The organism is Streptomyces sp. A0592 (assembly GCF_004795115.1).
Classification (GTDB): Bacteria; Actinomycetota; Actinomycetes; order Streptomycetales; family Streptomycetaceae; genus Streptomyces; species Streptomyces erythrochromogenes.
The window spans coordinates 1-56,859 of record NZ_SSBM01000002.1; the positions used below are offsets into that span (position 1 = coordinate 1).

The window sequence follows — 56,859 nt, forward strand, 5'->3', positions numbered from 1 at the left end:
CCGGCGCGGGAGGAGGCCGGCCACAGGGTGCGCTGCTGCGCGACGGCCATGGACGGGGCCTGGGCGGGGCTACTCAGGCGCCCTTTGAGTACACCGGTGAGTACGGCGGCTCATGATCGGCGGGAGCGCCGGCCCCTAGGGTGACCTGCATGGACACGGACGAGAACCCGAAGCGCACCGCCACCCCGCCCGCGGAGGAGCCGCGGCGGTACCACGGCTGCGCGATCGCCGTCCTCGTCCTCCTCGTCCTGGCGGCCCTCGGGGCCTGGGCACTGGCCGAGTTGGAGAAGGGCCTCGACGGATACGGCCAGCTGGAGCAGAGCGGACCCTCCGGGTCCGTGGCGGACCCCCTCGGCCCCGGGGCGACGGCCCGGTACGAGGACGGCCTCAAGGTGACCGTCGGCCGGCCGCGCCCGGAGTCCGACGGCACCTACAGCCTCACCGTGACCTACGAGAACGACACCGACGAGGAGCTCCGCCCCGGCGGGGAGTCGCCCGCGGGGGCCGTCTCGGAATACGGTCCCGCACCCCTGGTCGTCCGCGCGGGCCGCTCGCTCGACGACCACGCCTCCGGGTACAGCCTGGACTGGGTGAACTCGCGGGAGGCCGGTGCCGCCCTCATGGCGCCCCTGGGCACGGACCGCAAGCGCACCGTACCGGTCCGGGTCAGGCCCAGCGCGAAGGGCATCCCGGTCACCGTGGAAGTGGACCCGCCGGCCGCCGGCTACCGGGAGACGGCGCACTTCCAGCTCATCCTGGACTGACCCGGCCGGTCGGTAGGGTGACGGCATGAGCGGAGAGAGCGACCTGCGGAAACTACTGAGCGGCATGCGGCCCGAGCTGAACGAGGGCGTGTACGTGTTCTGCACCGTCCCCGGCGGCGCGGTCCCCGCCGGGACCGCGCCCGTCGCCACCGTCCTGGAGGCAGAGGGCCTCACCCTCGTCCTGCGCCAGGAGGACGCCGACGCCGCCGGGCTCGCCTACGACTACACGGCGGGCTGGATCACCCTGCGCGTCCACTCCGCGCTCGACGCCGTCGGACTCACCGCCGCCTTCGCCGCCGAACTCGGCGCCCACGGCCTGAGCTGCAACGTCATCGCCGGATACCACCACGACCACCTCTTCGTGGCCGCCGACCGGGCCGCCGAGGCCGTGGCCGTCCTGCAAGGCCTCGCGGCACGTTCCGGACAGGACCGATCGGCTTAGGGCCCTCATCGGAACCCTCTCGGAACGTTCTCGAAACCCCCTCGGAAACCCCGCGGGAACCCCCTCGGAATCCCGTCGGAAAAGAAGATCGGATTCTTTCCGACAGTGGGATCCCCCGGGATGTGCGCGGGCGTACGCTGATCTCCCGGAACAGGCCTGGGGGGTACCAGCCATGACGGACCACCGGACGCGCACACGGCGCACCATGGTCGAACGCGATGCCGAACTCGCCATCGTCGACGAGGCCCTGGACCAGCTCACCGGTCCCGGGCCGGACGCCGGCGGCGCCCTGCTGGCCTTCTCCGGTCCCGCGGGCCTCGGCAAGACCACCCTGCTCGCCGAACTGCGCCGCCGCGCCCACTCCCGTTCCTGCACCGTCCTCGCCGCCCGCGGCGGCGAACAGGAGCAGAGCCAGCCCTTCCACGTCGCCCGCCAGCTCATCCAGCCCCAGCTGGCCGGCACCTCCGAACAGGAACTGCGCGCCGCCCTCGGGAGCTGGTACTCCATCGTCGGCCCCGCCCTCGGACTCTGCGCCCCCGAGCAGGGCGCCCCGCCCGACCCCCAGGGCCTGCGCGACGGCCTCGACTGGGTCCTCACCCACCTCGTCATCAAACGTGCGCCCGTCACCCTCGTCCTCGACGACGCGCACTGGGCCGACCCAGAGTCCCTGAGCTGGCTCGCCGCCTTCGCCCCGCGCGCCGAACACCTCCCGCTGCTCCTCGTCGTCGCCTACCGCCCCGACGAACTGCCCGCGCACGCCGACGCCTTCCGCACCCTGCCGGGCCGGGCGGGACAGCGCCCGCTGCCCCTCGCCCCGCTCACCCCGGCCGCCGTCGCCGCGCTCGTCCGCGACGCCATCGGCGAACACGCCGACGACGCCTTCTGCCAGGAGGCCTGGACCGTCACCGCCGGCAATCCCTTCGAGGCCGTCGAACTCACCGCCAAGGTCCGGGGCAGGGGACTGCGGCCCGTCCAGGAGAACGCCCCCAAGCTGGCCGACCTCGCCGCCGCCCAGCGCGGCAGCGGCCTCGTCGCCCGCCTCGAACGCCTCGGCCCCTCCACCGTCCGCTTCGCCTGGGCCTGCGCCGTCCTCGGCACCGCCATCCCGCAGGACATCGCCGCCCGCGTCGCCGCACTCGGCACCGAGGAGGCCGCCGGCGCCACCGCCCGCCTGCGGGACGCCCGCATCCTGTCGGCCGCCGGATCCACGACGGACCACGAACCCGAGACCGGGCTGGAGTTCGTCCACCCCCTCATCGCCACCGCCATCTACCGCGCCATCCCCGACGCCCTGCGCGTCGCCCTGCACGGGAAGGCCGCCGCTGCCGTCGTCGACGCGGGCCTCGGCGCCTCCGCCGCCGCCCGACACCTCCTGGAGACCCACCCCGAGAACGACCCCTGGGTCGTGCGCACCCTGCGCGAGGCGGCCGGCGAGAACCTCCGGGCCGGAGCCCCCGACGCCGCCCGCCGGCAGCTCGCCCGAGCCCTGCGCGAACCACCCGACTTCGACGAACGCGCCGCCGTACTGTACGAACTGGGCTGCGCCTCCCTGCTGACCGAGCCCGCCAACACGGTCAACCACCTGCGGGCAGCCCTCGCCGAACCCTTCGACGACCCCGCCCTGCGCCAGGGCATCGTCATCCGGCTCGCCCAGGTCCTCGCACACAGCGACCGCCTCGCCGATGCCTCGGAATCCCTCGCGCGCGAGATCGCGCAGACCCCGGACGTACGGGCCCGACTGCGCCTGCAGTCCGAGCAGTTCATGTGGGACGCCTTCAACGCGGCCGAGACCGACTCCCCGGCCCGCTCCCGGCGCCTCACCCGGCTCGCCGACCGCCTCACCGGCCGCGACCTCACCGAGCGGTACGTGATCGCCCTGCGCGCCTGGGACGCCTGCCTGCGGGGCGAACCCGTCGACGTGGTGCTCCACCACGCCGGCCGGGTACTGGAGCGGCCCTTCAGCTGGGCCCACGAGGACCGCGGCTTCGAGGTCCCCGTCCTGGCGGCCATGGTCCACATGTACGCCGACCGGCCCGGCCGGGCCGAGGAGCTGTTCGAGGCGGGTACCGCCGAGTTCGAGCGCCAGGGCTGGCGCGGAGCCCACCTGTCCTTCGCCTACAGCCTGCGCGCCTACATCCGCTACCGGCGCGGACGGCTCGTGGAGGCCGAGGAACTGGCCCGGTCCGGCCTGCGGCTCGCCGAACGCGTGGGCCGGCGCACCCCGTCCACTGGTACGCCATAGCCATCCTCCTCACCACGCTGCTCGCACGCGGCCGCGTCGACGAGGCCTGGGAGCTCGCGCAGGAGCACGAGTTCGGCGCTCCCTTCCCGGCGGCCGTGGTCTTCCCCGACTCCCAGACCGTCTACGCCGAACTGCTGCTCGCCCGGGGCGAGGCGCGCGCCGCCGTCGCCGAACTGGAGGCGGTGGACCGGCGGCTGACGCCGCGCGGGATCCAGAACCCGGCCTGGTGCCCCTGGCAGCTGCACCTCGCGCGGGCCGTCGCCGCGGACGATCCGCAGCGGGCCCGCGCCCTCGCCGCCGACGCGGTCCGGCGGGCCAGGGCCTTCGGCGCCCCCTCCGCCATCGGCCAGGCCCTCAGGGTGGCGGCGGAGGTCGCCGCGCCGCAGGACCGGACCGAGCTCCTCCGGGAAGCGGTCACCCTGCTCTCGGCATCACCCGCCGGCTACGAACTCGCCCGCGCCCTGAACGCGCTCGGCTACGGGCTGCGCGACGCGGACCTGCTCACCGCGGCCGTGGTCACGGCCCGGGAATGCGGTGCGGACGCCTTGGTGGAGGAGGCCACCGAGAGCCTGCTGGGCCTGGGCGGCGCCCTGCCCTGCGGCTCGCCCCGGGTGGACTGGGTCACCGAGGAGGAGATCCGGGCCGCGGACCGGGCCGTGCGCTCCGAGAAGGAGCCCGAGCCGGTGTCCCCGGACTGGGTGCTGTCCGCGGCCTGCCGCAAGCTGGGCACCGACCGGTCCGGGCTGCGTGCCGCACTGGAGTCGTTCGCCCGTAGCTCAACGTGATCAGAGCCGCCTCCCGGCGGGCAGGGTGCCTCCATGGACCACATCGACAGAATCCCCCTGTTCCGGAGCGAGGCGGCGGCCTTCGAGAAGGCGGTCCGCCGTGCGTACGACCGGGGTGGTCCGGTGCCTCAGGTCCCCTCGTGCCCGGGCTGGACGCTGCCCGACCTCGTCCACCACCTCGGCGGAGTGCACCGCTACCTCGCGCACGTCCTGCGCGAACGGCTCACGACCCCGCCCGACCCCGGCGGCCTCGCCCTCCCCGGGATCCCCGACGACCCGGACGCGCTCACCGACTGGTTCGCCGAGGGCGCCCGCGAGCTCGCGGAGCTCTTCCGCGAGCTGGGACCGGACACCCCCGTGTGGACCTGGTCGACGGAGCAGACCTCGGGCTTCTGGCTGCGGATGCAGCTGATCGAGCTGGCCGTCCACCGGTGGGACGCCGAATCCGCGACCGGCACCCCCGGCCCCCTCGACCCGGTCGTCGCCGTGGACGCCGTCACGCAGACCGTCGACGTCATGGCCCCGGCCCGCCGCACCTGGCGGCAGGCACCGCCGGGCACGGGGGAGAGGTACCGCTTCCGGCGTACGGACGGCCCGGAATCCTGGACCGTCCTCTTCTCGGGCGACCAGGTGCTGCTGGAGACCGGCTCCGCCGAGCCCGTCGCCGTCGAGGCCGCCGGCCCCGCCTCGGACCTGGCGCTCTTCCTCTGGCGCCGCGTCCCGCCCGCCACCCTGCACGTCACGGGCGACACCGGCCTGCTGCCACACTGGTTCACCCTGGTCCCACCCGTCTGACGGGCCCGCCCGCGCGCGGCCGTGGGAGTCGGGGCCCCCGGGCCGTAAAACTCCTGCGGCCACGTACCATGGCCGCATGTCCTTCCTCCGCCGCCACCGCGCCGCCACACCCGCCGGCCCGGACTTCGATGTCCTGGCCATGGACCCGGGGGACTGGCCGGGCAATCTCGGGGCCGGGCTGCTGCCCGCGCCCGACGGCAGCTGCCAGGGGGTCTTCCTCCGCTACGACCTGTTCGGCGGACGCGGCCCCGCGATGATCATCGGAAACCTTCCCGAGGGGTCCCCGGCCCGGGACCTCACCGACGGACAGGTCCCCTTCGAGGTGGCCCAGCTCCTCGACGCGCTGGAGAACGACGAGGACGTCGAGGTCACCGGCGTCGAGGACTGCCCCGTCATGCAGGGCGACAATCTCCTCATCGTCCGGAAGATCAAGCTGTCGGAGTCCCGCATCTCCTGCGTCCAGTTCGACCGCAGCGACAACGTGCTGGTCACCATCGCCAGCTGGGACCGCCCGATCACCGACGACCTCTACGCCCTCCTGAAGCCGCTCCCCGCCGAGCTCTTCCAGCAGGGCTGACCCCGCCGGGTCCCCCGGACCGACCCGACCGGTCGCCCCGGGCCGACCCCGCACGGTCAGTGCCGCCCGATCACGCGTCCGCGATGTCGTTCGCCGCCACGTAGCCGAACGTCATCGCGGGGCCGATCGTCGACCCGGCCCCCGCGTAGCTGTGGCCCATCACCGCGGCACTGGCGTTGCCCGCCGCGTACAGGCCGCGGATCACCGAGCCGTCCGCCCGCAGCGCCCGGGCCCGCGCGTCCGTGACGATGCCGCCCTTCGTACCGAGATCACCCGGCACGATCTTGAACGCGTAGAACGGCGGCACCCAGATCGGCGCCAGGCACGAGTTCGGGTGCACGTTCGGGTCCGTGTAGTAGTGGTCGTACGCGGTGTCGCCCCGGTGGAAGTCGGCGTCGGTACCGCTCCAGGCCTGGGCGTTGAACCGGCCCAGCGTCGCCCGCAGCGCGGCCGCCGGTACGCCGATCTGGCCCGCCAGCGCGTCCCACGTCCACGCCTTCTTCGCCGCGCCCGCCTGGTACCACGAGTCCGGGAAGGGCAGCGTCGGCAGGATGTCCTTGAACAGGTACTTGTTGCGGTAGTGCTGATCCACGATCAGCCACGCCGGAATGTGCGAACCGGTCGCGCCCCGGTCCTTCTCGTACATCACGTGCACCACATCGCTGTACGGTGCGGCCTCGTTGACGAACCGCGTCCCGTGGGCGTTCACGATCAGCCCGCCCGGCAGGGTCCGTTCGGCCAGACAGAAGTACGGCTCCCCGGGCAGCGGGATCGACGGCCCCCACCACGCGTCGTCCATCAACGCCAGCGACGCCCCCGCCCGCTGACCGGCAAGGATGCCGTCGCCCGTGTTCTCCTTCGCGCCCACCGACCACTGGGTGCCGATCGGCTGCTGCTGGTACTGAGCCCTCATCGCCGCGTTGTGCTCGAAGCCGCCCGAGCCGACGATCACCCCCTTGCGGGCCCGCACGACGCCCCGCACACCCTCCTTGTCCACCACCACGCCGGTGACGGCGCCGCCCTCCTGGACCAGGTCCACCAGAGGGCTGTTCAGCCACAGCGGCACCCCGGCCCGCTGCAGTCCCGCCCGCAGCCCGGCCGCCAGGGCCTGCCCCATCGTCAGTGGCTTCTCACCGCGCAGCGCCGCCTTCGTACCGCGCGCCAGGCACTCGGTGGACACCGCCAGGCCCCTGGCGCTCACCGCCGCCAGGTTCAGCCACTTGTAGTCCTGGCTGAAGACCACCATCCCGGCCGGTACCGGCATGTACGCCGGGTTCAGGCGGGCCAGTTCGCCGCCCAGGACGTTCCCGTCGATCTGGTCCGGCTCGATGGACCGGCCGTTGGGGAGCCCGCCGGGCAGGTTGGGGTAGTAGTCGCTGTACCCCTCCATGAAGCGGAACCTCAGCGGGCTGTTGGCCATCACGAAGTCCAGCATGCGGGGGCCGTTGGCGAGGAAGGCGGCCTGGCGGTCGGCCGGGACCTCGGGCCCGACGACGGCCGACAGGTACGTCGCCGCCTTCTGCGGAGTGTCGGGCACCCCCGCGGCCAGGATCACGGAATTGTTGGGCAGCCAGATGCCGGCTCCCGAGCGTGCCGCCGACCCGCCGAAGGTGGGGGCCTTCTCGATCACCAGGACGCTCAGCCCGCGCTTCGCGGCGGTGAGCGCGGCCGTCATCCCGGCCGCCCCGGAACCGACCACGACCACGTCGTACTCACCGAGCGGCGGCCCGGCCTGGACACCGTCGGCCCGTGCCGCGCCGGACGGCAGCACGGCGGCGGCGAGCACCCCGGCCCCCGTACCGGCGAGGACGGCGCGTCTGCTGGGGAGGGGGGCGGGGGACGTGCGTGAAGCGCTTGCGGACATGGGCAGGCTCCAGCGGAGTGGGGAGGAGGTGACTCCAGCATGTCTGATGCTGAGTCAGAAAAGGTGTTCGGGGGATCATGTGATGTCAAGCCATCCGGCACCCGAGCACGCGAGCGGCCGCTCAGCCCTCCGCCTGCATCCGGGCGTCCAACTCCTTCACGTGCCGCTTGAGCGCCACCGTGCGGTAGCTCTCCTCCACCCACTCGCACAGCACCTGCACCGAAGGCGCCCCCTTCTCCGCCAACGGGACGGACACCCAGCCGGACCGGCCCAGACCGTAGCCGGTGGGCTCCGCCCCCGGCGCGGCCATCGCGTGCCCGTGCAGAGCCTCGTCCTTGAGCTTGACTGCCAGCCCGGGCTGCTCGGGACCGTCGGTGTTGCCCAAGAAGACGAAGATCTTCTTGTTCACCTTCATCACGCAGTCCTCGGGACCCCACGGATGGTCCTCGACGGCCTCCGGGAGACCGAGGGCGAACTCACGTACCGCCTCCCACTTGCGCACTCCGGACTTCATCAGCGCCTCCCGCCGAACCTCCGCCGTCACGTCGCTCCCACGCTAGCGGAGCACGGCGCCGCACTTACCGGACTGCGAACGAGCGAAGTCCCGTGGCGGTGGGAGCCACGGGACTTCGCGTTCGAGGGGAGGGGAGGGGAGGGGAGGGGAGGGTCAGCGCGTGCCCACCGCCGCGCGGACCGCCCTGCGCGCCATACCGGCGTCGTCGTGCAGGCGGCGTAGCAGGAGCCGCTGCTCCTCCCCGGAGGACAGGGCGCCCGCCGGCAGCGGCTGGGCCGGGGCGGTCGCCAGCATCGAACGCTGTACGGCCGTCTCGGACATCCGGATCTCCCGGGTCAGCACCAGCATCAGGTTGACCAGGAAGGCGTCCCGGGCGACCGGACCGGCCGACTGGGCGAGCCTGCTGATCTGGGCGCGGGCGGCGGGGGCGTCGCCGAGCACCGTCCACAGCGTGGCGAGGTCGTAGCCCGGCAGGTACCAGCCGGCGTGCTCCCAGTCGAGCAGTACCGGACCGGCGGGGGAGAGCAGCAGGTTCGACAGCAGCGCGTCGCCGTGGTTGAACTGCAGTGCCGTCCCCGACACCTTGACCCCGTGCAGCAGCTTCTGCAGGTCGCCGAGGTCCCGGTCGGTGAGCAGACCCAACTCGTAGTCGCGGGCGATCCGCCGGCCGTAGTTCATCGGGGTGCCGAACAGCTCGGTCGGCGGCTGCCACTGGTTGACCCGGCACACCGCGCCCAGCGCGGCGCGGAGGTCCACCCGGGGCGGCGGCTCCACGGGGTGCCGCTGGAGCGCCGCCACCCGGCCCGCCATCCGTTCCACCACCAGCGTGCAGTTCTCCGGGTCGGCGGCGATCAGCCGGGGCACCCGGACCGGCGGGCGGTGCCGGACGAACGCCCGGTATGCCGCTATTTCGTGCCGGTAGCGCTCACGCCATTCCGGCGAGTGGTCCAGTAAAACCTTCGCGACGGCGGTCATGCGTCCGGTGGTGCCCACCAGGAGGACTGAGCGGCCGCTGCGCCGCAGCACCTGCACCGGCGAGAACTCGGGACAGATCCGCTGCACCGAGGCCAGCGCGGTGCGCAGTTGCGCTCCCTGCGGCCCCGAGAGATCGATTCTTCCGCTGACGGGCTGCGATCCCGCACTCGGCATCCGCCGCGCCCGGATGGTGCCCTGCGCCGGGGCCGACGGGCGGCCGGGGTCGAGGTAGGGGCCGCCGCCCGCCGGGAGCGTGCGGTGCGACCGGACCGGTGCGGACACGGAGGACGTTGCTGCGTACATGGTGATACGGATCCCTTCGTGCGCCGACGAGTTGCGTACGCCACCCCGCCGATCCCGTGCTTCACCCTGGGGAGTTCCGCCGGTGACCGGGGCGGGGAGGCGCATTCCTACCTGACACCCGGCGCAAGGTGGCGAACCATCGGGCGTGCCCTGGCGAAGCCTGGCGAATAGTCGCTGGGCATCTGACGGGGGGCTACTGTCAACTCAGCCGAGAACCTGGGGGCTTGACGTGAGCAAAGGTCCAAACACCCGCTTGAACGACCTGTTCGGCCTGGCCGGCTGGTCGAAGGGCGAACTGGCGAGGATGGTGAACCGGCAGGCGGCGGCCATGGGCCACCCCCAGCTGGCCACCGACACCTCGCGGGTGCGGCGCTGGATCGACATGGGGGAGAGCCCCCGCGAACCGGTGCCCACGGTACTGGCAGCACTGTTCACCGAGCGGCTCGGTCGTGTCGTGACCATCGAGGACCTCGGGTTCGTACGGCAGCGGCGCACCTCCAGACGGCAGCCGGACGGGGTTCGCGAGAACCCCGACGGCATGCCCTGGGCGCCCGAACGCACAGCCGCGGTCCTCACCGAATTCACGGGAATGGACCTCATGCTCAACCGTCGCGGTCTGATGGGCGCGGGCGCCGTGCTCACCGCCGGCTCCGCCCTCACCAACGCCATGTACGACTGGCTGCACACCGACCCCGCCCCGGCGAAGCAGGCTCCAGGGCGCTTCGGGGACTCCTTCCAGGCCGACCCGGCGGGATACGACCGCTACGAGGCCGCCCCCATCGGCTCCCAGGAGATCGAGGCGCTGGAGCGCTCCGTCGACGTGTTCCGGGCCTGGGACGCCTCCAGAGGCGGCGGACTGCAGCGCAAGGCCGTGGTCGGCCAGCTCAACGAGGTGGGCGGAATGCTCGCCTACCACCACCCCGACCACCTCCAGCGGCGGTTGTGGGGCGTGGCGGCCAACCTGGCGGTCCTCGCCGGCTGGATGTCGCACGACGTGGGCCTCGAACCCACCGCCCAGAAGTACTTCGTCATCGCCGCGCACGCGGCCCGCGAGGGCGGCGACCGCCCGCGCGCGGGTGAGGCGCTGTCCCGCGCCGCCCGCCAGATGGTCCACCTCGGCAAGCCGCACGAGGCCCTGGACCTGATGAAGCTCGCGAAGTCCGGTTCCGGCGAGCAGACCCTGCCGCGCACCCGCGCCATGCTGCACACCATCGAGGCCTGGGCGCAGGCCGCCATGGGCAAGGGCCAGGCGATGCGCCGCACCCTGGGGGAGGCGGAGGAGCTCTTCGTCTCCGACAAGGGCGACGTGCCGCCGCCGAGTTGGATGCAGCACTTCGACGAGGCGGACCTGCACGGCATGCAGGCGCTCGCCTACCGCACTCTCGCCGACCACGACGCCACGGCGGCGCCGATCGCCGCGCGCCACGCCAAGGAGGCCCTGCGGCTGCGCGGCGAGGGCTACCAGCGTTCGCAGATCTTCGACTACATCTCCATGGCCTCCGCCTGCTTCATCGCCGACGAGCCGGAACAGGCCGATCGCTACGCGCGCCTCGCCCTCGTCTCGATGAACGAGACCTCCTCGCACCGGACCTGGGACCGGCTGCGCGAGATGTACCGGCTCACCGCCCAGTACGCCGGTTACGCGCGCATCGAGGACCTGCGCCAGGAGATCAAGCTGGCCCTCCCGGACTCCCCGGCACCGAGTGCCCGGCCGGCCACGGGGGTGTAGTCCCCGGCCGGCCCCCGCGCGCCCCATGGGTTCCGCATGCCCTCCACGCCCCCCACGGCCGGTACGAGGACGAGCACCGGCGCGTCGAGAACGGGCGCGTCGAGAACGGACACGTCGACGACAGCACACAGACGAGAAAGGCCGCGCCCTCCGGCGCGGCCCTGAAGTCCGTACGACCGGCCCCGTGGCCGGCCGTGACCGTCGTGACTATTCCCCGACGCGGGCGACGAGCACGCAGGCGTCGTCCTCCCGCTCGCCCTCCCCGAACTCCTCGACCACGAGCCGCACGCAGTCCTGCGCCGACCGGGCGGCCGTGAGCCGCGGCGCGAGGGCCAGCAGCCGTTCGGTGCCGTCGGCCCGGCTGAACTCGATGCTGCGGGGCGTCAGCCCGTCGGTGTGCAGGACCAGCAGGTCGCCCACCTCCAGCCGCTCCTCGGCCTGTCCGTACGAAGCCCCGGAGGTCGCACCCAGCAGGACGCCCTCCGGCGGTGCCAGGGCGCGGCCCGACCCGCGGCGGAACAGCAGGGGGGCCGGGTGGCCCGCCTGGGCCCAGGACAGCACACGCCGTGCGGGGTCGTAGCGGCAGCACACGGCCGAGCCGAGCGCGGGCTGGACGGAGGTCTCGAGGAGCTGGTTGAGCCAGCCCATCAGCGGCCCCGGCGCGATCCCGGCCATGGCCATGCCGCGCAGGGCGCCCAGCATCATCGCCATTCCGGAGGTGGCCGTCACGCCGTGCCCGGTGAGGTCGCCGACCGTCAGCATCGAGCTGCCGTCGGGGAGTTCGAGTGCGTCGTACCAGTCCCCGCCGATCAGCGCGCTGGTCGCGGAGGGCAGGTAGTGCGCGGCCACGTCCAGCGTGCCGGCGTCACTGTGCGGGAGCCGCAGGGAGCCGCGCCACGGGGGGAGCACGGCTTCCTGCAGCTCGACCGCAAGCCGGTGCTCGGTCTGCGCGATCTCCCGCTGGCGCTGCAGCGAGTCACGGGACTCGCGCACCGCCCGCTGGCTCCGGCGCAGTTCACTGACGTCCCGCATGACGGCCCACATGGAGGCCGTGCAGCCGTCGGAGTCGAGTACCGGCTCGCCCCTCATGTGCAACGTGCGGACCCGGCCGTCGGCCCGGACGATGCGGAACTCGCCGTCGATCGGCCGGCCGTCCACCAGGCAGGCGGTGACCCACGCGGTCAGGAGTGGCTGGTCCTCGGAGAACAGGGTGGAGCCCAGCTCGTCCAGCGGAGGCGCACCCGACTCGGGGGACCGGCCGAAGATCTGGAACAGCTCGTCGGACCAGCTGACCTCGTCGGTCAGCAGGTTCCACTCGGCGCTGCCGACCCGCGTCTGGGCCTCGGGCACGATCTCCGGGGCCGCCTGCGGGAAGGCGACGGCCTCGGGAACGGGGGGCAGGCCCTCCTTGAGCTGGCCGAGGTGCTCGCGGAGGTCGTCGAGGTGGTGCACGGCGAGGTCGCACAGGGCGCGCTGCCAGCGGCCCTGGGCGTCGTCGTCGTCCACGACGGTGTCGCGGCGGACCGCGTCCACGTCCCCCCGGAGGCGCCGGGTCTGAGAGATCAGTGCGTCCACCGACCCCGGCTCGGGCGGCTGCGCGGGACGGTCCGCGAACAGGTGGGACGGCATGAGAACTCCGATACAGGCGCGGCACGGCCAAGTCTGAAGGAAGGACCGGTAACGACTGTTGCACAGGCAGCGACACTGTGTAAGGCGTTTGGCAACATCCGCTACGTTCTTGCTTCCGGCATATGCCGCAGTCCTGCCGGGCCCTCCGCGACGTGCGAACGAATCCGGTCAGCGAGGGTTCGGCGGCCCGGCGCGCATGCCAGCCGGTGGGGCGGGTGGTGCGTACGGAGCGGGCGGCCGGAATCCGGCCATCCAGCCCCTGTGGCTCGATCAAACGCCCGATGCGTACGAGGTGTTCACGCGGACGTGATCGCGCGGTACCCGGTTCAGTGCACGCACGGCGATACACCCGAACGGATGACCCCCGCGCCCGGTAAGGCGGCGGAATCGGGGCTTCCCACCGGACCGCCCGGTCGCTACCCTACGTGCCGGTAATAAACCGGGGGAGGTCCGCACCGGCGGGCCCGCGCAGCGCTGGGGACACGACGACATTGAGCGGGCAGCACCACGCCACCGGCCGGAGCCGGCGTTCCTTCCTCACCTCTCTCGTGGCGGCACCGACCCTCGCCCTGGTCACCCGCGCCGCGGCCGACGCCCTGGCCCCGCAGGCCGCCCACGCCGTGGTGCCCTCCCTGCCGGCCATCGCCGACGTCATCGACCTCGGCGACCTCTTCATCCTGGCCGGCGCACCCACCTCCGCCCTGCTCGCCCTCGCGGTCGAGGCAGACGGAAGCGTCCGCTTCCGGCTGCCGCGCGAGGAGGTCGGGCAGGGCCTCACCACCGCAGTGGCCATGCTCGTCGCCGAGGAACTCGACGCACCCCTTTCCGACGTACGCGTGGAACTGGACGACGCCCGGCCCGAGCTGCTGTTCAACCAGCTCACCGGCTCCTCCAACTCCATCCGCTCCCTGTACGGGCCGGTCCGCCAGTGCGCGGCCACGGCGCGGGCCCGCCTCGTCGCGGCCGCCGCCCAGCGCTGGAGCCTCTCCCCGGCATCGCTGACCACCGCGGACGGCACCGTCCGCGCCCCCGACGGGCGCACCGCCCGCTACGGCGAACTCGCCGCGGCCGCCGCCGCCCCCGGCCTCGTCGTCCTCGGCGCCACCCCCAAGAAGGCCGCGAAGCACACCCTCGTCGGCCGGCCGACGAGCCGGATCGACGCCCGCGCCATGGTCACCGGCGCCCAGCAGTACACCCTCGACCTCGACGTGCCCGGCGCCAAGCCCTGCGTGGTGCGCCGCCCGCCGACCTTCGGCGGCACCGTCCACGCCGTGGCCAACCTCGCCGAGGTCCGGGCCATGCCCGGGGTCCTGCACGTGGTCACCGTCCCCACCGGGGTCGCCGTCGTCGCCGAGACCTTCGGGCAGGCCATCACCGCGAAATCGGCCCTCCAGGTCACCTGGGGCCCCGGCCCGGCCGACCGGCTCTCCGACGCGCAGATCCGCTCCAGGCTGCGCGCCGCCACCCCGCCGCTGCTGGTCCCGCCGCTGCTCACCCCGTACGTGGACGCCGAGTTCGACTTCGCCTTCGTCAGCCACGCCCCGATGGAGACCAACTGCGCCATCGCCGACGTGCGCGACGACCGGGCCGAGATCTGGTCCGGCCTGAAGTCCCCCATCGTGGCCCGCCAGAGCATCGCCGCCGACCTGGGACTGCCCCTGGACAAGGTGGCGGTGCACGTGGTCCAGGCCGGCGGCTCCTTCGGCCGGCGGCTCTTCTTCGACGCCGCCCTGGAGGCCGCCCGGATCTCCAGGGCCTGCCGCCGCCCCGTCAGACTGATGTGGACCCGGGTGGACGACACGCGCCACGGCCGGATGCGCCCCGCCACCCACCACAAGATCCGCGCCACGCACCTGCTGGGCGAGGTGCTCACCTTCGAGCACCGCGTCGCTGCCGCCGAGACCGACTTCCGGCACGGGCTCGGCGAGATCATCACCGCGACCGCCGCCCACCTGCCGCTCGGCATCGGCAACGCCACCATCGCCCAGACCCTGTTCCTGACCACCGTGAAGTCCCCGTACCACTTCGGCCTCACCACCCAGGCCCTCACCGAGGTGCCGACCGGCATCCCCACCGCCTCGTGGCGCTCGGTGTACTCCGCCAACACGCGCGGGGCCGAGGAGATCGTGGTCGACGAACTGGCCGCGGCCACCGGCAAGGACCCGTACCGCTTCCGGCGCACCTTCCTGAAGACCGACGCGCAGCGCGCCGTGCTCGACAAGGTCGCGTCGGAGGGGAACTGGGGGCGGGCGATGCCGCCCGGCTGCGCGCAGGGCATCGCCTTCCACGAGGAGTACAAGTCCCGCACCGCCTGTCTCGTCGAGATCGACACCCGCGACCCGCAGCGCGTCCGCGTCACCAAGGCCGTCATCGCCGTGGACGTGGGCCTGCCGGTCAACCCGCGCGGACTGGAGGCCCAGATGATCGGCGGCCTCACCGACGCGATCTCCACCACCCTGCGCGCCGGGCTCCACATCGACAAGGGGCTTCCGCTGGAGGGCAGTTACAGCCAGTTCCACTGGGCGCAGCAGCGTGACACCCCGCGCGACGTACGGGTCTTCGTGCTCCCGGCCACCGGTACGGAGCCGGGCGGCGCGGGCGAGCTCGGCGTGCCGGCCGCGGTCGGCGCCATCGCGAACGCCTGGGCGCGGGCCACCGGTTCGAAGCCGCGCAGCTTCCCCCTCGACTTCGACGTCGACTTCACCCCCTACCCCCGATAGCCGCTCGAGCCAGGAGTACGCCGTGCCCTCCCACACCTTCACCGTCAACGGGCGGAGCGTCACCGTGGACGCGCCCGACGACCTGCCCCTGCTGTGGGTGCTCCGCGACATGCTGGGCGTGCGCGGCCCCAAGTACGGCTGCGGGGTGGACGTCTGCAAAGCCTGCACCAGCCACCTCGACGGGGTGGACGTCCGCCCGTGCGTGGTGCCCGTAGCGGACTGCGCGGGCCGGGAGGTGACCACGATCGAGGGCCTCGCCGACGGGGACGACCTGCACCCCGTGCAGGAGGCCTGGCTCGAACAGGACGTCGCCCAGTGCGGTTTCTGCCAGCCCGGTCAGATCATGGCCGCCGTCGCGCTGCTGAAGCGCACCGCCGAGCCCACGGACGAGGACATCGACGCCATCGCCAACATCTGCCGGTGCGGCACCTACTTCCGCATCCGGGAGGCCATCCGCAGCGCGGCCGCCAGGATGTGAGGGGCGGATCCCGGTGCCTCCCCCGTGTCGCTTCCCGTGGGCGCCGGGATCCGTCCGCTCGTGGACGAACCTATGCGGGCGCGGGCCCGTACGCAGGGTTCGCCCTGCCCAGTGACCGGGCGAGACGGGTATCACAGCGCACAGTGTGCGGCGGGTGGTTGAATGCGGCGGTGTCACGGCCCGACGACGTACTGAAGGTCCACCGGCTCGCCCACGGCGGGGGGTCGGCAGCGCTGCTGGAGTGGCTCGCCGTCCGCCTCGGCGGCTGGACCGGCGTGGTGCACGGCGGTGCCGCCACCGAGCACGGCGCAGAGCCCGCAACCGCCGCCGGAGCCGTGGCAAGCCGGCAACAGGACCGGCGGCCGCCCGAGGACGCCGTGCGCGGCGCCGCCGAGATGAGCGCCCGGGGCGTCAGGTCGGCCGTCCTGCACGGCGACGGGTCCGCGACCCTGCTGTTCGCGCTGGACGCGGGGCGCGCGCTGGCCGCCGTACTGCCGCTGCCGCATGCGCCCGACGCGCCGACGCTGCTGGCGGACGCGGCCGTGCCGCTGGCCCTCGTCCTGCGTGCCGAGGAGGCCGAACGGCGGGAGGAGCGGGCCGCGGTCGCCGAGGCGCGGGCCCGCGAGGCCGTGCTCCGCCTGCTGATGGGCGGTCAGCTCCCCACCGCCCATCAGATGGCCGAGGCGCTGCGCCCCCCGCTGCCCGACCCCATGCGGATCTACGTCGCCGAGTGCCGTACCGGGCGTCTCGCCGAAGTGGCCCGGCTGTGCCGGGAAATGATCGGCGGCCGGGCCTGGGTCGTGCGCTGCCCGGTCTACGTGCGCCACCTCATCATCCTGGTTCCGGCCGACGCGGTCGCGGTGTCCGCCGACGACGATCCCCTGGCCGGGGCGCTGACGGCGATCGCCCCGGACTGCGCGGTCGGGATCAGCGGGGAGCTGGCCCTGAGCCAGGCCCCGACCGCCTACACCCAGGCCTTCCACGCCCTGGCCGTCGCCCGCGGCCGCGGCGAACGGCACGCCCGCTTCGGCCCGGGCCCGGAGCTGGCGCTCGCGGCCCACGAGGCCGGTGCCGGCTGGGCCGGAGCCCTGCTCGCGCCCCTGCACGCGTACGAGCCCCGGCGCCCGCAGGACCCGGGCGGGCAGGAACTGCGCGCCACCGCTCACGCCTGGCTGAACTTCGGCTCGCACGCCACCCGGCTGCTGAGGGTCCACCGCAACACCCTGTCCGCCAGGATCCGGCTGGTCGAGACGCTGCTCGGACTGGATCTCGGCCGCCTCGGCGACCAGGCGGCGCTCTCCCTGGCGCTGCGGCTGACCCCGGGTGCGGGGCGGGGGAGCGGCGATCCGGCTCCGGTGGCCGCCCCCGGGCTCGACGCGGTCCTGCGCGATCCGCGGCTGACCGAGTGGGCCCGGTCCCACCTGAGCAGGCTGACCGCCCCGGACGCCCCGGCCGGGGCCCGTGCCACCGTCCGTACCTGGCTGGCGCACGACGCACGGCTGGTACCGGCCGCGGCCGCGCTCGGGGTCTCCGTCCCCGGGGCCCGCAAGCGGCTGGCCCGCATCGAGGGGCTGCTGGAACGCTCGCTGCTGCAGTCCCCGAGCGTCCGGTACGACCTGTGGCTGGCCCACCGGGCCGAAGAGCTCGCCGAGTGACACAAGCCCCAAAAGGGAAGTTCATCGGACGAAATGCACGATCATGCCCGAATGAGGCGTATCAATGCGAAGCGCGTGCTGGTCGGTGAACCCCTCGACACCGCGCGGCTCGGCGAGACCCTGCTTCCCAAACGGCTGGCCCTGCCGATCTTCTGCAGCGACCCTCTCTCCTCGGTGGCCTACGCCACCGAGGAGATCCTGCTGATCCTGGCCCTCGGCGGCGTCGCCCTGCTCCACCTCACCTGGTACGCGGCCGCCGCCATCGTCTTCCTGCTCGTCGTCGTCATCGCCTCCTACCGCCAGACCTGCCACGCCTACCCCGGCGGAGGCGGCGCGTACGTCGTCAGCTCCGAGAACCTGGGACAGACCGCCGCGCTCACCGCCGCCAGCGCCCTCCTCGTCGACTACGTGATGACCGTCGCGGTCTCCGTCGTCTCCGGGGTCTCCGCCATCACCTCGGCCGTGCCCGCGCTCAACGACCACGAAGTCGTCCTGTCGGTCGCCTTCGTGGCGCTGCTGACCCTGATGAACCTGCGCGGCGTGAGGGAGTCGGGCCGCGTCTTCGCCATCCCCACCTACGGCTTCGTCCTGGTCATCTACCTCATGTTCGCCGTCGCCGCCGTACGGCTCGGCACCGGCCAGACCATCCGCGCCGAATCCGCCGACCTGCCGATCATCGCCGAGGGCACCTATACCGGACTGGCCCTCGTGCTCCTCGCGATGCGCGCCTTCGCCTCCGGCTGCACCGCGCTCACGGGTGTCGAGGCGATCAGCAACGGCGTCCCCGCCTTCCGCAAGCCCAAGGCGAAGAACGCGGCGACCACGCTCGCCGCGATGGGCTTCCTCTCGGTGACGATGTTCGCCGGCATCACCGCCCTCGCCATGACCTACGAGGTGCACGTCGCGGCCGACCCCACCGAACTGGGCCTGCCCCCGGGGACCGCGACCTCCACCGCCCTCGCCCAGATCGGCCGGGCCACCTTCGGCAGCTGGCACTTCCTCTTCTACCTGCTCCAGGCCGTCACCGCCGGGGTGCTGATCCTCGCCGCGAACACCGCCTTCAACGGCTTTCCGATGCTCGCCTCGATCCTCGCCAGGGACCGGTACGCGCCCCGCCAGCTCTACAACCGCGGCGACCGGCTCGTCTACTCCAACGGCGTCGTGCTCCTCGCCCTCGCCGCCGTCGCCCTCATCGTGGCCTTCGACGCCGAGCTGACCCGCCTGATCCAGCTCTACATCATCGGTGTGTTCGTCTCCTTCACCCTGTCCCAGTCGGGCATGGTCCGGCACTGGAGGAAAGCGCTCGCCTCACCCGCCACCCCGCGCGAGGAGCGGGTCCACATCCACCGCAGGCTCGCCATCAACGCGGTCGGCGCCGCCCTGACCGCCCTGGTCCTCGTCATCGTCCTCCTCACCAAGTTCACGCACGGGGCCTGGCTGGTCGTCATCGCCATGCCCCTGCTGTTCCTCGGCATGAAGGGCGTGCGCCGCCACTACGACCAGGTCGCCCGGCAGGTCGACGTGGCCCCCGACACCAGACCGCGCAGGCCGGCCCGTCACCACGTGGTCGTCCTGGTCGCCGCCGTGCACGCCCCGACGCTCAAGGCCATCGGCTACGCGCAGGGGCTGCGCCCGGACACCCTGACGGCGGTCACGGTCGCCGCCGACGAGGCGGAGGCGGCCCGGCTGCGCGGGGCGTGGGAGGCGCACGACCCAGGGCTGCCGCTGAAGATCCTCCACTCGCCCTACCGCGAGGTGGTGGGCCCGGTCCTGGCGCACGTCGAGGAACTGGCCGCCGAACCGGCGACGGACATGCTGTCCGTGGTGATCCCGGAGTACGTCGTCGGCCACTGGTGGGAGCAGCCCCTGCACAATCAGAACGCCCTGCGGCTCAAGGCGCGCCTGCTGTTCACGCCGGGCGTCGCCGTCATCGACGTGCCGTACCTGCTGGAGTCGGCGAAGGCCGCGAAGACGGCAGAGGCCGCGGGCCGGGAGGACTAGCGGTCCGGAGGGCGGGTCGGAGCCGGGGCGTCCGCTACCGTGGGCAAAGCACTGCGCCTGCAGTGATCCCGTCGGCAGGGAAGCCCGCCGGGAAGCCCCCCACCGACCCAGGGACCCGCCCCATGCGCCAGAACCCGCAGCGCCGCGCCGCGCTGCTCGACGCCGCCATCGAAGTCCTGGCGCGCGAGGGCTCGCGCGGCCTGACGCTGCGCGCGGTGGACGCGGAGGCGGCGGTGCCCACCGGCACCGCCTCCAACTACTTCGCCAACCGGGCCCAGCTGCTCGTGCAGATCCTCCACCGCACCCGGGAGCGACTGGTCCCGGACCCGGCCGACCTGGCCGGCCCGCTCGACACGAGGGTGCTGCTCGGCCGGCTGCTGGAGCGCATGCGGCGCGAGCGCAGCGTCCACATCGCGATGCTGGAGCTGCGGCTGGAGGGGCTGCGGCGCCCGGAGCTCCGGGCCGAGCTGGCCGCCTTCCAGAGCGCGGAGCTGGAGGCGAACATCGACTGGCACACGGAGGCCGGCCTGCCCGGCGACCGGCAGGGCGTGGCCCTGGTCTACCTGGCGATGCTCGGCCTGATCGTGGACGACCTGACCGCGCCGGCGACGCTGGAGGCCCACCCGGTGGAGGGGCTCATCGAGACGATGGTCGAGCGACTCCTCCCACAGGAGTCCGCGGACTGACTATCGTGCAGGCGGGGGAAGCACCGGCGTTGCGGGCAGGACCGTGGGGAGTGCAGGATGGCCGACATCACCGAGAGCAGGACCTACGGGATCCAGTGGCTGGCGGACTGGGGCGAATGGTTCGCCGGCCTCACCTTCGCCCGGGGCATAGGCCCCGACGAGCTGGCCGCACGGCTCGGCGCGGTCCCGGGCGTCCGTCCCGGACCGCTCGGGGCGCCGGCCGCCTGGGGCCTGGTCGCCGAGACCGCGGACGGCGACGGCGTGGCCCGGGTCGGCAGCTGGGGCGGCTGGTCCTTCGCCGTCGAGCACGGCCTGCCGGCCGGAGCCGAACGTCTCGCCGAGGTCTCCCGGGCCGGCGGCGAGGCCGTCCACCTCGACCCGCAGCCCGACCACCCGCCCAAGCAGTTCTCGTACGCCCGGGACGGCGAGCTGGTGTGCTGCTTCGGGCTCGGCGAGGAATGCTGGCGGGGCGGCCACCGGCCGGACTTCCTGCTCCCGGAACTGGTCGCGGCGGGCGTGCTCGGCCCGGACGGCGCGGGCGCCGGACCGGGCGACGAGCCGGACGGCGACCGCGAGCGCCGCACCCTCGCCGTGCTGGAGCACCGCTTCGGGCTGGCCCTGCCGCGGCACCTGATCGCGGACGCCCTGCTGCCGGCCTATGTCACCCGCACACGCTAGTGCGCCCCCCGGGTCCGGTGATCTTATGCTCGGGTTTACGCGAGTCCGCTGGTTTTGGGGCCGGTGAAGGACTTTGATGGGTCTGCCAGGCGTCGTACCGGAGCAGGGGGACCATTCATGGGGACCGACCGCATCCAGAAGGACAGCACACCCACCCTGATCGGTTCCGTGCAGCGGGCCCTGCGGCTCGTGGAAGCGATGCACGCGGAGGGCGGGGCGACCGCCAAGCGGCTCGCACGGCTCACCGGGATCCCCCTGCCGACCGTCTACCACCTGCTCCGCACCCTCAGTCACGAGGGCTACGTCGAGCGCGAAGGCGGCTCGTTCCGTCTCGCGGACGATCTTCCGCTGGCTTCGTGATCAGATTCCGACGCGTTCCGGCCAAGCTCTTACACCCTGAATGGCATGTTCCAGCGGAAAATGCCAGAACGCCTTTTCGCACTGCGGAACTTGAGTAAGTTCCCTCCTGTCGCGCCGCACAACCGTGCACACCGCACGTCCGGCCGGGAGGGGAGCCCGCGTGCCCGGGATCGACGAATGCCTGCTCGAAGCCATGGCCCTGCCTGGCGCACGGGGGGCCGCGCTGGTCGACTGGAGCAGCGGGCTGGCTCTCGGCACCATCGGGGAATCACCCGTCGGGGATCACGAGACCACCGCAGCAGAGACCGCCGAGCTGGCCCGTGCCGCCGCGGAGTACGAGTCCTTCGCCCGCGCGGAGGCGGGTCCGGCCCTCGGCGACGTGGTGGGCCCCGCCGGTCCGCCCGTCGAGGACCTGATCGTCACGACCCGCAGCGGCTACCACGTCCTGCGGTTCGTCGAGACGAGCTTCGACAGCAGCGTCTTCCTGCACGTCTGGCTCGACCGGGCCGACGGAAACCTCGCCCTCGCGCGCCTCAGACTCAGGGCCCTGGCCGAAGGGCTGGTGCTCCGATGACCACCCCGGCAACGGCCCCGAACGCCTTTGCGGCCGTCTCCCCCCTCCTCACCCGGCTCGCAGCGGAGCGGGCCACCGGCGCCCTGCTCCGCGACCGCGGCACCCTCTTCCTTGAGGACGGCCGAATAGTCCACGCGGAGAGCCCCGCCACCCCCGGCCTCGACGTCCTCCTCACCACCGGCGGCGGCCTCGCCCCCGAACGATGGCGCGAGGCGGTGGACCGGGCCGGGGCCCGCCGCCAGGTCGCCCGCTTCCTCGTGGACAGCGGCGGCCTCGCCGGCGGAGAGCTCGAGATCTGCCACCTCGCCGCGATCTTCGACGCCGCCTTCTTCGCACTGTCCCCGGGCAGCGGCCCCTCCCGGTTCCGCCGCGGGGCCACCCACTGGATCGGCTCCGTCCGCTCCGTTCCGGCGGCCGCCGTCGAACGGGAGACCCGGCGCCGCCGCGAACTGCTCGACGCCGTCTGGCCGTACCCGCTGCTCGACACGGCCCCGGTGGTGCCCCGGGCGGCCGCGCCGGGCCAGACCGTCACCGCGCGGCAGCGGACCCTGCTGGACCGGGCCGACGGCTTACGCACCCCGGCCGACCTGGCCTGGGTACTGGGCCGGCCCGCCTTCCACACACTGCTCGACGTCCGCCGCCTCGCGGCCGCCGGACTGGTCGAGACGCCGCACAGCCCGGCCCCCCCGCCGGTCGAGGTACCCCTGCCCGACTGGATGACCCAGGCCCAATCCCCGGACGTGGCGCTGCTCCGCCGGTTACGCGACGCACTGGAGGCAAGCCTGTGAGGCTCCCGCTGCGACCGGCCCTGCGCGCCGACCGCTCCGAGCGTAGGCAGCCCGAAAGGAGAAAGGCCGACATGAGTACGCTGCCCCCCGAGGCGGAGGCCGAGATACTCGCCGAGCTCCGCAGGCTGCGGGCCCGCGTACCCCAACTCACCGGTGCCCTGGCCGCGAGCGCCGACGGCTTCGTCCTCGCCCAGGACAGCGCCGCCGCCGAGGCCGAGGCCGTCGCGGCCCTGACCGCGGCCGCCCTGGGCGTGGCCCAGCGGCTCAGCGACAGCACCGGCCAGGGCGCGTTCCGCGAGCTGCTCGTGCGCGGTGCCGACGGCTACGTGGCCACCTACGCCGCGGGCGTGGCGGCCGTCCTCACCCTCACCGCCGAGCCGCGCGTCAACGTCGGGCGCCTCCATCTGGAGGCCCGGCGCTCCAGCCTGCGGATCGCCGAACTGATCGAACACACCCTCGCGCGCCGGGGCTCAGGCACCGCGCCCGCCTGATCCGTGACCGGGCCGACCGCGCGGTGGGCCCGTCGGATTCAGGACAACTACAGATAGTCACATCTCCATCGCAACCAGGCACAACGAAACGGAAGAGGTACCTCTCATGGTCAACGTGGAAACCGCGCTCAAGGAAGCCACCACCCTCATCGAGGGCGCGATCGGCGCGGCCCTGGTGGACTACGGCAGCGGCATGGCCCTCGGCACCATCGGCGGCGGCAAGGACCTCGACCTCGCGGTCGCGGCGGCCGGCAACACGGACGTGGTGCGCGCGAAGGTCCGCACGATGGAGCTCCTCGGCCTCAAGGACGAGATCGAGGACATCCTCATCACCCTCGGTAGTCAGTACCACCTGATCCGGCTCATGAAGGGGCGGGGCTCCGTGGGCTTCTTCCTCTATCTGGCCCTCGACAAGAAGCGGGCCAACCTCGCGATGGCACGCCATCAGCTGAAGAAGATCGAGGCAGAACTGGAGATCTGAACGGGTCAACCACCCCGACGGGCCGCGTCCCACCGCAGCGTCCAAGTGGCGGACGGCTGAATTCTTTGCCGTCCGCCCCGGCGATCAGTTCCCTATGCCCCATATGGGTGGAGTTTATAGCTCTGTTACAGAGTAAGATGCTGTGAGCTGATCATCGAAAAAGCAAAAAACGCTGGAGAAACCGCCACCCATGCCCCCGCGCCTGAGCATCGTCGTCCCCGTCTACAACGTCGAGCTCTACCTCGACGAGTGCCTGGAATCCATCGCCGCTCAGACCTTCGGCGACTTCGAGGCCATCCTCGTGGACGACGGCTCCACGGACACCAGCGCCGTCATAGCCAAGGCCTTCGCAGCGCGTGACAAGCGCTTCCGGGTCGTCATGCAGGAGAACGCCGGCCTCGGCGCAGCCCGCAACGCCGGCGCCCGCCACATCCACCCGGACAGCGAGTACCTGGCCTTCGTCGACAGCGACGACACGATGCCGGACTACGCCTACCAGAAGCTGATCGACGCCCTCGACGAGACGGGCTCGGACTTCGCCGGCGGCAACGTCAAGCGCTTCCGCTCGGTCGGCATGAACCAGTCGTGGGGCCACCGTGCCGCCTTCGCCCGCACGCAGCTCAAGACCCACATCTCCAAGTTCCCGGCGCTGGTCACCGACCGCACCGCCTGGAACAAGGTCTACCGGCGCACCTTCTGGGACGAGCACGGCTTCCAGTACCCGGAGGGCATCCTCTACGAGGACGCCCCGGTCAGCATCCCCGCGCACTACTTCGCCTCCAGCGTCGACATCCTCCACGACTGCGTCTACCACTGGCGCGTCCGCGAGACCGGAGAGCGCTCCATCACCCAGCGCTCCACCGACCCGGTCTCCCTCATCGACCGCGTGAAGTCCGTCCGCCTGGTCCGGGAGTCCCTCAAGGCCAAGCAGGGCGCCAAGTACGACCGCTACCTGCGCGACTACGACTACAACGTGCTGAGCGAGGAACTCCCGCTCATCTACAAGTACGTCGCCGAGGGCGGCCCCGACTTCCGCGCCGCGTTCGTCAAGGAGGTCGGCGGCCTCGTCCGCGAGATCGGCACCGGCCCCTGGCCCGACCTGACCGTCGCGGACCGCCTCAAGGCCTACCTCGCCGGCGAAGGCCGTGTCGAGGACTTCATCGCGCTCCTGAACCACCAGCGCGACTACCACTACAGCGTCCCGGTCAAGGGCCTCGCCCGCCCGCAGGCCGACTACCCCTTCCTGCAGGGCCGCCCGCCGGTCCCCGCCAAGATCCTCACCCTGGGCACGCGCGAGCGCCGCGTCGTCAGCCGCCTGGAGCAGGCGGCCTGGTCCGACGGCAAGCTCCTGCTGCGCGGTTACGCCCTGCCCGGCCACCTCGGTGCGGAGAGCCGCCTCGGCTCCCGCAAGATGCTGATCTTCCGCGAGGGCGGCAAGCGCCGCCGCTCCGTCGTCAGCACCCGTACGGTCGCCTCCCCGATGGCCACCGTGAAGTCCCCGCACCTCGCGCTGCGGCACGCCGACTGGGCCGGCTTCACCGCCGTCGTCGACCCCTCGATCTTCCAGTCGGGCGGCAAGTGGAACGAAGGGATATGGACCACCTCGATCGCCGTCACCGGCGCCGGCGGCCTGCACCGCGCCCGGCTCCGCGGCGGCGAGCACGACACCGGCCAGAACCCGCCCCCGTTCTGGGTGGCCCCCGACGTCCGGATCGTCCCGGCCGTTTCCGGCGCCCTCACCATCCAGGTCGAGATCGCCCGCGCCCGCGGCCTGGACGCCCGGCCCGCCGGTGACGACACCGTCGAGATCATCGGCGAGCTCTCCGCCGGGGTCGACGCCGCCCGCCTGAAGGCCGTCCACGTCACCACCGGCACCGTCCTCGACTTCCCGCTGGAGACGGGCGCCGCCATCGCCGGCCGCACCCCCTTCACCGCCCGGGTCACCACGGCCGAACTGGCCGCCGTACCGGATGCCGAGTGCGAGCCCGGAGAGTGGGCCCCCGAGCCGTGGAGCCTCTCCGTCATCGGTGCCGACGGCACCGAGCACCGCCTGGCCCACGACGAGCGCGGCGGCTTCAACGGCCTGGTCCTGCCCCTGCCCGGCGAGACCGCGGGCCGCGCCCTGTTCGTCAAGCGCGGCAACACCGGCCACCTCACCCTCTCCGTGCAGCCCTCCCCGCCGCTCGTCGACGAGGTCGAGGCCGAGGACGGCACCCTGACCCTGCGGGGCCGGTTCGTCGCGCCCACCGACGAACCGTACGAGTTCGTCCTGCACAACGCGCACGGCATGGAGTTCAGCTACCCCGTCACCCGTGACGGCGAAGCCTTCGAGACCACCTTCCGGCCCGTGCTCCCCGAGGCGTTCGCCGGCAGCACCACGCTGCCGGAAGGCCGCTGGTGGCCCACGCTGCGCCCGGCCTCCGAGGGCGGTACCACTGCCGGCCTGCTCGGCGTCGACCGCGGCGCCCCGGTCCAGATGTCCCCGGGACTGCTCTTCTCCGGCCCGCACCCCGTCACCGTGCAGGGCCGCCGGATGCGGATCGAGACCCGCTTCCACGACCGCATGGCGCTCGTCGCCGACCCGCTCCTGAGCCCGCACGACCGCTCCCGCTACGCCCAGCGCGTCGCCCGCTTCGAGACCTACCCGGCGCAGCGCGCCCTCCCGGTCAAGGACATGGTCGTCTACGACACGTTCCAGGGGCACGGCGCCGGCGACGCGCCGCGCGCCATCCACGAGGAACTGCTGCGCCGCGGCGAGAAGCTGGAGCACATCTGGCTGGTCAAGGACGGCCGCGCCGAGGTCCCCTCGACCGCCCGCGCCGTCCAGTACGGCAGCGTGGAGTCCTGGGAGGTCATGGCCCGCGCCCGCTACGTCGTGACCAACGACAGCGTGCCGGCCCTGTTCCAGCGCCGCGCCGGCCAGGTCGTCGTCCAGACCTGGCACGGCACGCCGATCAAGCAGATCGGCCACGACTTCGTGCACGACTACTACACGAGCCCGGAGATCCTGGAGGGCCTCGCGCACGACAGCGCCCAGTGGTCGCTTCTCGCCTCGCCGAGCTCGTACGCGACGCCCGTGCTCAAGCGCGCCCTCGGCTACGACGGCGAGGTCATCGAGGCCGGCAGCCCGCGCACCGACGCGCTCGTGCGGCCCGACGCGGAGCGGATCGCCGAGGTCAAGCGTCGGCTCGGCCTGCCCGAGGGCAAGAAGGTCGTCCTCTACATGCCCACCTGGCGCGAGAACTGCGAGGGCTGGACCGGTGGTTACAAGCTCGACCAGCGCATCGACCTGGAGCAGGCGCGCCGCGAGCTGGGCGAGGACCACGTCCTGCTGATCCGCGGTCACCACCACGTCACCGAGCAGGTCCGCGAGGGCGTCCGCGACGGCTTCGTCGTCGACGTGTCCCGCTGGCCCGACGCCACCGACCTGCTGCTGGTCGCCGACGTGCTGATCTCGGACTACTCCTCCGCGATCTTCGACTTCGCGCTCACCGACCGGCCGATCCTGCTCTTCACGTACGACCTGGAGCACTACCGCGGCACGCTGCGCGGCTTCAACTTCGACCTGGAGGAGAAGGCGCCCGGCCCGCTGCTGGCCGACTCGGCGAGCCTGATCGAGGCCGTGCGCAACGCGGACGCGGTCGGAGCGGAGTACGCCGGGGCGCGGGCGGCGTTCCGCGAGGAGTTCTGCGACCTGGACAACGGCGATGCCGCCGAGCGCGTCGTCGACCGGATGCTCGCCATGGGCGCGGAGCCCGCGAAGTAGGCCGTACGGTCGAATTCCCGGCCGAATGAAGACCGGCCCTGGGCCCGCCGATGAATTTCGGGCCCGGGGCCGGTCTGTATGTGCGGAGCGGTATCCACCGTCCATGCACCGGCCTGGAGGCAGAGATGAGCGGCAACGGATTCACCACATGTCTGTGGTTCGACGGCGACGCGGAAGCGGCCGCCGACTACTACCTGTCCGTGTTCAAGGACGGCAGGCTCGGCCGGATCGCGCGCTACACCGAGGCGAACCCCGGGGCGGAGGGCTCGGTGATGACCGTCGAGTTCGAGATCAACGGGCAGCGGTTCGTCGGCCTCAACGGCGGTCCGCAGTTCCGCTTCACCGAGGCGATCTCCTTCCAGATCGACTGCGCCGATGAGTCCGAGGCGGACTACTACTACGACGCGCTGACCAGGGACGGCGGCGAGGAATCCGCCTGCGGCTGGGTCAAGGACCGGTTCGGGGTGTCCTGGCAGGTCGTCCCGCCGGGCGCCGTCGACCTGGTCAGCGACCCGGACCCGAAGCGGGCCGCCCGGGCCATGGCCGCGATGATGAAGATGAAGAAGCTGGACGTCGCGGAGATGCGCCGGGCGGCCGACGCGGCCTAGGACGGGGCCTGGGCGAGGCCGCCCTCGGCGATCCTGGTCAGCAGGGCCGGGAGGGCCGTTCCGATCGGCTCGCGGACGACCTCGTCGGCGAGGGCGTCGTACGGGGTCTCCTCCGCGTTCACGATGATCAGCCGGGCTCCGGCCTCCGCGGCCATCCCCGCCAGCGAGGCGGCCGGCTGCACCTGCAGCGTCGACCCGACGGCGACGAAGACCTGGCACCCCTTGGCCACGGCCATGGCCTGTCCCAGCACCACCGGGTCGAGCCGCTGGCCGAACATCACGGTGGCCGCCTTGAGGATCCCGCCGCATGCCCGGCAGGCGGGATCCGGTTCCCCGGCCGCCACCCGGGCCAGGGCCTCGTCCATCCCCGACCGCGCGTGACACGCCGTGCAGACCACCGACCGAGCGGTGCCGTGCAGCTCGAACACCTTCCGCCCGGGCATCCCGGCGAGCTGGTGCAGCCCGTCGACGTTCTGGGTGATGACCCGGACCGGGGTGCCGTCGCGCTCCAGCTCGGCCACGGCCACATGCGCGGCGTTCGGCCGCGCTCCGAGCGCGCCGATCTCGGCCCGCATCAGCCAGGACCGCCGCCGGATCTCCGGATCGGCCATGTAGGAGGCGTAGGTCACGAGCTTCTCGGCGTCGGGCTCACGGCGCCACAGGCCCTGCGGCCCCCGATAGTCCGGAATTCCGGAGTCCGTGGACACCCCGGCCCCACTGAACACTGCGACGAGCGGCTTCCCCATGCGTCGACCCTACGTACGACCGCCGCCCGCACGCGACCCCATTACCGCGCGCCGACCGCACGGGGGAGGCAGGGTCGTTTCTGCGGTGAATCCCGCCCTCCACAGGAGTGAGATCCGCACCGCGCCCTCCCGGTGGACCGGCCGGGCGGGTACAAACCGGACATGATGCTGAAGCCCTACCGCCTCGCTGCCCTGCTGCTGGCCTTGTCGGCGCTGCCGGCCGTGCCGTCCGCCGTCGCCGCCCCTGCCCCCGCCGTACCCGCGGCAGCCCCGGAAGGGCACACCGCGGATCAGATCGGGCGCTTCCTCGTCCGCTTCTACGGGGAGCACGGCCCGTCCGATCACGACCGCCGCCACCACGTCTCGCAGGTGCTGCTGGAAAGGCAGCGGACGACTGCGGAATCGGACGTCCTGCTGTGCGCGCAGAACGAGCCGCAGGACATCGCGATCGGTCCGGTCACGGTCGCCCAGGCGGCCGGGGTCGGCTGGGCCACGGTCACCACCCACTGGGGCTCGGACAGGACCGACACCTTCACCGCCTACGTACGCCTCGACTCCCGGCCGATCCGGATCGACGACGTGATCTGCGCGGGCTGAACCGGCCCGTGTGCCGGGCTGTGGTGCGACGAAGGCGCCGGCCGGACAGCCGCGTCCGGACAGCCGCGTCCGGACCGCCCGCCGGACCTGGGCCGTCATCGTCCATGACGAGTAGGGGCTTCGGCCTCCGTACCTGCGTCGATACCCTTCCTTGCGGTGCCCGTTACCGCCGGGCCGAGTCCGGCGGGGGCAGGTGCACCGCCAGGGCGACGGCCTCCTCGGCCGTGGCGGCCTCGCCGACGGCGTCGGCGTGAAGGTGCTTCAGCACACGGTACGGACTGCCGCCATGTGACGGGGCGATGGCGACCTCCACCTGGAACGGGAATCCGGTGCCGCGGCAGCCTCTTTCCGCATCGAACGCCACTGCAGCTCCACGACTGCGGGATAGAGGTCAGAATTCACCTCCGAAGTCTGTCATTGCCCCGACGACCGCCGCCTCCGGCGGCGGTGCGCGAAGAGGGCGAGGCGTGGGCCGAACCGCCCCCGCGCGCACCGTCCGTATCTGGTACAACACGGCTATGACGGGATTCGAGATCGCCGGGGCGAGCGCCGCCGACATGGAGATGATCCGCGGCTGGGCCGACGAGGAAGGCTGGAATCCGGGGGACTCGGACCGCTTCGCCTTCGCCGTGGCCGACCCCGAGGGCTTCCTCGTCGGCCGCCTCGACGGGGAACCGGTGGCGTGCATCTCCGCCGTCCGTTACGGCGCCGGCTTCGGCTTCATCGGCTTCTACATCGCCCGCCCCGCCTTCCGGGGCCGCGGCTACGGCATCCGGCTCTGGCGCGCCGGGATGGAACGCCTCGACGGGCGGCTCGTCGGCCTCGACGGGGTCGTCGAGCAGCAGGACAACTACCGCAAGTCCGGCTTCCGTTCGGCCTGGAACAACATCCGCGTCGAAGGGGCGCCCCAGGGCCGAGGCGGCGCGGACGGTGAGGCCGGGGTCGAGATCGTGGACGCCGCCACGATCCCCTTCGGCCTGCTCGCCGCCTACGACCGGCGGTTCTTCCCCGCGCCGCGCGACGCCTTCCTGTCCGCCTGGACCGGGCTGCCGGGCCGGACCGCCCTGGCGGCCGTCCGTGGCGGCCGGATCGAGGGCCTGGGCGTGATCCGCCCCTGCAGCGCCGCCCACCGGATCGGCCCCCTGTACGCGGCCACCCCCGCGGTGGCGACGGCCCTGCTGCGGCGGCTCGCGCGGCACGCCCCCGAGGGGCTGGTCTCGGTGGACGTCCCGGACGCGAACCCGGAGGCGACCGTGCTCTTCAAGGGCCTCGGGCTGGTCCCGACCTTCGAGACCGCCCGGATGTACACCGGCCCGGTCCCGGACCTCGCCCTGTCCGAACTGTTCGGTGTGACCAGCCTCGAACTGGGCTGAGCAGCCGCGGACTTGCCCTGCGGGGCCGGGCGGCGGTCGCACGGCGCCGCCCGGCCCGTCTCGTGACGCGGGATCAGAAGCCGAAGAGGGCACCCGCGGTGTTCCGCAGACCGCACGGATTGGCGAACGTGTAGGTGTAGTTGAGCCGACGGCCCTGCCAAACCCCGTCGGCCGTCACCGTCATCGGGTCCCACTCCCTGGTACAGACGGCGTCGGCCGCCGGCGCCGTGAGCGGGTCCAGCTGCGAGCCGGCCGCACGTAACTCACGGCACGCGGCCACCGGGTTCGGGTGGGTCCCGCCGGGCCCGGGCGCGCAGACGAGCGTCACCGCCCGCATCACGGTGCCGGTGTCGGCGTCCGGGCCGGCCGTCACGCTGAGCACCAGCGCGGACGGCGCGTACAGACTCTGCGCACCGGCCGGCGCGGCGCCGGCCGTACCGGGCCAGGCCAGCGCGGTGAGCGCGGTGAGCGCCATGGCGGCGGAACCGAGTCCGAGACCCCTTGCGATGGACCGCATTTCGAACACTCCCTTGGGTTGGTGTTTCGGATAGCGGACGCAGTCTTGCCGACGTGAGCCGCGAACGCCCGTTCGCACCCCCATTTTCCGTCACTGATCGTGTACGAATGACTGCAGACCGCAGCCGCTGCGAAGGGTTGACCTGTACGGGAGCGGGACCCCGAATCGGCCGAACACCGACCGGGAGACGTTGCCGAAACATGCTCGGGCCCGCCGTCATGCACCGGAAACGGGACCTGGAGAGAGCCGCGGGGTAGGGCCTGCCCCACCCCGGAACGCCCTCCAGGCCCGCTGTGCCGGGCCGCCCCACCCGGTTGGCTCGGGGCATGGAAAAAGATGCGATCCGACTCCGGGACGTCAGCAGGGTCCACACGGCCGGCGGCCACCCGGTCACCGCCCTCGACCGGGTGTCCCTCGACTTCCCCCGCGGCACCTTCACCGCCGTCATGGGCCCTTCCGGCTCCGGCAAGTCCACCCTCCTGCAGTGCGCGGCCGGACTCGACCGGCCCACCTCGGGCACCGTCACCCTCGGCGGCACCGACCTGGGCCGGCTGAGCGAGACCCCCCTGACCCTGCTGCGCCGCGACCGGATCGGCTTCGTCTTCCAGGCCTTCAACCTGCTGCCCGCCCTGACCGCCGAGCAGAACGTGGCCCTGCCGCTGCGGCTGGCGGGCCGCCGCCCCGCCGACACGGAGGTCCGCGAGGTCCTGGCCCGGGTGGGACTCGCCGACCGGGCCCGGCACCGGCCCGCCCGGATGTCCGGCGGCCAGCAGCAGCGCGTCGCCCTGGCCCGCGCCCTGATCACCCGGCCCGAGGTGCTCTTCGCCGACGAACCCACCGGCGCCCTCGACTCCCGGACCGGCCGCGACGTGCTCACCCTGCTCCGGGCCATGGCCGACACCGAACACCAGACGGTCGTCATGGTCACCCACGACCCTGTGGCCGCCTCCTACGCCGACCGAGTCGTCTTCCTGGCCGACGGCCGCCTCAGCGGCGAACTCGCCGGCGTGAGCGCCCAGGACATCGCCGCCCACATGACGACCCTGGAGGCCGCCCCGTGCTGACCGCGGCCCTACACACCGCACGCACCCGCTGGGCCGCCTTCGTCGGGAGCTTCGTCGCCCTGGCCCTCGGCTCCGGCCTGATCGCCACCATGGGCCTCGCGCTGGCCGCCACCCTGGACGCCCCCGAGCGCGGGCCGGAACGCTTCGCCCGGGCGCCCGTGGTCGTCAAGGGCAACGACACGCTCCGCGTCCCGACCCCCGGCGGCGACCGCACCCGCACACTGGCCCGCCCCCAGCCCCTCACCCCCGAACTCGTGCGCCGGCTCGCCGGCCTCGGCCCGACCACCGAGGACCGCTCCTTCCCCGTCCGCGTCCACGGCGGACCGCAGCAACTGGTCGGCCACCCCTGGCCGGTCGCAGCCTTCGCCCCGTACGCGCTCGACGCCGGCCGCGCCCCGAACGCCGACGACGAGGTGGTCACCACCGGCTGGGCCCGCCCCGGCTCCCGGCTGACCACCGACCGCGGCACCGTCACCGTGGTCGGCACCGTCACCGTCACCGTCGTCGACACCGTCACCGGCCGCGGCTTCGAGGACGCCGTGTTCTGGACCGACACCCGCGCGGCCCGGATCTCACCCGCCGTCGACCAGCTCGTCGTCGCCGCCGACCCCGCCGCCGTACGGGCGGCTGTGGGCGGGGACCCCGGTGTACGGGTCCTCACCGGCCGGGACCGCCGCTACGCCGACCCCGACCCCGAACGCGACGCCGAGGCGCTCCTCGCCGTCAATGCCCTGCTCGGCACCGCCGGCGGCATCACGGGCTTCGTCTCCGTCTTCGTCGTCGCCTCCACCTTCGCCTTCGCCGTCGCCCAGCGCCGCAAGGAGTTCGCACTGCTGCGCACCGTCGGCGCCACCCCCGGCCAGGTCCGGCGCATGGTGTACACCGAGGCGCTGGTCCTCGGAGCGGTGGCCTCCGCCACGGGCTGCCTGCTCGGCGCGTACGGGGCACCCCTGCTCGCCCGCCGGCTGGCCGAAGACGGCACCGCACCGCACTGGTTCGCCATCGGCGACGCCTCCTGGCCCTACCACCTGGCCTTCTGGACCGGCCTGCTCGTCGCCCTCGCGGGAGCCGTCGCCGCGTCGTGGCGGGCGGGACGGGTCCGTCCCGGGGAGGCCCTGCGCGATGCCGTCGCCGAGACGAAGGCCATGACGCCGACCCGCTGGGTCTTCGGTGCCGGGCTGCTGCTGGCCGGGCTCGGCACCCTCGGGTACGCCCTGCTCACCGACCCCTCGGACCTGCTCCACCGCAAGACGTACACCAGCCGCCCGATGCTGTTCATCGTCGCCTTCGCACTCCTGGCCCCGGTGCTGGTCCGGCCGCTGGTCCGGCTCGCCGCCGGGCTCCCGGCCCGGCTGCCGGGCGCGGTCGGGATGCTGGTCCGGGAGAACGCCGCCGCGGGCATCCGCCGCACCGCCGCCGTCGCCGCACCCGTGCTCGTCACCGTGGCCCTCGCCGGCTCCCTGCTCGGCACCACCGCCACCCTCGAGGAGGCCAGGGCCGAGGAGATCCGGCAGCGGACCATCGCCGACTTCGTGATCACGGGCGGTCCCGGCGGGTTCGGGCCGGCCGCCGTGGAAGGGGTGCGGGCGGTGCCCGGCACGGAGGTGTCCGCCGGCGCCGCGACCGAGCTCCACGTACTGGAGGACGGCGTCGCCCTCATCCGCTCCGAAGCCCGCGCCGCCGACGCTCGGGGCCTCGCCCGGACCGCCGACCTGCCCCTCGTCGCGGGCCGGGTCGCCGACCTCGACGACGGCTCCGTCATCGTCACCGAGGAGTGGGAGCGGCACACCGTCGGATCGACCGTCGACGTCCGGCTCGCCGACGGCACCCCCAGAACGCTGCGGATCGCCGCCGTGATGAGCATCGGAACCGGGAACAACGGCGCCTACGTCACCCCGGCCAACGCCCCCGGAGCGCCGGTCGACCGGATCGACGTACGACTCGTCCCGGGCGCCGACGCCGCGACGGCCGCCACCGGGCTGGCCGATGCCGCCCGGCAGGCCGGGGGCACGCTCCTCACCAAGGAGCAGTGGGTGGCGGACAGTTCCCCGCGCACCAAGCGCACCACGCGGACCGGCTTCCTGCTGGTGCTCGGCATCGCCCTGCTCTACACCGGCATCGCGCTCGCCAACACCCTCGTGACGGCCACCTCCGACCGGGCCCGCGAGCTCGCGCTCCTGCGGCTGGCCGGTGCCACCGGAGGGCAGGTACTGCGGCTGGTGGCGGGGGAGTCCCTCACGGCCGTCCTCGTCGGCGCCGCCACCGGCATCCTCGTCGCCGCCCTGAACCTCGCCGGGATCCAGGGCGCGCTGCGGCTCCTGGGCGCCGGCGGCACGATCGTCATCCCGTGGGACGCCCTCGGCGCGGCGACGGCCGCCTGCGCGGCCGTCGCGGTGGTCTCCGCGGCCGTCCCGGCCGCCCTGTGCCTGCGCCGCCGGGCGGTCGACCTGGCCGGCCTGCGGGACTGAGCCGCGGGCCCGGACGTCGTCCCTTCCGGATCCTCGCGGGCCCGCGCCGACCCGCCCGGCAAGCCCCGACAAAGACGTCCTAACCGGTCGCGCCCAGGCGCGGGGCGTACAGGTCCAGCAGGCGGGTGCGGGTCTGCTGGAGACGCATCGCGAGCACCCGGCCGACCCAGTGCCCGATCGCGGACCCGAAGGCGGGATCGGCGTCCATCAGCATCCGCACGGCCGCCGCGTCGAACTCGTACGCACGCACCGGTGTCATCGCCTCCGCACCGAGCTGCCACACGTAGGGAGGGAACAGCCAGGACCAGCCCACCAGCTCGCCGGGGCCGAGGTTCTCCACCTGCGCGGGCCGCCGGCCGGCCACCGGGACCTCCAGGGTCACCGTGCCGGAGCGCACGATCCAGAAGGACTCCGCCCGATTGCCTTCGTCGAAGATCCGTGCGTTCTCCGGGAAATTGACCTCATGGGCCTGCGCCATCAGCCGTCCACGGTGTTCAGTGGACAGCACGGCGGCGATTCGGATGGGGGAAGGTGTGCTCACGACGGCCTCCGATCGGACCCCCCGCGACGCTCCTGCTGCTCCCAGTGTCGCCGAAGCGGCCCGAACGGGACCGGGCCGCGACGCGCCTTTCTTCCCCGCCGCACACCCCTGGGCCGTCTCTTTCGGATCTTGCCGGGCCGAAAGGATCCGAAAGGCGCGATCTAGTCCTCCACCTAGCCTCCGCCTAGTCCTCCGCGTTCGCCTCCATGCAGGCGAGCTCCATCGCGTCCAGCACCGCCTCGTGGCTGCGCCCGCTCAGCTCGGCGACGTTCTCGATCTGGGCCGTGGCCCAGGCGGCCAGCGTCATCACCAGGACCCGGAGCCCGTCGGTGCCGTACTCGGCCAGGACCGCGTCGGCCACGACCATGGCCTCCTCCGGGACCTGTTCCGGCGGCTCCAGGCCGGCGAGGCCGCGCAGCATGACGAGGGTGCGCCGGGAGATCTCAGGCGTCATCCCCGCCAGCCGCATGTCCTCTTCGTCGTTCATCCGCCCCGCCCCTCCGCTGCCGAGCCCCCGTTCCCTCAGGGCACGGTAGAGGGGCGCGGCCCGACGCGTGGCCGTTTCCGCAGGGTGACCCTGCGTGAGCGGGCGCGGGCGGCCGGATTCGGTAGTTCCGGACCGGGCCGCGACCGCGCGGAGCACTGCCGAAAGCGTTCGGGCGTTCGACTTCCCCCGACGGCGACCCGCCGGTAACTTGACCCGCGGCAACCGCCCGGCCGGGCGGCCGATCCCGGTAGGAGCGAGATGAAGAGCCTGTTACGCGCCGTCCTGTGCGCCCTCCTGCTGACGGTCGGCGCCCTGCCCGCCCAGGCCGCCCAGACATCCCCTGCCGACCCGGCCGGCCCGGCGTCCGAGGCCCTCGACGCCGGCGCCGCCGAGACCTGGACCCCGCCGCTCTCCACGCGCGGCCGGTACATCGTCGACGCGCAGGGCAACCGGTTCCGCCTGCGCTCCGGCAACTGGGACGGCGCCCAGGGCTCCTGGAACGGCTCCGGCGACCGCAACGACCCCGCCACGCACCACAGCGGCCAGAACGCCAACGGCATACCGCTCGGCCTGGACCGGGTCCCGCTCCCCACCCTGCTCGCCGACTTCCGCGCCCTCGGCCTCAACAGCATCCGGCTGCCCTTCTCCAACGAGATGCTGCGCACCACCACCCCGGTCCCGGACGCGGCCGTCGCCGCCAACCCGGCCCTGCGCGGACGCACCCCCCTCCAGGTCTTCGACGCCGTGGTCGCGGCCCTCACCGACGGCGGTTTCGCCGTCATCCTCAACAACCACACCGTCACCACCCGCTGGTGCTGCGGCCTCGACGGCAACGAGCGCTGGAACAGCGGCCGCTCCACGGCCCAGTGGGCCGACGACTGGGTCTTCCTCGCCCGCCGCTACCGGGACAACCCGCGCGTGGTCGGCGCCGACCTCTACAACGAGGTCCGCCGAGACGTCTGGGACGACCCCAACTGGGGCCTCGGCGACAACCACGACTGGCACGCCGCGGCCCAGGAGGCCGCCGACCGCATCCTCGCCGAGGCCAACCCGAACCTGCTGATCGTGGTCGAGGGCATCAACTGGTTCGGCCTGCCGGTCGACGGCTTCCCGCACGGCCGCCCCACCCTCACCCCCGTACGCACCCTCTCGCACACCCTGGTCGCCTCCAACAAGCTGGTGTACTCGGCCCACTTCTACGGGTACACCGGCCCCCACCACAGCGGAGCCACCGGTATCGGGGAGACCAGCGACCTGCGCTACCAGGACATGAGCGCGGCCCAGCTCGAACAGACCCTCTACGACCAGGCCTTCTTCGTCTCCGCGGAGACCGGGACGCACTTCACCGCCCCCGTCTGGATCAGCGAGTTCGGCATAGGGGCCGACGAGACCGGCGCCGCCCCGCGCACCTGGTTCGACCGCCTCACCGGACAACTCGCCCGCACTGACGCCGATTTCGCGTACTGGCCCCTCGTCGGCTGGAGCACCAATGCGCAGGGCGCCCCCGGCGGCGACACCTGGGCGATGCTCCGCTACGACGCGGCCGGCCGCCGCTCCGGAGTCCTGGACGCGGGGGACTGGCGCACCGCACGCTGGTCCGGGCTCCTCGCCGCCCCCGGCCGTACCGGCCCGGTCCCGGCCACCACCGCCTGGTACCAGCTGACCACCGACCACCGCGACCACAACGCCTCACTGCTCACCCGCGCGGGCGGAGACTGGGACAGCGGGGCCCGCAAGGCGGTCTGCCCCGACGGATCACGCCTCACCGGCCTCGCCCACACCGGCGGCCGCGGCCTGTGCACCACCTCCGGCCTGCGCGCCCCGACCGGCGGGCACACCGTGGTCCGTGACGAGCGGTACGTCCCGGCCGGCGGCGACTGGGCCGGCGGGTACACGAAGTTCCAGTGCCCGGCCGGACAGTTCCTCACCGGCTACAGCCTGCGCGGCGAGCGGGTCTCGGCCGCGCTGTGCGCCCCGGCCCGCACCGCCCTCCCGGCGGGCGGCCGGACGCTCTGGTTCGACCGGGGCGACAACCGCCCGCCGGGCGGCCCCGGCGGCGACTACGCCCTCGGCCACTACAAGGGCCAGTGCCTGCCCACCGAGTACGCGGCGGGCATCGCCTTCACGACCCGGGTCGCTGCGCGCCCGTCCCCGGCCGCGCTGCTGTGCCGTCCCCTGCCGGGTCCCGAGGCGGGGTGAGTTCCGTCGTGCGGGCGGCGTCGGAGCGGATCCGGATCCTGCCGCCCGCTGCGACGGCGAGAGCGAGGAGGACCAGGGCCGCCGCCACCGCGAAGGTGATCCGGGTGGCGGCGGCCACGGCCGCGGGGGGCGCCGTCGCGACGGCCGCCGCGAGCGCGAACACCGCGCCCATGACGGAGGCGCCGGTGACGAGCCCGAGGTTGCGGGCGAGGCCCAGGGCGCCGGAGACGACGCCCCGCCGGTCCGGCGGCACGTCCCCCATGACCGCCGTGCTGTTCGCCGTCTGGAACACCGCGTACCCGGAGGTCAGTACGGCGAGCGGGGCGACGTAGCCCACGGCGCCGAAGTCCGCCGGTACCACCGACAGGGCGAGTGCTCCGGCCGCCATGGTCGCGAGGCCGACGACGGTCGTACGGGGCGCGCCGAAGCGGTCGGCGAGCTGTCCGGCGGGCACCCCCGTCACGGCGGCCACCAGCGGGCCGACCGCCAGGAGGAGCCCGGTGAGGGCGGCGTCGAGCCCGAGCGCACGGGAGAGCTGGAAGGGCCGACCACCAGCGTCGTCATCATCACCGTGGAGACCAGCGCGCTCGTGGCGAGGCCCCCGGCGCAGGCCCGGGGTGCGCAGGACCGCCCGCGGGAGCAAGGGTGATGCCGCCCGCGCCTGTGCCCGTACGAAGAGGCCGGCTCCCAGCGCGGCGGCCAGCAGCAGCGCCGTCCGCAGGAGACCGGAAGCATCGCGGCCGAGCGTCATGGCGAAGGCGTAGGCGGCCAGCGCCAGGGCGAGCAGCAGCGTGCCCGCACCGTCGAAGCGGGCCCGGCCGGCCCCGGTCCCGGCCACTGCGCCGGTCCCGCCGCGCGGCCGGTGGGCGGGCAGGTGGCGGCGTACCAGCCGCTCCGCTCCTGGCGCGATCTCGTTGCCGAAATGCGCCAAGTGGGGTGAACGGAGCGCCGAACCGATCTAAGGTGCGCCAGTAAGCATCGTCGCGGACACCTGTTCGGCGGTTTCCGGCCATGCCTCACCAGTGGCGCCTTCCGGCCGCACCGCACACTCAACTGGGGGGTTCATGCGCAGATCCCGTAGGCCGGCGCTCTCTCTCGCCCTGTCCTTGTCCCTGGCCGCCACCGGAGCCGGGCTGGGCCTCGCCCTCGCCCCGCAGGCGGCGGCCATCACCCCGCCCGTCGCCTTCACCGCCGACGCACTGTCCACCTGGCAGCCCAACGGCGTCGTATGGGCCCTCGCCGAGACCGGCGGACAGGTCTTCGCCGGCGGCACGTTCTCCACGGTGCGCCCGCCCGCGGGCGGCGCCGGCAGCGAACAACAGGCCGTGAACTTCGTGGCACTGGACGCCGCGACGGGCACGCCGACCTCCTGCAAACTCTCCTTCACCGTGGGCTCCGGCACCGCGACGGTCCGGGCGCTCGCCCTCTCACCGGACAAGGCGACCCTTTACGCCGGCGGGTACTTCGGCGCGGTGAACGGCACCGCCGTCTCCAGCCTCGCCGCGATCGACGTGGCGAGCTGCACGGTCAAGACCGCCTTCCGCCCGGCCTTCGCGGCCACCGTCCGCGCCCTCGCCGTCACCGGCGACACCGTCTACGCGGGCGGCGACTTCCTGACCGTCGCGGGCCAGCCCCGCCAGCGCTTCGCCGCCGTCGGCGCCGCCGACGGCGCCCTCAAGCCCTTCACCGCCGACGCGGACGAGCCAGGACGCGCCGTCGAGGTCACCCCGGACGGCGAGAACGTGGTCCTGGGCGGGGACTTCTTCACCGTCAACGGTACGAACACCCACGCGCTGGCCGTCGTCGACTCGGCGAGCGGCGCGCTCACCAAGGCCTACCCCGGCTTCATCGACACCAACTCCGTGGTCAAGGACGTCGCGACCGACGCGACCGGCTTCTACACCGCCAACGAGGGCACCGGCGGCGGCGTCTTCGACGGCCGGATCGCGCTCGACCTCCCCGGCTTCGGCCAGCGCTGGCGCGACACCTGCCTGGGCGCAACCCAGGCCGTACTGCCCCATCAGGACGTCCTCTACAGCGCCTCGCACGCGCACGACTGCTCCCTCGTGGGAGAGTTCCCCGACGGCCAGCGCCACCACCTGCTCGCCCAGCCCACCGGCGGCATCGGCAAGCTCGGCTGGTCCCCCGACACCAACGACGGCATCGGCGAGGGCATCGGCCCGCGCGTGATGACCGTCGGTTCGAAGAACGGGGTGCAGTACCTGTGGGTCGGCGGTGAGTTCACCACCGTCAACGGCGCGGCGCAGCAGAGCCTGACCCGGTTCGCCTCCACCGGCGACACGGGCGCGCCCACCGTGCCCGTGGCGAGCGCGGCGAGCTTCAAGCCCGGCGAGGTCCAGGTGCGCTGGCGCACCAGCCTCGACCTCGACGACAGCGCGCTGACCTACCGGATCCACCGCAACGGCTCGGCCACGCCGATCGCCACGGTGACGGCAGACTCGCTCTTCTTCAAGCGCCCGCAGGCCTCCTGGACCGACACCACCGTCGCGGCGGGGCAGTCGTACACCTACCGGGTGACGGCCTCCGACGCGGCCGGCAACACCAGTGCCCTGTCCGCGACGGCGAGCGTGACCGTCCCGACCGGGACCGAGGGCTACCCGAGCCAGGTCCGCGCCGACGGAGCCCAGCTGTACTGGCGCTACGACGACGCGGTCCTGCCCTACGCCGCAGACTCCTCGGCCGGCGGCAACCAGAACGGCGTGCACATGAACGCCCCGGCCCTGCGGCAGACGCCGGGCGCGGTCTCCGGCGCGAGCACGGCGATCGGGTTCAACGGCACGGACACCCGGATCTACGCGGACAAGCGGCAGACGGTGGGCAGCACCTACACCGTCGAGACCTGGTTCAGGACGAACACCACCCGCGGCGGCAAGCTCTTCGGCTTCGGAAGCAACCAGGACCGCGGCAGCAATCAGTACGACAAGCACCTCTACATGACCAACGACGGCCGGGTGGTCTTCGGCGTCTACACCGGTGCCACCCGCACCATCACCACTGCCGGCGCGTTCAACGACAACCAGTGGCACCACGCCGTCGCGACCCAGGGCCCCGGCGGTATGACCCTCTACGTGGACGGCGTCCAGCGGGGCACGCTGGCCGTCACCACGCACGAGAACTACACCGGCTACTGGCACGCGGGCGGCGACAGCCTCGGCGGCTGGCCCGACCGCCCGACGAGCGAGTTCTGGGCGGGGCAGCTCGACGAGAGCGCCGTCTACCCGACCGTCCTGAGCGCGGCGCAGGTGCAGAACCACTACGCCCTGGCCACCGCCCCGGCCGACTCGGTGGTCCAGGTCACCGCCGCGGAGGACACCTACGCCAACGCGGGCGCCCCCGCGACCAACTACGGCACCTCCTCCTCGCTCGCGGTGCGCGGCAGCTCCTTCTACGCGAGCTACCTGCGCTTCGACCTGCCGGCCGCGCCCGCGGGCACGGTCCTGAAGTCGGCCGTGCTCAGCGTGAGGACGAGCACGATGAGCGGCGCCGGTACGACGGACACGGTCTCGGTGGTCCCGGTCACGGGCGCGTGGAGCGAGGGCGGGACGACGTACAACAACCGTCCCGCGCTGGGCGGTCCGCCCCTCGGGGCCTACCCGGGGATCCCGGACGGCTCGGCGGTGCACACCGCCACGCTGACGACGGGATCCGTCGCGGGGGCGCTCGGCGGCAGCATCGGCCTGGCGCTGAGCAGCTCCGGCACGGACGCCCTGTGGCTGTGGTCCTCCGAGGCCCAGGCCAACGAGGGCACGCCGCAGCTGACGCTCACCTTCGGCGCGCCGTGACCTGAGGCCGACCGGACACCGGGAGGCGCGGGCCACACCGGTCCGCGCCCCCCGGTGCGTCCGGGCGCGTCCGGCGCGTCCGGACACGGGGTCAGGCCAGGGCGTACGTGAACGCGTACTCCACGGAGGTGTCGCCATGGCGGTAGGTGAAGCCGCCGGAGCCCGTGAGGCCCACGAGGTCCCCGGTGCCCGAGCCGGGGACCACCTCGAACCGGCAGACGGTGCCGCCCGCGTCGAAGGCGCCGCGCTCCTCCAGGACGAAGCTGCCCTTGCGGCCGTCGACGCTGCCCGACAGCAGCTCCATCCCGCTGTAACTCCCGGTGTCCCCGCCGGTGTAGGCGATCGTGTAGTCACAGCTGGTGCCGGCCGCCTCGACACCGCCGGTGAAGGTGTTGGCGACGTGGGCGCGGGCGAGCCGAGGGGTCGCCTCCGGTGCCCCGACAGGGGTTTCCTGCCAGTCGGCGAAGGTGAAGCGGCCACGGGTTTCCACGGGCGTGGGCATGAGGGTCCTCTCGGCCGGACGGACCCTCCGCCCGGCGTTTCCCCCAGGCTGGCAGCCGTACCTGACACCTTCTGTCAGGTACGGCGACAATGGCGGCCATGCGCGCAGACCGGCTCCTCTCCCTGCTCCTGCTGCTCCAGAACCGCGGCCGGACGACCGCCCCCGAGCTCGCTGCCGAGCTGGAGGTGTCCGTGCGCACCGTCTACCGGGACATCGAAGCGCTCGGCGCCTCGGGCGTCCCCGTCGTGGCCGACCGGGGCCCCGCGGGCGGCTACCGGCTGGCCGACGGCTACCGCACGCGCCTCACCGGCCTCACCGACGCGCAGGCAGGCTCGCTCTTCCTGGCCGGCGTCCCCGGACCCGCGCAGGACCTCGGGCTGGGCGCCGACCTGGCCGCCGCCCAACTGAAGCTCCAAGCCGCGCTGCCCGCCCAGCTCGCCGGACGGGCCCGGCACGTCCAGGAGCGCTTCCACCTCGACGCGACCGCCTGGTTCCGCGACGCCGACCCCGTGCCGCACCTCGCGCGGATCGCCCAGGCCGTCTGGGACCAGCGCGTCCTGCACGCCCACTACCGCCGCCGGCACGGTGAGGTGCGCCGCGAGCTCCACCCGCTGGGCCTCGTGCTCAAGGGCGGCATCTGGTACCTGGTCGCGGGGGTCGGGGTCGGGGTCGGGGTCGGGGTCGAGCCCGGGGCCGGGGCCGACGCCGTACGGACCTACCGCGTCGCACGGTTCCTCGCGGTGGACACCGCCGACGACGGCTTCGAACGCCCTGCCGGCTTCGAACTCGCCGCGTACTGGCAGGAGTCCACCGTCCGCCTCGATGCGGCCCTGCGCCGGCAGACCGCGCGGCTGCGCCTCTCCCCGCGCGGCCGCCAGCTGCTGCCGATGCAGTTCGGGGCGGCCGGCACCCGGGCGCTTGCCGACGCCGGCCCGCCCGACGCGGACGGCTGGGTCCGGATCAGCCTCGCCGTCGAGTCGGAGACCATCGCCGTCGGCGACCTCCTGCGCCTGGGCACGGAGGCCGAGGTGCTCGGCCCGCCCGAACTGCGCCGCGCCCTCGCCGCAACGGTGACCGCCCTCGCCGACCGCTACGCGTGAGCGCGGGGCCCGGGGGACTGCCAGCGGACCTCGCCGTCCCGGCGGTGTCCGGTCGGGCGGAGTCCGCAGGCCCGCGCGACCGCCGCCGACGCGGCATGGTCCGGATGGACATGGGCGGCGAGACGGTCGACGGGGAGCGCCTCCAGCCAGGCCGCGAGGGCGCGGGCGGCCTCCGCGGCGAAGCCCCTGCCCTGCCAGGGGACACCGACGACCCAGGCAAGCTCGGCGAGGCCGTGCGCCGGGGTGACCGTGGCCTGGACGGTGCCCACCAGCCTCCCCGTCCCGCGCAGCCGCAGCACCCAGTTGGCCCAGACGACCGCCGGGTCGGGGGAGCCCGCGGAGAGCCGCTCGTAGCGGGCGCGCAGCGCGTCCCGTGACAGGGGCACGCCTCCGGTGAAGGCGTGCAGGGCCGGATCGGCGAGGACGAGGCTCATCTCGTCGGCGTGCTCCGGCAGCAGCGGGAGCAGCTCCAGGCGGGCGGTGGCCAGGGCGACCGGCCGGACCGGTGGCCGGCGCACTTTCGCGGCCGCCCCGGGCCGGGGCACGTCGTCCACGGCCAGGCAGATGCCCAGCACCCGGTCGTGCCCGGTCCAGCCGTTGATGCGGCCGTGGTTGTTGCTGATCTGCACGCGCCGGCGCGGTGCGTCCACCGCCGACACGAGGTGCAGGCAGACCGTGCCCGCCACCCGGGCCAGGACGATGTCGCCCACCTCGACGAGGGCCGGGTCCGCCGGCGCGACCCGCACCTTCTGCCGACTGTGCACCAGCGGCACCATCGATCCGCCGGTCGGCCGGAATTCCACGGTCTCCCCGCGGCCGATGCGGTCCGCCTGCGTGTCGAGCATGCCCATCGGACAAGTCTCGCCGCGCGCACCGCTTCCCGGCCACCGGATTACGCCCCCGCCCGTGCGGCCGCCCCGGCCGACCCGGTCAGCGCGGGGGTTCCACCTCCAGGAAGCGTCGCCGGCGAGGGCCCCGGTACAGCAGGCACACCCACCCCAGCTCCTCCAGCACGGCAGCGCAGGCCGTCAGACGCCCCTGCTCCTCCTCGGCCGCGCCGCCGCCCGGCGGGCCGACCCAGGTCACCTCGGCCCGTTCCGGCCCGGACCCGGCGGCCACCCGGTAGCCCGTCCGCGTACGGCGCCCCTCCGCGTCCAGCGCCGACGGCGTGATCCCCGCCGCCTCCAGTGCGAGGGCCACCGCGCGCGGCAACTGCCGTACCTCCCACGGCGCGGGAACCCCCGCGCCCGCGGGGCCGCCCACCAGACGGCGGATCTGCAGCAGCCCCTCGTAGGCCGTGCGCAGCTCGGCCTCCCGCCGTCCGGGCGGCCCGGCCGCACCGTCGCCGGTCGCCGGTTCGAAGCCCCGCCCCGGATCCGTCACCACCCCACCACCCACCCGTCTGAGTACCTCACGCCCAACGGCCTGAGTATCCGCCCCGATTCCCCGGAGCGCCGCCGCTGGTCGAATGGGGCCATGAACGACGACGCCCCGCGCAGCGCGACCGCCCGCCCGCGCATGCAGCACGTGACCACCGCTGGCTCGGCCCTGGCCGTGGCCCTGGTCCCGCTCGTGGTCGGCGTCCTGTTCGCGAAGGCGATGGCCGCCGACCCGATGACCCCGGTCAACGCCCTCATCGCGGGCGGCGGACAGCGGGCGGCTCTGCCGCGGGGCGAGTGGAAGCGGCGCGGCCACACCACCCTGCACCGGCTGCGCACCGCCCGTCGCGACACGGCCCGCCGCTGCGCCCGCGCCCGAGGCCTCCGCCCCCGCGGCCGCGTCCACACCGGCTGAGGCAAGGCGGGTCAGCGGTCGTACTGCCGCAGGCACAGGTCGACGATGGACGGCGGTACGACGCCGTCGGCGGCGGCGCACAGCTCGTCCAGGCGGGGCGGCGGCGGCGCCGGCCGGCGGCGCGGGTGCGCGGTCGCTGCCCCGGACACCCGCGCCCGCCGGGGCGGGGCCGCCTGCTTCGCGCGCGGCCGCTCACGGGGCCGGGCCGGCACGGCAGCCCGGTCCCGGTCCGGGTCCGCGGCCGCTCCCCGGGCAGTGTCCCGGGACGCCCCGGGCGGGACGGTGGCGGGCAGTTCGCCCAGCGGCAGGGCCGGCGGCGCGGCCCGCTCGGGCGTGTCGGCCGCCGGCACGGCCCCCCGTACGGGCGACGGAACCGCGGCCGGGTCCTGCGGGCCGACGGAGACACAGCCGGCGCTCGCCAGGAGCGCGACCAGGGAGAGGGGCAGGGCCCGGCGCAACTGCATCCGACCACCTTGCCGTACGGCCCGGCGCGTCCCGTGCACCGCCTCACGCGTCCGGGTGACAGCGGGCGCCGGAGGGAACGGACGGGGCGTGTGGGAGATTGGCACGCACGTACGGGCGGTGGGGGAGGCGCGACCTCCGGCGCCCCGTGCCGTCGCATCCTGCCCGCCGATCGACCCGTACGGAGCACCGATCCATGACAGCAGCCGCCGCGCCCGGCAGTTCCGCGCCGTCCCCCGACTCCGGTGGAACCACCCCCGCCGCAGGGTCCATACCCGGCCCGGCGGGGTCCGGTCCCGCCCCCTGGAAGGGCTGGGCGGCCGTCTGCGCGGTCGCCCTCGGCATCTTCTGCCTGATCACCTCCGAACTGCTGCCCGTCGGGCTGCTCACCCCCGTCGGGGCCGACCTGGGGGTGTCCGACGGGACCGCCGGGCTGATGGTCACCGTGCCCGGGCTGGTCGCCGGGTTCTGCGCGCCGCTGGTCACCGTCGGAGCCGGCCGCCTGGACCGGCGGCTCGTCCTGTGCGTGCTCATCGCGCTGACGGCCGCCGCCAACCTGGCCGCCGCCCTCGCCCCGGGCTTCGCCGTCGTACTGGCTGCGCGCCTGCTCGTCGGCGTCGGCGTCGGCGGCTTCTGGGCCGTCGCCGGGGGACTCGCGGTACGGCTCGTTCCCGAGCACCACGTCGGCCGGGCCACCGCCCTCGTCTTCGGGGGCGTGCCCACCGCCTCCGTGCTCGGCGTCCCCGCCGGAACGCTGCTCGGCGAACTCGGTGGCTGGCGCACCGCCTTCGCCGCGGTCGGCGCCCTCGGCCTCGTCACGCTGACCGCCCTGGTCGTCCTGCTGCCCCCGCTCCCGCCTACCCGGCACATCGGCTTCCGCGAACTGCCCGCCCTGCTCCGGGAGAACCGCGCGGTCCGCGCCGGGGTGGTCGTCACCTTCCTCGTGGTGACCGGGCAGTTCGCCGCCTACACGTTCGTCCGGCCGATCCTCCAGGACGTCTCCGGCATCGACGCCGGGTTCGTCAGCACCCTCCTCCTCGGCTACGGCGTCGCGGGCGTCGCGGGCAACTTCCTGGCCGGGGCGCGCGACGCGTACCGGACGCTGCTCGTGATCAGCGCCGCCCTCGCCGTGATCCTCGCGCTCATCGCGGTCCTGCCGGGAGCGGTTGCCGGGACCACTCTGCTGCTCGCCTGGGGACTCGCCTACGGAGGGGTCTCGGTGAGCGTGCAGGGCTGGATGATCAAGGCCGCCCCGGCCGCCACGGAGGCGGCGTCCTCGCTGATGGTGGCCATGTTCAACCTCGCCATAGCGGCCGGAGCGCTGTTCGGCGGCCTCGCGGTCGACGGCATCTCCGCCCCCGCCGCCCCGCTCGGCGGAGCCGCCCTGATGCTCGTGGCCGCCGTCACCGTCCGGGCCACGGCGGTCCGCCGCCGGCCCGACCGCCTCGGCCGACCGATCCCACCCGACAGAACGGACGGAACGCCGCAGACCGGACAAGGGGCTTGACCCGGCCCCGGTCGGAGGGCAAGAGTGCGCCCGATCAAGAACCACTGTTCGAGCCGCACCTCGGAGATACGCAGATGCCCATACCGGTTCGCTCCCGCATCGCTCCAGCCGTGACCTGCGGTTCTCCGGCACCCGGCACGCTCGGCGCCCACGGCGCCGACGCGGCCCAGGCTCCCGCCGCCCGGCGGCGCAGAGCCTGACCGGCCGGGCGGGGGCCGGCACCGCACCGCCGCGCCGGCCCCCGCCCCTGCCGGGAGACAGCCATGTCCCAGCACCCTGATGAGAACGGGCTCGCTCCCGACGACGCCCTGCTCGTACGCCCGTACGTCGCGCCCTCCGGCCCGCCGGCCCGGGCCGAGGCTCCCGCCTGGCCGCAGACCGGGCCGTTCGCCTTCCCCGGCCCGGCACACGGCCCGGCGCACAGCTCCGCATACGGCCAGGACGCCACGGTTCCGGTGCCGGAGAGCGTGCCCACCGGGGCTCGCACGCCCGCCGCTCACGGAGCCCGGGAATCCGCAGGCGCCGGCCCGGGCCGGCGCAGTCGGCTCCCGGCCGCCGTGGCCGGCCTGCTCGCGCTCGCCGCCGTCGGCGCCCTCGTGCTCCTGCTGACCGGCCCCGACGCGGAGCCACGCCGGGCCGAGCCGCCCGCCGACCTGTCCCTGCCGGCGCTCCCGGCCCGCAGCCCGGACGCCGGTACGCGGTCCCCCGGCCCGGCGCCGTCCGCCCGGACCGCAGAACCGTCGGCCACGGGCACCGGCGCGCCGGAGGCGACGACGAGCCCGGGGACGAGACCGCCCGCCACGCCCAGCGCCTCGGCCCCGCGGCCGTCGAACGCGTACGTGACCCTGCGCATGGGCGACAGCGGGCCCGAGGTGCGCGCCCTCCAGGAGATGCTCCACGGGCAGGGGTTCACGTACGTCTCCGTCACCGGCGTCTACGACGGCCAGACCAAGCGCGGTGTCGGCCAGCTCCAGCGCGACCGCTCCATCAAGGGCGACCCCCAGGGCGTCTACGGGCCGTACACCCAGGCGGCCATGCAGTAGCAGACGCCTCGTGCCTCAGCGGCCGCCCGCGACCCGCAGCACGGTGCCCGTCGTGTAGGAGGCGTCCGGGGACAGCAGCCAGGAGATCGCCCCGGCGATCTCCTCGGGCCGGCCGGGCCGCCGCAGCGGTGTCCCGGCCCCGATGCGGGCAGGTCGGTCGGGGTCGCCCATCGCGGCGTGCATGTCGGTCTCGATGGTGCCGGGTGCCACTGCGTTGACCCGGATCCCGTCCGGGCCCAGCTCCTTCGCGAGCCCCACCGTCAGGGCGTCGGTGGCCGCCTTGGTCGCCGCGTAGTGCACGTACTCCCCGGGGCTGCCCAGGGTGGCCGCCGCCGAGGAGACGTTCACGATCGCCCCGCCTCCGGACTCCGCCATGTCGCGGGCTGCCCGGCGGCAGCACAGCAGGTACCCGAGGAGGTTGACCTCGACGACCCGGCGCAGGTCCTCGGTGCGGGCGTCGGCGAGCCGGCCCAGGGGTCCCGTCACACCGGCGTTGTTGACCAGGCCCGTCACCGTGCCGAGTTCTGCGCCGGCGATGTCGAAGAGCCGCTCGACCCCGCACTCCTCGGAGGTGTCGACCCGTACGGTCACGCAGCGGGCCCCGGCGGCCCGCACGCGCCCGGCGACGTCCTCGGCCGACGCCTCGTCGCGGACGTAGCCCAGGACCAGGTCGTGCCCGTCGGCGGCCAGCCGCAGACAGGTCGCCGCACCGATGCCTCTGCTGCCACCGGTGACGACGGTGACCGGACGACGTGACATGTGGACCTCCTGCGGACGCGGATCGTGGAGCGGGCGCGTGCGGGCGCCCTTCGCGTCGCACGGTGCGGCAGGCTAACACCGCGATAATCGCTGGACCAGCGAAAATGGCGGGACGGAAAGTGGCGTCACCGATGCGCCGCACCAGCCGGCGGCCGCAACTGCGCGTGTCGGTACCGACCATGACGAACCGTTGGAGCCTCCCATGTCGACCTTGCGCGTCACAGCCGAAGAGCTGACCGTCCACGACCATCCGAATGCCGACGCGTTGGAACTGGCCCAGGTGGGCCTCTACCGAGCGGTGATAGCCAAGGGCGCCTACCGCACCGGTGACTTCGCGCTCTACATACCCGAACAGGCCGTGCTGCCCGCCGGCCTCATCGAGGAACTGGGCCTGACCGGGCGGCTCGCCGGCGGCTCCGCCGACCGGGTCAAGGCGGTCCGGCTGCGCGGCGAGCTCTCGCAGGGCCTGGTCTGCCGGCCCCGCGCCCTCGCCGACGTCGACCTCGCGCAGGCGGCCAAGGAGGGCACCGACTTCGCGGAGCTGCTCGGCATCACCAAATGGGCGCCGCCCATCCCCACCACCATGAGCGGCGACGTCGAGGCCGCCGCCGACCTGATGCCGTGGGTGGACATCGAGAACCTGCAGCGCTATCCGCACATCTTCGAGCCCGGCGAGCCCGTCGTCCTCACCGAGAAACTGCACGGAACGGCCAGCCTGTTCACGTACGTCGTCGACGGCGGACGCTCCATCGTCTCCTCGAAGGGCTTCGGCGCGAAGGGACTCGCCCTCAAGGAGGACGAGCGCAACCTCTACTGGCGCGCGGTGCGCGGCCACGGGGTGCCGGCCGTCGCCGAGGCCCTGGCCGAACGCCTCGGCGCGACCCGGGTCGGGATCTTCGCAGAGGTGTACGGCGCCGGCGTCCAGGACCTGGCGTACGGAACCGACGTACGAACCGCCGACACCCCGCCCGGATACGCCGTCTTCGACGTGTCCGCGGAGATCGACGGACAGGTCCGCTGGCTGGACCCGGCCGCCGTCCTCACGGACGGCGAACTGCCGCTGGTTCCGCGGCTGTACGAGGGCCCGTACCACCTGGACACGGTGCTGGAGCACGCGAGCGGCCGCGAGACGGTGTCCGGGAAGGCCGTACACCTGAGGGAGGGCGTCGTCATCCGCCCGGCCGCCGAACGGTACAGCCCCGTCGTGGGCGGCCGTGCCATCGCCAAGGCCGTCAGCCCGGCCTACCTGACCCGCAAGGGCGGCACGGAGTACGAGTGATCACCCCCCGGTGTGATCGGATGCCTGCCGCCGATGCCCTGAGCGGGCGGCCGTGTCCGACCGGCCGGGGCGCGGTGCGCGTGGTGGGATGGTCCGGGGCGGGGTCCACCAGCACACGGAGAGGTCGGGTACATGTCCGAGTCGGGCCGGAGCGGCCAGGAAACCATGCGGGCGATGGCGTACGAGACGTACGGCGGGACGGAGGTGCTCTCCGAGACCCGGCTGCCGCTGCCCAAGCTCGGACCGGGCGAGGTCCTCGTCCGGGTCAAGTGCGCCGCCGTCAACCCCGTCGACTGGAAGATCATGGCGGGCGGCCTCGACCCCCTCATGGACGTGGTCTACCCCGTGGTCCCCGGCTGGGACGTCGCCGGCACGGTCGAGAAGGTCGGCATCGACGTCCCCGAGTACGCCGAGGGCGACGAGGTCATCGCCTACGCCCGCAAGGACTACGTCCACGGCGGGACCTTCGCCGAGTTCGTCACCGTCCCCGTGCGCGCCCTCGCGCACAAGCCCGCCTCGCTCAGCTGGGCCGAGGCGGCCGGGCTGCCGCTGGCCGGGCTCACCGCCTACCAGCTGCTCACCCGCCTCGGCACCGGCAAGGACGACACCGTCCTCATCCACGGCGCCGCCGGCGGCGTCGGCTCCCTCGGCGTGCAGATCGCCCGCTCGCTCGGCGCCCGCGTCATCGGCACGGCGTCCCCCCGCAACCACGACCGGGTGCGCGAACTCGGCGCCGAGCCCGTCGAATACGGCGACGGGCTCGCCGGCCGCGTCCGCGCCCTCGTGCCCGACGGGCCCACCGTCGTCGCGGACTTCGTCGGCGGGGTCGGCGGCGTCACCCGGGAAGTCCTCCACGACGACGGCCGGCACGCGTCCATCGCCGACCCCAGCGTGCTCGGATCCGGCGGCGAATGGATCTGGGTCCGCCCCGTCGGCAGCGACCTGGCCGAACTGGGCCGACTCGCCGACAGCGGACAGCTGAAGGTCCCCGTCGCCAGGACCTTCCCGCTGTCCGAGCTGGCGGCCGCCTTCGAACTCAGTCAGGGCGGGCACACCGCAGGAAAGATCATCATCGAGGTCTGACCCCCTCTTCGCCGGCCCCGGTTCAGGCACCCAGGTCCGGTACCTCACCGCCCGCCTCCCACGACACCTCGACCCCCCGCAGGCCGGCCCGCCAGACATCGGCCGGCCCTGCCAGCCGCGCCGCGTCCGGCGGCGCGGCACCCAGACCGATCGCGTACCGGGCCAGACCCGGCCCGGACTCGAAGGGGCGGGGCCACGCGTGCGCACCGGTGACGCCGGCCTCCTCCAGCGCACCCAGGAGCGCCCGCAACCGCCCGCGCACCCGGCCCCGTACCTCCTCGAACTCCGCCTCGGACGCCCGTACGGTCACCACCGCCCACGCGGCGTGCCGACGGTGCGGCGGCGGTGCGGCAGCGGCCAGGGCGTCCACGGCGAGCCCCGACTCCAGCAGCTCCCAGGCCCCGTACAGCTCCTGCACCAGGAGGTCCCGCAGCCCCGGTGTCACCTGGGCGGTGCAACTGCGCACCGGCGCCGACGGGGTGAGGACCGTGACCGGATCCGGCCCCGCGGCCGACGCCGCCCACGCGACGGGCTCGCGCCAGTCCCAGGCGGCCCACCGCCCGAAGAACTCCCGCACCAGGGCGTCCGGCGGCAGGTCCCCCACCTCCCGGACCGTGCGCGCCGCGAGGACCGACCAGGCCAGCCCCGGCAGCCCCCCGAACGGCGCCGAGTCCAGCCCCCTGGCCCGCGCCCACGCCTTCACCCCGCGCGCGAGCCCGGCGAAAGCGGCATGCTCCGCACCCACCGCCTCCCGTACGGCGTCGGCGTCGCTCACCGCGCTCAACGCGACGGAGGCGGCCTCGCCCAGCTCCGCCCGGCGCGCCACCGCCAGCGCCGGATCCAGACCGCCGGTGGGGACCACCACCAGGTCCACGGACAGCGCCCCGACACGCAGGCGCAGGCCCGGCACGCGGGCCCCCGTCACCTCGCGCAGCCCGCGGGCCTGCGGCAGCGCGGCCGCCACCCGTGCGCGCACCAGCTCCATGTCGACCTGCCCCGGCAGCGCCGCCACCAGGTCCAGATCGGCCCCCGGCAGGTCGCAACCCATCCGGCGGGAGCCGGCCACGTACACCCGTGCGCCGGGCAGGGCGGCCCCGATGCGCGCGGCGACCGCCTCGGCGTGACCGGCCCCGGCCCCCGGCAGGTGCTCCGGCAGGGGCTCGGGCACCGGCTCGGGCAGCGGCTCCGGGATCCAGCGCACCTCGCCCGTCCCCAGAGCCACCGTCGCCCGGACCCGCATCGGCCCGTCCCCGCGCCGCGAGAGCACGGCGAGCTCCCCGACCCGCGCGGACACCGCCCCGCCGAGACGCGCCGCGAACGCGGCGACCGCCTGCTGCGGGTCGCGGCTGCGCCCCAGCGTCAGATGCGGGGTGTACCCCCCGTACGCGCCGGAACGCCCGCGGCATCCGGGGAACCGCTCCGCCAGCGCGCGCCGGAGCTCCTGCCACGGCGCCTCACCGGCCGCCGCCGGATCCAGCCAGACGGTGGCATCCTCACGGTGCCCGAAGCTGTGCACACCCTCCAGCCGGGCCTCGAACGGAGCGGTCCCCGCGGCCACTTCGGCCAGCAGCGGGACGGCCTCGGCGAAGGAGGACTCCGGTACGAAGCCGAAGAGCAGGTTCACGTGCGCGGGCCAGCGCGCGTCCGCCGGGTCGTGTTCCCGGCGAACCTCCCGCACCGCGTCCGGGAGGCGCGGCGGCAGCCACGCCACGGCCGTCCGCACCGTCGCGGGCACGTCGAGGCGGGCCGGGCCGTCGCCGGACGCCCCGAACTCCACCGTCGCCTCCACCCCGAAGTGGTCCGAGACGAACAGCCCGTCGGGGGCGGGGGAGTCGCCGCGCAGCGCCGCGCGCGTCACCCGGCCCGCGGCGGGGCCCAGCAGGATCCGGTCCAGCCGGCCCGCGCGGCCCGTCAGCGACCCCACCGCCGCCAGCGGATTGGCCACCGGGTCGAAGGTCGGTGTGGCGTCCGCCGCCCCGTACACCTCGCACCAGGCGTCCCGCATGCCGAGCGCGGGCGCCGGCCCCTCGGCGCCGTGGCGGCCGTCGTTGAAGTCGCCCAGCAGGGCCACACCGGCGTCGACCCCGCCCAGGCCCTCCGCGAGCCGGGCCAGTTCGGCCTCCCGTCGCTCGTGCCCGTTCTCGGTGTGGTCGCTGGTCAGGTGGGTGGCGGCGACGACCAGCGGCCCGGCCGCGGTGTCCACCGTCACGGCGGTGACCGCCTTGTGCGCGCGGAACACGTGCCGGCCCGCCTCCCGCACCGGCAGCCGGCTGAGCACCAGCAGCCCGCACTCGGCGACGTCCCGGCCGCCGGGATCCGTGCCCAGGGTGTACCCGGCGCGCACCCACGGCGCGGCCAGCAGCATGCAGAGCAGTTCCGGCTCGACCTCCTGGAGTGCGATCACGTCGGCGTCCGCGACGGCCAGATCGTCCAGCAGCAGCGGTCTGCGCCGGGCGGTGGCGATGCGCGGGGCGTCGTAGCGGTCCCACAGGGTGTTCCAGGTCAGCAGCCGCACCGAGGTCGGCGCCGCCCCCGCGTCCACCGGGACGGCCCGCGCGGGGCGCCACGCGCCGCCGCCCGCCGGATCCCAGGCGTAGGGCGTCCGCGCCGTGAAGAAGGGGGCCCGCAGCAGGCGCGGATCACGGACCCGGCCCGCCGCGGTCACGTCGATCAGGTCCACACCGGTGGCCCGGTCCCACACGAGCTCGCCGTCCGCCTCGACGAACAGCACCCGGTGCCAGGGGATGTCCCCGCCGGGCACGAAGGAGGGCAGCGGGACCCGCTTCGGCGGAGCTCCGCGCTGGAGCAGGCCGAGCACGAACCGCGCCGGGTCGAACCGGGGGTCCCAGCGGACCTGGTGGTAGAGCTGCTCACTGGTCCGCATCGCGACCTCCGCCCGCCGTGACCGGGCCGGCCGCGAGCGTGCCCGCCGTGTCCTCCACGTCCCCGTCCGCGCCGACGTACCACGTACGGTGCGCCCGCCCCGCGTACGGCGGGCTGAAGCGGTGCAGTTGCGAGGCCAGTACCTCAGGCGGCACCGGGTGCGGGCGCACGCCGTTGCGGCGCACCAGCTCGGCCTCCCCGACCAGCACGACGGCATGGGTGACCAGCGCGTCGCGGCGGCGCGCCACCGCACCGGCCGGCCCGCGCTGCTGTTCGGTGAGCGAGGTGGCGTCCCACACCACCGTTCCGCCGCGGGCCAGGGCGGCGTCGAGCCGGTCCAGGCCCGCGCGCAGCACCTCCGGGTTGGCCCGCTGGTCCGTACGCGAACCCCGGGCGGTGCGCAGGTCGTCGAGGGAGACGTACGCGTCCACCCCGGGCAGGCCGCGGCCGAAGGTGCTCTTCCCGCTGCCCGAGGGCCCGCACAGCTGCACCAGTCGGGGAAACGATCCGTCGCGCCACTGCCACGTCGCCGCCACGGCCTCCTCCACCACGGATCCGGAGATCCTGCCGTCCGCGAACGCCCGCCGGGCCTCCGCCCAGCAGCGGTCGGCCGCGGCCGCGTCCAGCCCGGCGAGGGGCTCCCGCAGCGCGGCGCGCAGGGATTCCAGCGGATCCGGGCCGCCGAGCAGGCCCGCCTCCTCGGCCCACATGGCGGACCACTCCACGTACTCGCGCGCCCGAGGCCCGTCGGCCAGCGCTCCGGCGAGCGCGTGCAGCACCCCGAGATCGGCCGCCGCGGCCATCCGTACGAGCCCGGCCCGCCGGTCCGCGTCCGGGAACGGCCGCTGGAGGCAGGGGTACAGCCCGATCAGGTCGCCCACCCGCCGGGCGAGTCCCATCCCGGCCGGTCCGGCGGCGAGCCGTGCGGCGACCCGGGCCCGCGGTACGCGGTGCAGCGCGGCGGCGAGCACCCCGGCCAGCCGGTCCTCGCCGGTCCGCCCCGACGCGTCGATCCGGGCGGCGGCCTCGGAGACCTCGGCGACCGTGTCCGTGTCCGGGTCCTTCTCCGCGTCCGCGTCCGTGTCCGTGCCGACGGCGGCCGACAGGGCCGCGACATCCGGCTCGGCGCCCGAGCGCACCGCCCACAGAGGGGCCGCCGGACCCAGCCCGTTGGGTACGACCTCCGCATACATCCAGTGGGTGTCGGTCTGCACGTGGCCGCCCCGCACCCACTTGGCCACGCAACTCCCGAAGTCCGCACGGGTGAAGCCGGCGGCCGTGCGCACGACGTAGCCCTCCTGCCGGGCGGTGTCGAGCTTCAGCCTGCGCAGCGCGCGCTCGTCGAAGGTGCCGCGCCACAGCACGCGCGGGGTGGGCACGCCCAGGCCGCGCAGGAACCCCACGGTCCGGTCCCAGTCGAGACAGTGGTCCCCGTCCCAGACCGAGAACCCGTAGAACCAGCTGTCCAGGTCCTCGTAGGGGATCGAGTGCCGGGCGTAGAGGTTCTCCCCGCACACCCGCCGACCGGCCGGGATGCCGGGGCCGATGCGGCCCTGGAGGCCCTTGACCCAGGCCCGCGAGGGGTGGTGTCCGGAGTCGAGCGAGCGGGCGTGCAGCCCGTCGGCGTACAGGGTGGTGTTCTCCCCGTCGAGCTTCTCGGTGACCACGACCTCCCGCCCGGTCAGCCCCGCCGACCCGACGGCCCGGACGTCGTCCGCCGATGCCCCGGGCGACCAGGGCAGATGAGGCGTACGGGGATAGTGGGTGCGCATGATCCGCTCCGGCTCGACGACGTGGTTCGCCGTCACTGTAGGTATGCGGGAGCGGGCGGATCCACCCAATTCAGCGGCAGAGAGCCACGATGGCCGGTGACACCGTGCCCTTGGCCGCCTCGCACAGGGGAGCCATGTCGTACGAACGCCCGGGTGCGGGACGGGACTTCGCCGGCGCCGCCGGCTGCCGGCGGGCCTTCGCCCGGGGCGCGGGCTGCACCGGTTTCACGGGCTTCGCGCTTCTCGGGGGCCCGGGCCTGCGCGGCGGGCGCACCGGCCGGTCAGGCTGCTCCGCGGCGGCGGCGGCCGGCCGGTGCGGCGCCGACGCCGGTACGGACACGGGCTCGTCCGGATCCGGCGCGGGTTCCACGGACCCTGCGGACGGCAGCCCGACCAACGGCCCGGCCGCGACCGTGGGTTCACGCTGCAGCCCGCGGTTGCCGGCAGGAGCCGGCTGCGGCGGGTCCGGCGCGGGGACGGGAGCGGGATGCACCGTCATGCATCCGGAGGCCATGACGAGTGCGGCAAGTGTCAGGGGAAGGGCCCGGCGCAGCTGCATCCGACCACCCTGCCGTACCGGCGCCGGGCGGGCCGCGCCGATCACACGGTCGGGTGACGGTGCCCCTCCGACCCGAAACCCTTCGGCGACCGCATCGGCGACAGCGGCCGTGCGCGCTCGGCGTGCACCGGACGTGCACGCTCCGTGACGGCCCGCAGCAGATCCGAAGCGGACCCGGAGCGGATCCGGACGATCGAACATACGATGGGCGGGAACCGGCGCGGGCGGCTCGCCGCGCCGCCGGACCGGGCCGCCCCTGGGAGACGCATGACACAGGCCGCCGAACCGGCGCGGACCGTCATCCTGACCGTGGACGACGATCCCGGGGTCTCCCGCGCCGTCGCCCGCGACCTGCGGCGCCACTACGGCGCCGGGTACCGGATCGTGCGCGCCGAGTCCGGCGAGTCCGCTCTGGA

At 74.0% G+C, this 56,859-nt stretch carries 50 protein-coding genes (1 of these 50 only partly in view); 33 read left to right on the forward strand and 17 right to left on the reverse strand.

Annotation, left to right across the window (positions count from 1 at the left end; genetic code table 11):
- The first annotated feature begins 149 nt into the window (after positions 1-149).
- The 6 genes from E6U81_RS03140 to E6U81_RS03160 all read left to right on the forward strand — a co-directional run bounded on the left by E6U81_RS03140 (position 150) and on the right by E6U81_RS03160 (position 5,605).
- Entirely contained in the window at positions 150-764 is a 615-nt protein-coding gene (locus E6U81_RS03140) for a hypothetical protein (protein ID WP_136228532.1), read from the forward strand.
- Between the two features lie 25 nt (positions 765-789).
- Positions 790-1,206 carry an ACT domain-containing protein gene (locus E6U81_RS03145; protein WP_136228533.1) on the forward strand — a complete coding sequence of 139 codons (417 nt, stop codon included), beginning with the start codon at positions 790-792 and terminating at the stop codon, positions 1,204-1,206.
- Positions 1,207-1,411: 205 nt separating this feature from the next.
- Complete coding sequence (locus tag E6U81_RS41630; RefSeq protein ID WP_346766119.1) at positions 1,412-3,448, forward strand: AAA family ATPase; 2,037 nt, start codon at positions 1,412-1,414, stop codon at positions 3,446-3,448.
- 95 nt (positions 3,449-3,543) lie between these two features.
- Positions 3,544-4,233 carry a hypothetical protein gene (locus tag E6U81_RS41875; RefSeq protein WP_240803602.1) on the forward strand — a complete coding sequence of 230 codons (690 nt, stop codon included), beginning with the start codon at positions 3,544-3,546 and terminating at the stop codon, positions 4,231-4,233.
- A gap of 33 nt (positions 4,234-4,266) precedes the next feature.
- Positions 4,267-5,028 (forward strand): maleylpyruvate isomerase family mycothiol-dependent enzyme, encoded by a 762-nt coding sequence (locus E6U81_RS03155; RefSeq protein ID WP_136228534.1) that lies wholly within the window; start codon positions 4,267-4,269, stop codon positions 5,026-5,028.
- A gap of 76 nt (positions 5,029-5,104) precedes the next feature.
- Positions 5,105-5,605: a hypothetical protein gene (locus E6U81_RS03160; RefSeq protein ID WP_030030746.1), complete on the forward strand. Its 501-nt coding sequence runs from the start codon at positions 5,105-5,107 to the stop codon at positions 5,603-5,605.
- A 70-nt stretch (positions 5,606-5,675) separates the two neighbouring features.
- Here the strand turns inward: E6U81_RS03160 and kstD are convergent, their stop codons facing one another.
- From kstD to E6U81_RS03175, 3 genes are all read right to left on the reverse strand, one after another.
- Complete coding sequence (gene kstD / locus E6U81_RS03165; protein ID WP_136228535.1) at positions 5,676-7,469, reverse strand: 3-oxosteroid 1-dehydrogenase; 1,794 nt, start codon at positions 7,467-7,469, stop codon at positions 5,676-5,678.
- A gap of 121 nt (positions 7,470-7,590) precedes the next feature.
- A complete protein-coding gene (locus tag E6U81_RS03170; protein WP_136228896.1) occupies positions 7,591-7,983 on the reverse strand; it encodes an MmcQ/YjbR family DNA-binding protein in 393 nt (130 codons plus the stop codon).
- 153 nt (positions 7,984-8,136) lie between these two features.
- Positions 8,137-9,261 carry an aminoglycoside phosphotransferase family protein gene (locus tag E6U81_RS03175; RefSeq protein WP_136228536.1) on the reverse strand — a complete coding sequence of 375 codons (1,125 nt, stop codon included), beginning with the start codon at positions 9,259-9,261 and terminating at the stop codon, positions 8,137-8,139.
- A 229-nt stretch (positions 9,262-9,490) separates the two neighbouring features.
- Between E6U81_RS03175 and E6U81_RS03180 the strand changes: the two genes are divergently transcribed.
- The gene (locus E6U81_RS03180) at positions 9,491-10,990 is read left to right on the forward strand and encodes a hypothetical protein (protein WP_136228537.1); all 1,500 of its coding nucleotides are present in this window, start codon (positions 9,491-9,493) and stop codon (positions 10,988-10,990) included.
- A 207-nt stretch (positions 10,991-11,197) separates the two neighbouring features.
- Here E6U81_RS03180 and E6U81_RS03185 read toward each other — a convergent pair whose 3' ends face one another.
- Positions 11,198-12,619, reverse strand: a complete 1,422-nt coding sequence (locus tag E6U81_RS03185) for a SpoIIE family protein phosphatase (RefSeq protein WP_136228538.1) — start codon at positions 12,617-12,619, stop codon at positions 11,198-11,200.
- 491 nt (positions 12,620-13,110) lie between these two features.
- Between E6U81_RS03185 and E6U81_RS03190 the strand changes: the two genes are divergently transcribed.
- The 13 genes from E6U81_RS03190 to E6U81_RS03250 all read left to right on the forward strand — a co-directional run bounded on the left by E6U81_RS03190 (position 13,111) and on the right by E6U81_RS03250 (position 27,905).
- A complete protein-coding gene (locus tag E6U81_RS03190) occupies positions 13,111-15,339 on the forward strand; it encodes a molybdopterin cofactor-binding domain-containing protein (protein ID WP_136228539.1) in 2,229 nt (742 codons plus the stop codon).
- 22 nt (positions 15,340-15,361) lie between these two features.
- Entirely contained in the window at positions 15,362-15,817 is a 456-nt protein-coding gene (locus E6U81_RS03195) for a (2Fe-2S)-binding protein (RefSeq protein WP_136228540.1), read from the forward strand.
- Positions 15,818-15,987: 170 nt separating this feature from the next.
- Positions 15,988-17,472, forward strand: coding sequence for a helix-turn-helix domain-containing protein (locus E6U81_RS03200; RefSeq protein ID WP_240803603.1), 1,485 nt, complete (start codon positions 15,988-15,990; stop codon positions 17,470-17,472).
- A gap of 51 nt (positions 17,473-17,523) precedes the next feature.
- Positions 17,524-19,473 carry an APC family permease gene (locus E6U81_RS03205; protein WP_136228541.1) on the forward strand — a complete coding sequence of 650 codons (1,950 nt, stop codon included), beginning with the start codon at positions 17,524-17,526 and terminating at the stop codon, positions 19,471-19,473.
- Between the two features lie 122 nt (positions 19,474-19,595).
- Entirely contained in the window at positions 19,596-20,159 is a 564-nt protein-coding gene (locus E6U81_RS03210; RefSeq protein WP_136228542.1) for a TetR/AcrR family transcriptional regulator, read from the forward strand.
- Positions 20,160-20,216: 57 nt separating this feature from the next.
- A complete protein-coding gene (locus tag E6U81_RS03215; protein ID WP_136228543.1) occupies positions 20,217-20,837 on the forward strand; it encodes a DUF6461 domain-containing protein in 621 nt (206 codons plus the stop codon).
- A gap of 117 nt (positions 20,838-20,954) precedes the next feature.
- Positions 20,955-21,197 carry a helix-turn-helix domain-containing protein gene (locus E6U81_RS03220; RefSeq protein WP_031157147.1) on the forward strand — a complete coding sequence of 81 codons (243 nt, stop codon included), beginning with the start codon at positions 20,955-20,957 and terminating at the stop codon, positions 21,195-21,197.
- Positions 21,198-21,357: 160 nt separating this feature from the next.
- Positions 21,358-21,771 (forward strand): hypothetical protein, encoded by a 414-nt coding sequence (locus tag E6U81_RS03225; protein WP_136228544.1) that lies wholly within the window; start codon positions 21,358-21,360, stop codon positions 21,769-21,771.
- On the forward strand, positions 21,768-22,559 hold the full coding sequence (locus tag E6U81_RS03230) for a transcriptional regulator (protein ID WP_136228545.1): 792 nt from the start codon (positions 21,768-21,770) through the stop codon (positions 22,557-22,559). The genes E6U81_RS03225 and E6U81_RS03230 overlap by 4 nt, the downstream gene beginning before the upstream one ends.
- A 71-nt stretch (positions 22,560-22,630) precedes the next feature.
- Positions 22,631-23,050, forward strand: coding sequence for a roadblock/LC7 domain-containing protein (locus E6U81_RS03235; protein WP_030759670.1), 420 nt, complete (start codon positions 22,631-22,633; stop codon positions 23,048-23,050).
- 106 nt (positions 23,051-23,156) lie between these two features.
- A complete protein-coding gene (locus E6U81_RS03240; RefSeq protein WP_030654066.1) occupies positions 23,157-23,531 on the forward strand; it encodes a hypothetical protein in 375 nt (124 codons plus the stop codon).
- Positions 23,532-23,721: 190 nt separating this feature from the next.
- Entirely contained in the window at positions 23,722-27,297 is a 3,576-nt protein-coding gene (locus tag E6U81_RS03245; protein WP_136228546.1) for a CDP-glycerol glycerophosphotransferase family protein, read from the forward strand.
- A 125-nt stretch (positions 27,298-27,422) separates the two neighbouring features.
- Positions 27,423-27,905, forward strand: coding sequence for a VOC family protein (locus E6U81_RS03250; RefSeq protein WP_136228547.1), 483 nt, complete (start codon positions 27,423-27,425; stop codon positions 27,903-27,905).
- Here E6U81_RS03250 and E6U81_RS03255 read toward each other — a convergent pair.
- Complete coding sequence (locus tag E6U81_RS03255) at positions 27,902-28,651, reverse strand: Sir2 family NAD-dependent protein deacetylase (RefSeq protein ID WP_136228548.1); 750 nt, start codon at positions 28,649-28,651, stop codon at positions 27,902-27,904. The two genes, E6U81_RS03250 and E6U81_RS03255, sit on opposite strands and share 4 nt — an antisense overlap.
- 162 nt (positions 28,652-28,813) lie before the next feature.
- On the opposite strand from E6U81_RS03255, the gene E6U81_RS03260 reads away from it, so the two are divergent.
- Entirely contained in the window at positions 28,814-29,248 is a 435-nt protein-coding gene (locus tag E6U81_RS03260) for a hypothetical protein (RefSeq protein WP_240803604.1), read from the forward strand.
- Positions 29,249-29,411: 163 nt separating this feature from the next.
- Here E6U81_RS03260 and E6U81_RS40785 read toward each other — a convergent pair whose 3' ends face one another.
- Positions 29,412-29,612: a DUF6193 family natural product biosynthesis protein gene (locus E6U81_RS40785; RefSeq protein ID WP_276615792.1), complete on the reverse strand. Its 201-nt coding sequence runs from the start codon at positions 29,610-29,612 to the stop codon at positions 29,412-29,414.
- A 154-nt stretch (positions 29,613-29,766) separates the two neighbouring features.
- On the opposite strand from E6U81_RS40785, the gene E6U81_RS03265 reads away from it, so the two are divergent.
- Positions 29,767-30,621 (forward strand): GNAT family N-acetyltransferase, encoded by an 855-nt coding sequence (locus E6U81_RS03265; protein ID WP_136228549.1) that lies wholly within the window; start codon positions 29,767-29,769, stop codon positions 30,619-30,621.
- Between the two features lie 73 nt (positions 30,622-30,694).
- Here E6U81_RS03265 and E6U81_RS03270 read toward each other — a convergent pair whose 3' ends face one another.
- Complete coding sequence (locus E6U81_RS03270; RefSeq protein WP_031157169.1) at positions 30,695-31,138, reverse strand: subtilase-type protease inhibitor; 444 nt, start codon at positions 31,136-31,138, stop codon at positions 30,695-30,697.
- 326 nt (positions 31,139-31,464) lie between these two features.
- Between E6U81_RS03270 and E6U81_RS03275 the strand changes: the two genes are divergently transcribed.
- Both E6U81_RS03275 and E6U81_RS03280 read left to right on the forward strand, forming a co-directional pair.
- Positions 31,465-32,202, forward strand: coding sequence for an ABC transporter ATP-binding protein (locus tag E6U81_RS03275; protein ID WP_136228550.1), 738 nt, complete (start codon positions 31,465-31,467; stop codon positions 32,200-32,202).
- On the forward strand, positions 32,196-34,670 hold the full coding sequence (locus tag E6U81_RS03280; protein WP_136228551.1) for an ABC transporter permease: 2,475 nt from the start codon (positions 32,196-32,198) through the stop codon (positions 34,668-34,670). The genes E6U81_RS03275 and E6U81_RS03280 overlap by 7 nt, the downstream gene beginning before the upstream one ends.
- A gap of 79 nt (positions 34,671-34,749) precedes the next feature.
- Here E6U81_RS03280 and E6U81_RS03285 read toward each other — a convergent pair whose 3' ends face one another.
- Both E6U81_RS03285 and E6U81_RS03290 read right to left on the reverse strand, forming a co-directional pair.
- Complete coding sequence (locus tag E6U81_RS03285; RefSeq protein WP_206309825.1) at positions 34,750-35,211, reverse strand: cyclic nucleotide-binding domain-containing protein; 462 nt, start codon at positions 35,209-35,211, stop codon at positions 34,750-34,752.
- 184 nt (positions 35,212-35,395) lie between these two features.
- Positions 35,396-35,698: a hypothetical protein gene (locus tag E6U81_RS03290; RefSeq protein WP_030818290.1), complete on the reverse strand. Its 303-nt coding sequence runs from the start codon at positions 35,696-35,698 to the stop codon at positions 35,396-35,398.
- A gap of 258 nt (positions 35,699-35,956) precedes the next feature.
- Here E6U81_RS03290 and E6U81_RS03295 point away from each other — a divergent pair, with 258 nt between their 5' ends.
- Entirely contained in the window at positions 35,957-37,897 is a 1,941-nt protein-coding gene (locus tag E6U81_RS03295) for a cellulase family glycosylhydrolase (RefSeq protein ID WP_136228553.1), read from the forward strand.
- On the opposite strand, the gene E6U81_RS03300 is transcribed toward E6U81_RS03295, so the two are convergent.
- Positions 37,821-38,828 (reverse strand): MFS transporter, encoded by a 1,008-nt coding sequence (locus tag E6U81_RS03300; protein ID WP_206309826.1) that lies wholly within the window; start codon positions 38,826-38,828, stop codon positions 37,821-37,823. The genes E6U81_RS03295 and E6U81_RS03300 overlap by 77 nt on opposite strands.
- Positions 38,829-38,961: 133 nt before the next feature.
- Between E6U81_RS03300 and E6U81_RS03305 the strand changes: the two genes are divergently transcribed.
- Positions 38,962-41,700, forward strand: coding sequence for a DNRLRE domain-containing protein (locus tag E6U81_RS03305; protein ID WP_136228554.1), 2,739 nt, complete (start codon positions 38,962-38,964; stop codon positions 41,698-41,700).
- A gap of 91 nt (positions 41,701-41,791) precedes the next feature.
- Here the strand turns inward: E6U81_RS03305 and E6U81_RS03310 are convergent, their stop codons facing one another.
- Positions 41,792-42,202: a DUF3224 domain-containing protein gene (locus E6U81_RS03310; RefSeq protein WP_136228555.1), complete on the reverse strand. Its 411-nt coding sequence runs from the start codon at positions 42,200-42,202 to the stop codon at positions 41,792-41,794.
- Positions 42,203-42,300: 98 nt separating this feature from the next.
- Between E6U81_RS03310 and E6U81_RS03315 the strand changes: the two genes are divergently transcribed.
- On the forward strand, positions 42,301-43,302 hold the full coding sequence (locus tag E6U81_RS03315) for a WYL domain-containing protein (protein WP_206309827.1): 1,002 nt from the start codon (positions 42,301-42,303) through the stop codon (positions 43,300-43,302).
- On the opposite strand, the gene E6U81_RS41880 is transcribed toward E6U81_RS03315, so the two are convergent.
- A complete protein-coding gene (locus E6U81_RS41880; protein ID WP_346766120.1) occupies positions 43,293-44,153 on the reverse strand; it encodes a GNAT family N-acetyltransferase in 861 nt (286 codons plus the stop codon). The two genes, E6U81_RS03315 and E6U81_RS41880, sit on opposite strands and share 10 nt — an antisense overlap.
- A gap of 79 nt (positions 44,154-44,232) precedes the next feature.
- The gene (locus tag E6U81_RS03325; RefSeq protein ID WP_136228900.1) at positions 44,233-44,685 is read right to left on the reverse strand and encodes a hypothetical protein; all 453 of its coding nucleotides are present in this window, start codon (positions 44,683-44,685) and stop codon (positions 44,233-44,235) included.
- A 93-nt stretch (positions 44,686-44,778) separates the two neighbouring features.
- Between E6U81_RS03325 and E6U81_RS03330 the strand changes: the two genes are divergently transcribed.
- Positions 44,779-45,096 carry a hypothetical protein gene (locus tag E6U81_RS03330; protein ID WP_136228557.1) on the forward strand — a complete coding sequence of 106 codons (318 nt, stop codon included), beginning with the start codon at positions 44,779-44,781 and terminating at the stop codon, positions 45,094-45,096.
- Positions 45,097-45,107: 11 nt separating this feature from the next.
- Here E6U81_RS03330 and E6U81_RS03335 read toward each other — a convergent pair whose 3' ends face one another.
- Positions 45,108-45,560, reverse strand: a complete 453-nt coding sequence (locus E6U81_RS03335) for a hypothetical protein (protein ID WP_136228558.1) — start codon at positions 45,558-45,560, stop codon at positions 45,108-45,110.
- A gap of 194 nt (positions 45,561-45,754) precedes the next feature.
- On the opposite strand from E6U81_RS03335, the gene E6U81_RS03340 reads away from it, so the two are divergent.
- Together E6U81_RS03340 and E6U81_RS03345 are read left to right on the forward strand one after the other, a co-directional pair.
- The gene (locus E6U81_RS03340) at positions 45,755-47,065 is read left to right on the forward strand and encodes an MFS transporter (RefSeq protein ID WP_136228559.1); all 1,311 of its coding nucleotides are present in this window, start codon (positions 45,755-45,757) and stop codon (positions 47,063-47,065) included.
- A 263-nt stretch (positions 47,066-47,328) separates the two neighbouring features.
- Positions 47,329-48,108: a peptidoglycan-binding domain-containing protein gene (locus E6U81_RS03345; RefSeq protein ID WP_136228560.1), complete on the forward strand. Its 780-nt coding sequence runs from the start codon at positions 47,329-47,331 to the stop codon at positions 48,106-48,108.
- 15 nt (positions 48,109-48,123) lie between these two features.
- Here the strand turns inward: E6U81_RS03345 and E6U81_RS03350 are convergent, their stop codons facing one another.
- Positions 48,124-48,867: an SDR family oxidoreductase gene (locus E6U81_RS03350; RefSeq protein ID WP_136228561.1), complete on the reverse strand. Its 744-nt coding sequence runs from the start codon at positions 48,865-48,867 to the stop codon at positions 48,124-48,126.
- Between the two features lie 202 nt (positions 48,868-49,069).
- Between E6U81_RS03350 and E6U81_RS03355 the strand changes: the two genes are divergently transcribed.
- Both E6U81_RS03355 and E6U81_RS03360 read left to right on the forward strand, forming a co-directional pair.
- Positions 49,070-50,146, forward strand: coding sequence for an RNA ligase (ATP) (locus E6U81_RS03355; protein WP_136228562.1), 1,077 nt, complete (start codon positions 49,070-49,072; stop codon positions 50,144-50,146).
- Positions 50,147-50,311: 165 nt separating this feature from the next.
- The gene (locus E6U81_RS03360) at positions 50,312-51,229 is read left to right on the forward strand and encodes an NADP-dependent oxidoreductase (RefSeq protein WP_136228901.1); all 918 of its coding nucleotides are present in this window, start codon (positions 50,312-50,314) and stop codon (positions 51,227-51,229) included.
- A gap of 22 nt (positions 51,230-51,251) precedes the next feature.
- Here E6U81_RS03360 and E6U81_RS03365 read toward each other — a convergent pair whose 3' ends face one another.
- Together E6U81_RS03365 and E6U81_RS03370 are read right to left on the reverse strand one after the other, a co-directional pair.
- Positions 51,252-54,113, reverse strand: a complete 2,862-nt coding sequence (locus E6U81_RS03365) for a poly(A) polymerase (RefSeq protein WP_136228563.1) — start codon at positions 54,111-54,113, stop codon at positions 51,252-51,254.
- Positions 54,100-55,884 carry an RNA ligase family protein gene (locus E6U81_RS03370; RefSeq protein WP_136228902.1) on the reverse strand — a complete coding sequence of 595 codons (1,785 nt, stop codon included), beginning with the start codon at positions 55,882-55,884 and terminating at the stop codon, positions 54,100-54,102. The genes E6U81_RS03365 and E6U81_RS03370 overlap by 14 nt, the downstream gene beginning before the upstream one ends.
- A gap of 826 nt (positions 55,885-56,710) precedes the next feature.
- Between E6U81_RS03370 and E6U81_RS03375 the strand changes: the two genes are divergently transcribed.
- Positions 56,711-56,859: the 5' end (the start) of an FAD-dependent oxidoreductase gene (locus tag E6U81_RS03375; RefSeq protein WP_136228564.1), read on the forward strand. The gene runs 1,528 nt beyond the window's last position; 149 of the gene's 1,677 nt are visible here — the first part of the coding sequence; it begins with the start codon at positions 56,711-56,713; the stop codon falls past the right edge of the window.

Coding starts and splice junctions, on each gene's coding strand:
- E6U81_RS03140 (WP_136228532.1), top strand. CDS start 150: ATGGACACGGACGAGAACCCGAAGCGCACCGCCACCCCGCCCGCGGAG.
- E6U81_RS03145 (WP_136228533.1), top strand. CDS start 790: ATGAGCGGAGAGAGCGACCTGCGGAAACTACTGAGCGGCATGCGGCCC.
- E6U81_RS41630 (WP_346766119.1), top strand. CDS start 1,412: ATGGTCGAACGCGATGCCGAACTCGCCATCGTCGACGAGGCCCTGGAC.
- E6U81_RS03155 (WP_136228534.1), top strand. CDS start 4,267: ATGGACCACATCGACAGAATCCCCCTGTTCCGGAGCGAGGCGGCGGCC.
- E6U81_RS03160 (WP_030030746.1), top strand. CDS start 5,105: ATGTCCTTCCTCCGCCGCCACCGCGCCGCCACACCCGCCGGCCCGGAC.
- kstD (WP_136228535.1), bottom strand. CDS start 7,469: ATGTCCGCAAGCGCTTCACGCACGTCCCCCGCCCCCCTCCCCAGCAGA.
- E6U81_RS03170 (WP_136228896.1), bottom strand. CDS start 7,983: ATGAAGTCCGGAGTGCGCAAGTGGGAGGCGGTACGTGAGTTCGCCCTC.
- E6U81_RS03175 (WP_136228536.1), bottom strand. CDS start 9,261: ATGTACGCAGCAACGTCCTCCGTGTCCGCACCGGTCCGGTCGCACCGC.
- E6U81_RS03185 (WP_136228538.1), bottom strand. CDS start 12,619: ATGCCGTCCCACCTGTTCGCGGACCGTCCCGCGCAGCCGCCCGAGCCG.
- E6U81_RS03205 (WP_136228541.1), top strand. CDS start 17,524: ATGAGGCGTATCAATGCGAAGCGCGTGCTGGTCGGTGAACCCCTCGAC.
- E6U81_RS03210 (WP_136228542.1), top strand. CDS start 19,596: ATGCGCCAGAACCCGCAGCGCCGCGCCGCGCTGCTCGACGCCGCCATC.
- E6U81_RS03215 (WP_136228543.1), top strand. CDS start 20,217: ATGGCCGACATCACCGAGAGCAGGACCTACGGGATCCAGTGGCTGGCG.
- E6U81_RS03220 (WP_031157147.1), top strand. CDS start 20,955: ATGGGGACCGACCGCATCCAGAAGGACAGCACACCCACCCTGATCGGT.
- E6U81_RS03230 (WP_136228545.1), top strand. CDS start 21,768: ATGACCACCCCGGCAACGGCCCCGAACGCCTTTGCGGCCGTCTCCCCC.
- E6U81_RS03235 (WP_030759670.1), top strand. CDS start 22,631: ATGAGTACGCTGCCCCCCGAGGCGGAGGCCGAGATACTCGCCGAGCTC.
- E6U81_RS03240 (WP_030654066.1), top strand. CDS start 23,157: ATGGTCAACGTGGAAACCGCGCTCAAGGAAGCCACCACCCTCATCGAG.
- E6U81_RS03245 (WP_136228546.1), top strand. CDS start 23,722: ATGCCCCCGCGCCTGAGCATCGTCGTCCCCGTCTACAACGTCGAGCTC.
- E6U81_RS03250 (WP_136228547.1), top strand. CDS start 27,423: ATGAGCGGCAACGGATTCACCACATGTCTGTGGTTCGACGGCGACGCG.
- E6U81_RS03255 (WP_136228548.1), bottom strand. CDS start 28,651: ATGGGGAAGCCGCTCGTCGCAGTGTTCAGTGGGGCCGGGGTGTCCACG.
- E6U81_RS03260 (WP_240803604.1), top strand. CDS start 28,814: ATGATGCTGAAGCCCTACCGCCTCGCTGCCCTGCTGCTGGCCTTGTCG.
- E6U81_RS03265 (WP_136228549.1), top strand. CDS start 29,767: ATGACGGGATTCGAGATCGCCGGGGCGAGCGCCGCCGACATGGAGATG.
- E6U81_RS03270 (WP_031157169.1), bottom strand. CDS start 31,138: ATGCGGTCCATCGCAAGGGGTCTCGGACTCGGTTCCGCCGCCATGGCG.
- E6U81_RS03275 (WP_136228550.1), top strand. CDS start 31,465: ATGGAAAAAGATGCGATCCGACTCCGGGACGTCAGCAGGGTCCACACG.
- E6U81_RS03290 (WP_030818290.1), bottom strand. CDS start 35,698: ATGAACGACGAAGAGGACATGCGGCTGGCGGGGATGACGCCTGAGATC.
- E6U81_RS03295 (WP_136228553.1), top strand. CDS start 35,957: ATGAAGAGCCTGTTACGCGCCGTCCTGTGCGCCCTCCTGCTGACGGTC.
- E6U81_RS03305 (WP_136228554.1), top strand. CDS start 38,962: ATGCGCAGATCCCGTAGGCCGGCGCTCTCTCTCGCCCTGTCCTTGTCC.
- E6U81_RS03310 (WP_136228555.1), bottom strand. CDS start 42,202: ATGCCCACGCCCGTGGAAACCCGTGGCCGCTTCACCTTCGCCGACTGG.
- E6U81_RS03315 (WP_206309827.1), top strand. CDS start 42,301: ATGCGCGCAGACCGGCTCCTCTCCCTGCTCCTGCTGCTCCAGAACCGC.
- E6U81_RS41880 (WP_346766120.1), bottom strand. CDS start 44,153: ATGGGCATGCTCGACACGCAGGCGGACCGCATCGGCCGCGGGGAGACC.
- E6U81_RS03330 (WP_136228557.1), top strand. CDS start 44,779: ATGAACGACGACGCCCCGCGCAGCGCGACCGCCCGCCCGCGCATGCAG.
- E6U81_RS03335 (WP_136228558.1), bottom strand. CDS start 45,560: ATGCAGTTGCGCCGGGCCCTGCCCCTCTCCCTGGTCGCGCTCCTGGCG.
- E6U81_RS03340 (WP_136228559.1), top strand. CDS start 45,755: ATGACAGCAGCCGCCGCGCCCGGCAGTTCCGCGCCGTCCCCCGACTCC.
- E6U81_RS03345 (WP_136228560.1), top strand. CDS start 47,329: ATGTCCCAGCACCCTGATGAGAACGGGCTCGCTCCCGACGACGCCCTG.
- E6U81_RS03350 (WP_136228561.1), bottom strand. CDS start 48,867: ATGTCACGTCGTCCGGTCACCGTCGTCACCGGTGGCAGCAGAGGCATC.
- E6U81_RS03355 (WP_136228562.1), top strand. CDS start 49,070: ATGTCGACCTTGCGCGTCACAGCCGAAGAGCTGACCGTCCACGACCAT.
- E6U81_RS03360 (WP_136228901.1), top strand. CDS start 50,312: ATGCGGGCGATGGCGTACGAGACGTACGGCGGGACGGAGGTGCTCTCC.
- E6U81_RS03365 (WP_136228563.1), bottom strand. CDS start 54,113: ATGCGGACCAGTGAGCAGCTCTACCACCAGGTCCGCTGGGACCCCCGG.
- E6U81_RS03370 (WP_136228902.1), bottom strand. CDS start 55,884: ATGCGCACCCACTATCCCCGTACGCCTCATCTGCCCTGGTCGCCCGGG.